General features: G+C 72.1%; 47 protein-coding genes and 1 pseudogene (1 of these 48 only partly in view). 17 read left to right on the forward strand and 31 right to left on the reverse strand.

What is annotated here, in order from left to right; translation table 11 throughout:
- Positions 1-181: 181 nt before the first annotated feature.
- The 3 genes from ABEA26_RS03970 to ABEA26_RS03980 all read right to left on the reverse strand — a co-directional run bounded on the left by ABEA26_RS03970 (position 182) and on the right by ABEA26_RS03980 (position 3,035).
- Entirely contained in the window at positions 182-1,471 is a 1,290-nt protein-coding gene (locus ABEA26_RS03970) for a sensor histidine kinase (RefSeq protein ID WP_345589237.1), read from the reverse strand.
- Positions 1,468-2,208 carry a response regulator transcription factor gene (locus ABEA26_RS03975; RefSeq protein WP_279559812.1) on the reverse strand — a complete coding sequence of 247 codons (741 nt, stop codon included), beginning with the start codon at positions 2,206-2,208 and terminating at the stop codon, positions 1,468-1,470. Before ABEA26_RS03975 ends, ABEA26_RS03970 begins: the two co-directional genes overlap by 4 nt.
- Positions 2,209-2,330: 122 nt before the next feature.
- A complete protein-coding gene (locus ABEA26_RS03980; RefSeq protein WP_345589242.1) occupies positions 2,331-3,035 on the reverse strand; it encodes a spermidine synthase family protein in 705 nt (234 codons plus the stop codon).
- A gap of 179 nt (positions 3,036-3,214) precedes the next feature.
- Here ABEA26_RS03980 and lon point away from each other — a divergent pair, with 179 nt between their 5' ends.
- Positions 3,215-5,671: an endopeptidase La gene (gene lon / locus ABEA26_RS03985; RefSeq protein ID WP_345589244.1), complete on the forward strand. Its 2,457-nt coding sequence runs from the start codon at positions 3,215-3,217 to the stop codon at positions 5,669-5,671.
- Positions 5,672-5,756: 85 nt separating this feature from the next.
- Here the strand turns inward: lon and ABEA26_RS03990 are convergent, their stop codons facing one another.
- Positions 5,757-6,584, reverse strand: coding sequence for a lysozyme (locus ABEA26_RS03990; protein WP_345589246.1), 828 nt, complete (start codon positions 6,582-6,584; stop codon positions 5,757-5,759).
- Positions 6,585-6,823: 239 nt separating this feature from the next.
- Here ABEA26_RS03990 and ABEA26_RS03995 point away from each other — a divergent pair, with 239 nt between their 5' ends.
- Positions 6,824-7,318, forward strand: a complete 495-nt coding sequence (locus tag ABEA26_RS03995) for a MarR family winged helix-turn-helix transcriptional regulator (RefSeq protein WP_345589248.1) — start codon at positions 6,824-6,826, stop codon at positions 7,316-7,318.
- Positions 7,319-7,426: 108 nt separating this feature from the next.
- Here the strand turns inward: ABEA26_RS03995 and ABEA26_RS04000 are convergent, their stop codons facing one another.
- The gene (locus tag ABEA26_RS04000) at positions 7,427-8,218 is read right to left on the reverse strand and encodes a protein phosphatase 2C domain-containing protein (RefSeq protein WP_345589250.1); all 792 of its coding nucleotides are present in this window, start codon (positions 8,216-8,218) and stop codon (positions 7,427-7,429) included.
- Between the two features lie 440 nt (positions 8,219-8,658).
- Here ABEA26_RS04000 and ABEA26_RS04005 point away from each other — a divergent pair, with 440 nt between their 5' ends.
- From ABEA26_RS04005 to ABEA26_RS04025, 5 genes are read left to right on the forward strand one after another with little or no spacing between them, the layout of a single operon-like run.
- Positions 8,659-11,793: a sensor histidine kinase gene (locus tag ABEA26_RS04005; RefSeq protein ID WP_345589252.1), complete on the forward strand. Its 3,135-nt coding sequence runs from the start codon at positions 8,659-8,661 to the stop codon at positions 11,791-11,793.
- Positions 11,790-12,299 carry a roadblock/LC7 domain-containing protein gene (locus tag ABEA26_RS04010; protein WP_345589254.1) on the forward strand — a complete coding sequence of 170 codons (510 nt, stop codon included), beginning with the start codon at positions 11,790-11,792 and terminating at the stop codon, positions 12,297-12,299. Before ABEA26_RS04005 ends, ABEA26_RS04010 begins: the two co-directional genes overlap by 4 nt.
- Entirely contained in the window at positions 12,296-12,736 is a 441-nt protein-coding gene (locus ABEA26_RS04015) for a DUF742 domain-containing protein (RefSeq protein WP_345589256.1), read from the forward strand. The genes ABEA26_RS04010 and ABEA26_RS04015 overlap by 4 nt, the downstream gene beginning before the upstream one ends.
- Entirely contained in the window at positions 12,717-13,355 is a 639-nt protein-coding gene (locus ABEA26_RS04020) for a GTP-binding protein (RefSeq protein ID WP_345589258.1), read from the forward strand. The genes ABEA26_RS04015 and ABEA26_RS04020 overlap by 20 nt, the downstream gene beginning before the upstream one ends.
- A 29-nt stretch (positions 13,356-13,384) precedes the next feature.
- A complete protein-coding gene (locus ABEA26_RS04025) occupies positions 13,385-14,647 on the forward strand; it encodes a styrene monooxygenase/indole monooxygenase family protein (protein ID WP_345589260.1) in 1,263 nt (420 codons plus the stop codon).
- On the opposite strand, the gene ABEA26_RS04030 is transcribed toward ABEA26_RS04025, so the two are convergent.
- From ABEA26_RS04030 to ABEA26_RS04045, 4 genes are all read right to left on the reverse strand, one after another.
- Entirely contained in the window at positions 14,611-15,792 is a 1,182-nt protein-coding gene (locus ABEA26_RS04030; protein WP_345589263.1) for a C40 family peptidase, read from the reverse strand. The two genes, ABEA26_RS04025 and ABEA26_RS04030, sit on opposite strands and share 37 nt — an antisense overlap.
- A 103-nt stretch (positions 15,793-15,895) precedes the next feature.
- Entirely contained in the window at positions 15,896-16,255 is a 360-nt protein-coding gene (locus tag ABEA26_RS04035) for a hypothetical protein (RefSeq protein ID WP_345589266.1), read from the reverse strand.
- Positions 16,256-16,327: 72 nt separating this feature from the next.
- On the reverse strand, positions 16,328-17,053 hold the full coding sequence (locus ABEA26_RS04040; RefSeq protein ID WP_345589268.1) for a TetR/AcrR family transcriptional regulator: 726 nt from the start codon (positions 17,051-17,053) through the stop codon (positions 16,328-16,330).
- Between the two features lie 36 nt (positions 17,054-17,089).
- A complete protein-coding gene (locus ABEA26_RS04045) occupies positions 17,090-18,028 on the reverse strand; it encodes an AurF N-oxygenase family protein (protein WP_345589270.1) in 939 nt (312 codons plus the stop codon).
- 235 nt (positions 18,029-18,263) lie between these two features.
- Between ABEA26_RS04045 and ABEA26_RS04050 the strand changes: the two genes are divergently transcribed.
- Positions 18,264-18,863 carry a Uma2 family endonuclease gene (locus ABEA26_RS04050; protein ID WP_345589272.1) on the forward strand — a complete coding sequence of 200 codons (600 nt, stop codon included), beginning with the start codon at positions 18,264-18,266 and terminating at the stop codon, positions 18,861-18,863.
- Between the two features lie 115 nt (positions 18,864-18,978).
- Here the strand turns inward: ABEA26_RS04050 and ABEA26_RS04055 are convergent, their stop codons facing one another.
- From ABEA26_RS04055 to ABEA26_RS04070, 4 genes are all read right to left on the reverse strand, one after another.
- Positions 18,979-20,436, reverse strand: a complete 1,458-nt coding sequence (locus tag ABEA26_RS04055; protein WP_345589274.1) for a penicillin-binding transpeptidase domain-containing protein — start codon at positions 20,434-20,436, stop codon at positions 18,979-18,981.
- Positions 20,437-20,452: 16 nt separating this feature from the next.
- Complete coding sequence (locus ABEA26_RS04060; protein ID WP_345589276.1) at positions 20,453-21,835, reverse strand: FtsW/RodA/SpoVE family cell cycle protein; 1,383 nt, start codon at positions 21,833-21,835, stop codon at positions 20,453-20,455.
- Between the two features lie 43 nt (positions 21,836-21,878).
- Positions 21,879-22,379 carry an SH3 domain-containing protein gene (locus ABEA26_RS04065; protein ID WP_345589278.1) on the reverse strand — a complete coding sequence of 167 codons (501 nt, stop codon included), beginning with the start codon at positions 22,377-22,379 and terminating at the stop codon, positions 21,879-21,881.
- Positions 22,380-22,813: 434 nt separating this feature from the next.
- Complete coding sequence (locus tag ABEA26_RS04070) at positions 22,814-23,320, reverse strand: protein-tyrosine phosphatase family protein (protein ID WP_345589280.1); 507 nt, start codon at positions 23,318-23,320, stop codon at positions 22,814-22,816.
- 362 nt (positions 23,321-23,682) lie between these two features.
- Between ABEA26_RS04070 and ABEA26_RS04075 the strand changes: the two are divergent.
- Positions 23,683-24,033: pseudogene (locus ABEA26_RS04075) on the forward strand (NERD domain-containing protein); the annotation flags it as partial.
- Between the two features lie 87 nt (positions 24,034-24,120).
- Here ABEA26_RS04075 and ligD read toward each other — a convergent pair.
- On the reverse strand, positions 24,121-25,002 hold the full coding sequence (gene ligD, locus ABEA26_RS04080; protein WP_345589281.1) for a non-homologous end-joining DNA ligase: 882 nt from the start codon (positions 25,000-25,002) through the stop codon (positions 24,121-24,123).
- Between the two features lie 79 nt (positions 25,003-25,081).
- Here ligD and ku point away from each other — a divergent pair, with 79 nt between their 5' ends.
- Positions 25,082-26,242: a non-homologous end joining protein Ku gene (gene ku, locus ABEA26_RS04085; RefSeq protein WP_345589283.1), complete on the forward strand. Its 1,161-nt coding sequence runs from the start codon at positions 25,082-25,084 to the stop codon at positions 26,240-26,242.
- Positions 26,243-26,338: 96 nt separating this feature from the next.
- Here the strand turns inward: ku and ABEA26_RS04090 are convergent, their stop codons facing one another.
- Positions 26,339-26,935, reverse strand: a complete 597-nt coding sequence (locus tag ABEA26_RS04090) for a hypothetical protein (RefSeq protein ID WP_345589284.1) — start codon at positions 26,933-26,935, stop codon at positions 26,339-26,341.
- A 547-nt stretch (positions 26,936-27,482) separates the two neighbouring features.
- Between ABEA26_RS04090 and ABEA26_RS04095 the strand changes: the two genes are divergently transcribed.
- Positions 27,483-28,019, forward strand: a complete 537-nt coding sequence (locus tag ABEA26_RS04095; protein ID WP_345589285.1) for a MarR family winged helix-turn-helix transcriptional regulator — start codon at positions 27,483-27,485, stop codon at positions 28,017-28,019.
- A 20-nt stretch (positions 28,020-28,039) separates the two neighbouring features.
- Here ABEA26_RS04095 and ABEA26_RS04100 read toward each other — a convergent pair whose 3' ends face one another.
- From ABEA26_RS04100 to ABEA26_RS04145, 10 genes are all read right to left on the reverse strand, one after another.
- On the reverse strand, positions 28,040-28,786 hold the full coding sequence (locus tag ABEA26_RS04100) for a DUF4142 domain-containing protein (RefSeq protein ID WP_345589287.1): 747 nt from the start codon (positions 28,784-28,786) through the stop codon (positions 28,040-28,042).
- Between the two features lie 126 nt (positions 28,787-28,912).
- Positions 28,913-29,347 (reverse strand): PPOX class F420-dependent oxidoreductase, encoded by a 435-nt coding sequence (locus ABEA26_RS04105; RefSeq protein WP_345589289.1) that lies wholly within the window; start codon positions 29,345-29,347, stop codon positions 28,913-28,915.
- 116 nt (positions 29,348-29,463) lie between these two features.
- Positions 29,464-30,294, reverse strand: coding sequence for a DUF3152 domain-containing protein (locus ABEA26_RS04110; RefSeq protein WP_345589291.1), 831 nt, complete (start codon positions 30,292-30,294; stop codon positions 29,464-29,466).
- Positions 30,295-30,623: 329 nt separating this feature from the next.
- Positions 30,624-30,959, reverse strand: coding sequence for a TcmI family type II polyketide cyclase (locus tag ABEA26_RS04115; RefSeq protein ID WP_345589292.1), 336 nt, complete (start codon positions 30,957-30,959; stop codon positions 30,624-30,626).
- A 104-nt stretch (positions 30,960-31,063) separates the two neighbouring features.
- Positions 31,064-31,543 (reverse strand): SRPBCC family protein, encoded by a 480-nt coding sequence (locus ABEA26_RS04120; RefSeq protein ID WP_345589293.1) that lies wholly within the window; start codon positions 31,541-31,543, stop codon positions 31,064-31,066.
- A gap of 1 nt (position 31,544) precedes the next feature.
- Positions 31,545-31,814 (reverse strand): acyl carrier protein, encoded by a 270-nt coding sequence (locus tag ABEA26_RS04125; protein WP_345589294.1) that lies wholly within the window; start codon positions 31,812-31,814, stop codon positions 31,545-31,547.
- 135 nt (positions 31,815-31,949) lie between these two features.
- Positions 31,950-33,269, reverse strand: coding sequence for a ketosynthase chain-length factor (locus tag ABEA26_RS04130; RefSeq protein WP_345589296.1), 1,320 nt, complete (start codon positions 33,267-33,269; stop codon positions 31,950-31,952).
- Entirely contained in the window at positions 33,266-34,537 is a 1,272-nt protein-coding gene (locus tag ABEA26_RS04135; protein WP_345589297.1) for a beta-ketoacyl-[acyl-carrier-protein] synthase family protein, read from the reverse strand. The genes ABEA26_RS04130 and ABEA26_RS04135 overlap by 4 nt, the downstream gene beginning before the upstream one ends.
- Positions 34,534-35,007, reverse strand: a complete 474-nt coding sequence (locus ABEA26_RS04140) for a cupin domain-containing protein (RefSeq protein ID WP_345589299.1) — start codon at positions 35,005-35,007, stop codon at positions 34,534-34,536. The genes ABEA26_RS04135 and ABEA26_RS04140 overlap by 4 nt, the downstream gene beginning before the upstream one ends.
- A 179-nt stretch (positions 35,008-35,186) precedes the next feature.
- Complete coding sequence (locus tag ABEA26_RS04145) at positions 35,187-36,479, reverse strand: SchA/CurD-like domain-containing protein (RefSeq protein ID WP_345589301.1); 1,293 nt, start codon at positions 36,477-36,479, stop codon at positions 35,187-35,189.
- 331 nt (positions 36,480-36,810) lie between these two features.
- On the opposite strand from ABEA26_RS04145, the gene ABEA26_RS04150 reads away from it, so the two are divergent.
- Positions 36,811-38,562, forward strand: coding sequence for an FAD-dependent oxidoreductase (locus tag ABEA26_RS04150; RefSeq protein WP_345589303.1), 1,752 nt, complete (start codon positions 36,811-36,813; stop codon positions 38,560-38,562).
- 153 nt (positions 38,563-38,715) lie between these two features.
- Here ABEA26_RS04150 and ABEA26_RS04155 read toward each other — a convergent pair whose 3' ends face one another.
- Together ABEA26_RS04155 and ABEA26_RS04160 are read right to left on the reverse strand one after the other, a co-directional pair.
- A complete protein-coding gene (locus ABEA26_RS04155) occupies positions 38,716-39,750 on the reverse strand; it encodes an ABC transporter permease (RefSeq protein WP_345589305.1) in 1,035 nt (344 codons plus the stop codon).
- Complete coding sequence (locus ABEA26_RS04160; protein ID WP_345589307.1) at positions 39,747-40,733, reverse strand: ABC transporter ATP-binding protein; 987 nt, start codon at positions 40,731-40,733, stop codon at positions 39,747-39,749. Before ABEA26_RS04160 ends, ABEA26_RS04155 begins: the two co-directional genes overlap by 4 nt.
- Positions 40,734-41,030: 297 nt before the next feature.
- Here ABEA26_RS04160 and ABEA26_RS04165 point away from each other — a divergent pair, with 297 nt between their 5' ends.
- From ABEA26_RS04165 to ABEA26_RS04175, 3 genes are all read left to right on the forward strand, one after another.
- Positions 41,031-42,248, forward strand: a complete 1,218-nt coding sequence (locus ABEA26_RS04165; RefSeq protein WP_345589308.1) for a sensor histidine kinase — start codon at positions 41,031-41,033, stop codon at positions 42,246-42,248.
- Complete coding sequence (locus tag ABEA26_RS04170) at positions 42,245-42,901, forward strand: response regulator (protein WP_345589310.1); 657 nt, start codon at positions 42,245-42,247, stop codon at positions 42,899-42,901. Before ABEA26_RS04165 ends, ABEA26_RS04170 begins: the two co-directional genes overlap by 4 nt.
- A gap of 740 nt (positions 42,902-43,641) precedes the next feature.
- On the forward strand, positions 43,642-43,917 hold the full coding sequence (locus ABEA26_RS04175; RefSeq protein ID WP_030595208.1) for a hypothetical protein: 276 nt from the start codon (positions 43,642-43,644) through the stop codon (positions 43,915-43,917).
- A gap of 290 nt (positions 43,918-44,207) precedes the next feature.
- Here the strand turns inward: ABEA26_RS04175 and ABEA26_RS04180 are convergent, their stop codons facing one another.
- The 3 genes from ABEA26_RS04180 to ABEA26_RS04190 all read right to left on the reverse strand — a co-directional run bounded on the left by ABEA26_RS04180 (position 44,208) and on the right by ABEA26_RS04190 (position 54,529).
- Complete coding sequence (locus ABEA26_RS04180; RefSeq protein ID WP_345589314.1) at positions 44,208-46,568, reverse strand: UvrD-helicase domain-containing protein; 2,361 nt, start codon at positions 46,566-46,568, stop codon at positions 44,208-44,210.
- The gene (locus ABEA26_RS04185; protein WP_345589316.1) at positions 46,565-53,845 is read right to left on the reverse strand and encodes a DEAD/DEAH box helicase; all 7,281 of its coding nucleotides are present in this window, start codon (positions 53,843-53,845) and stop codon (positions 46,565-46,567) included. The genes ABEA26_RS04180 and ABEA26_RS04185 overlap by 4 nt, the downstream gene beginning before the upstream one ends.
- A gap of 183 nt (positions 53,846-54,028) precedes the next feature.
- Entirely contained in the window at positions 54,029-54,529 is a 501-nt protein-coding gene (locus ABEA26_RS04190; protein ID WP_425587781.1) for an ATP-binding protein, read from the reverse strand.
- A 125-nt stretch (positions 54,530-54,654) separates the two neighbouring features.
- Between ABEA26_RS04190 and ABEA26_RS04195 the strand changes: the two genes are divergently transcribed.
- Positions 54,655-55,524: a helix-turn-helix domain-containing protein gene (locus tag ABEA26_RS04195; protein ID WP_345589318.1), complete on the forward strand. Its 870-nt coding sequence runs from the start codon at positions 54,655-54,657 to the stop codon at positions 55,522-55,524.
- Complete coding sequence (locus ABEA26_RS04200) at positions 55,521-55,733, forward strand: DUF397 domain-containing protein (protein WP_345589320.1); 213 nt, start codon at positions 55,521-55,523, stop codon at positions 55,731-55,733. Before ABEA26_RS04195 ends, ABEA26_RS04200 begins: the two co-directional genes overlap by 4 nt.
- A gap of 68 nt (positions 55,734-55,801) precedes the next feature.
- On the opposite strand, the gene ABEA26_RS04205 is transcribed toward ABEA26_RS04200, so the two are convergent.
- Positions 55,802-56,715: the final stretch of an Eco57I restriction-modification methylase domain-containing protein gene (locus tag ABEA26_RS04205; protein WP_345589322.1), read on the reverse strand. The gene runs 4,795 nt beyond the window's last position; only the last 914 of its 5,709 coding nucleotides appear in the window; the start codon falls outside the window, past its right edge; the stop codon is at positions 55,802-55,804.

Raw genomic sequence — 56,715 nt, forward strand, 5'->3', positions numbered from 1 at the left:
CGTAAGTCACATTGCAGACCGCGTTTCGGCGCTGGAAATGGCGGGAAACAAGCGAGGTTCCACTGCGTGCGGGAAGGGGAGACCTGGACCCGGCGTCGAGAAAACGCGGTCCTGTGCCTGATCGCACGTGTCCGCCGGCGCGGACGTCAGTGGATCTTGACGCTCCGCTTCGAACCCTACGTCAACTCGATGCCGACGGCAGGCCCGGAAGAGTGATGAGAATCCGGCAGCCCCGCTCGGATTCGGCCACCCCGATCCTGCCGCCGTGCAGATCCACCGCCCAGCGTGCGATCGCCAGGCCGAGCCCGGTGCCGCCGTCGCTGCCCGGACCATGCGGCCGGGACACCGAACCGCGGTTGAACCGCTCGAACACCCGGCGCCACTCCGAGCGCGGAATGCCGGGGCCTTCGTCGAGAACCTCCAGCTCGAGTGATTCCGGAAGGTCCCCGCACCGCGCCCTGACTGTCACCCGGCCGTGCGGTGGGCTGTGCTTGACCGCGTTGTCGATGAGGTTCGCGACGACCTGGTGGATGCGCTCGGGGTCGGCGTGCGCGGTCAGGTCCGGCGGGAAGACGTCGAGGGCCAGATGTACGTCGGTGCGGCTGTGACTGCCGGACCCGGACGCTATGCCCGCGCGCGCCGAGGCGACCATGTTGGCCTCCTTCAGCACGCCGGAGAGGTACGGCCACACCTCGAAGCGCCGCTTGCGCAGCGGTATGACGCCGTTGTCCAGGCGGGAGAGGTCCAGCAGGGTCTCCACCAGCCGGCCGAGCCGCTCCGTCTGTCCGAGCGCCGTTCGCATGGTCTCCGGATCGGCCTCGGTGACCCCGTCGACGATGTTCTCCAGCACCGCCCGCAGACCCGCGATGGGGGTACGCAGCTCGTGCGAGACGTTCGCCACCAGCTCCTTGCGCTGGAGGTCCTGGGCCTCCAGGTCGTCGGCCATGCGGTTGATGGTGACGGCCAGGTCGCCCAGCTCGTCGCGGCGGTTCTCGCGGACCCGGCGCGTGTAGTCGCCGTGCGAGATGGACCGGGTCACGGCGTTCATCTCGTCCAGTGGCGCGGTCAGCGAGTGCGCCACGAACTGGGTGATCAGCAGCGTGGCGATCATCGAGAAGACCGTGATGAAGCGAAGTTCCGTCTTGGTGTGCACCGCGATCACCGAGAGACCGGTGGTGATCAGCACCGACGTGACGACCAGCGCGCCCAGCTTGGTCTTGATCGAGAACGGGCGTACGCCGACCCACGGCTCCCCGGTGCTCTGGGAGCCGGTGCCGGGGGAACCAGCGTTCTGTGAGCCGGGCTTCCGGGAGCCGGTGTTCTGTGTGCCGCACTTCCGGGAGCCGGGGCTCGGGGAGCCGGTGTTCGGGGAGCCGGTGTTCGGGGAGCCGGGGCTCCGGGAACCAGGGATCCGGGAACCAGGGATCCGGGAGCCGGAGCCCCTCCGCGCGGCGTCCCGTCCACGGCTCATGGCGTCGGCGTCTCCAGCGCGTAGCCCACGCCGTGCACCGTACGGATGCGCTCGGCGCCGATCTTGCGGCGCAGCGCCTTGATGTGGCTGTCCACGGTCCGTGTGCCGGAGGCGTCCGCCCAGTCCCACACCTCGGCCAGCAGCTGCTCACGGGAGAGCACCGCGCGCGGGGTGTTCGCGAGGCAGACCAGCAGGTCGAACTCGGTGGGGGTGAGGTGGACGTCCTCGCTGCGCACCCGCACCCGGCGCTGCGCGTGGTCGATCTCCAGCTCGCCGAGGCGCAGGATGCCGCTGCGCGGCGTCGAGGCGGCCACGACGGCCCGCTCCACCCTGCGCAGCAGTACGTGCACGCGCGCCGCCAGCTCGCGCATCGAGAACGGCTTCGTCATGTAGTCGTCGGCGCCCACGCCGAGCCCGACCAGCATGTCCGTCTCGTCGTCGCGCGCGGTGAGCATCAGTACCGGCACCGGCCGGGCGGCCTGCACGCGGCGGCAGACCTCCAGACCGTCGAAGCCGGGCAGCATGATGTCGAGGATCAGCAGGTCGGGCTGCCATGCCTCGGCCGTGTCGACGGCGGCCGGACCGTCGCCCGCCGTTTGCACCAGGAATCCTTCGGCGCGCAGGCGGGTCGCGATGGCGTCCACGATCGTCTGATCGTCCTCGACCACCAGTACGCGTCGCTGCGCGCCCGGAGTAGCCGTCGCCGTGCCGTTGTGGGAGGTCTGTGTCTGCTCCATCGCCCGCCCCTGAGGTGTGCTTACCGGAATCAGTGGGGTGATTCCTCGTCTGCGCATGACTGCGATTGACGCTTGAATGACCGCGTCAGGGCAGCAGCGTACGGGGAGTCACCGTCCCTTTGCTATCCAGGCCCGACGGCGAGGTGGACGACGTCAGGAACGCCCCGGGCAACGGGGATCTCTTCGGTACGCACCTGCTGGAACCCGGCATTACGCAAGGTTTCTTCGAATTCCGGGGAGGGCTGGGCAGACCATACGGCAAGTATTCCGCCGGCCCTCAACACCCGGGCGCAGCCCGCCAGTCCGGTCGGTGCGTACAGCCCGTCGTTGCCCTCCGTGACGGTCCAGCCGGGGCCGTTGTCGATGTCGAGGCAGAGTGCGTCGTATGTGTCGGAAGTCTCATTGACGTACCGCACCAGATCCGCTTCCACGATCTCCGCGCGCGGATCGGCCAGCGCCTCGGCGGACAGTGCGGCCAGCGGTCCCTCCCGGTGCCAGTCGATGACGGCGCGCTCGCGCTCGACGACCGCGATCCGGCCCCAGTGGGGATCGGCGGCCGCGTGTGCGAGCGAGAAGCCGACGCCGAGCCCGCCGATGAGCAGGTGCGGCGCCCGCCGTCCCCCGTCGGCGGCGAGCGCGTCGGCCGCCGCGTCGACCAGTCGTCGCTCCGAACGCCCGTCGGAGGTGTCCATCAGGAAGCAGCCGTTCGCGATGATCTGCAGCAACGCCCCGTGCCGACGCAGGACGATCTCACCGTGCGGGCCCTCGCGACGGTCCAGCACTTCGGGGATGTCGTAGGCGTAGGGGTCATGGGAAGTGATGGGCATCGACCCATCCTGGCAGCCGGTCGAGGGGGAATGCCGGACAGTCCGGCCGCGCTTGCGCCCTGTGGGAGCGAAGCGCCCTCCACTCCTTGATCGCTCACAGCGAACACCCGTCGGGGAACAATCGGTGACTCCCTTTCATTGAGTCGATGTAACTCAAGTTGACTGCCGAAGGGGAGATCATGGCTACTGAGTCCGAAGCCGTCACACCGCTCACCCTGCCCGTGCTGCCGCTCGACGACGAGGTGGTGCTGCCCGGGATGGTCGTCCCCCTGGACCTGAGCGACGCCGAGGTACGCGCCGCGGTGGAGGCCGCCCAGGCCGCCGCGCGCTCCGAGCCCGGCAAGCCCCGGGTTCTGCTCGTCCCGCGCGTCGACGGCACCTACGCCAGGACCGGTGTCCTCGGCACGGTCGAGCAGGTCGGCAGGCTGGCCGACGGCGACCCGGGCGCCCTGATCCGAGGTCTCCACCGCGTGCGGATCGGTGCCGGCACCACCGGCCCCGGCGCCGCGCTGTGGGTCGAGGGCACGCGCGTCGACGAGACCGTGCCCGAGCCCCTGCCCGGCCAGGTCGCCGAGCTGGTGAAGGAGTACAAGGCACTGGCCACCGCCTGGCTGCGCAAGCGCGGCGCCTGGCAGGTCGTGGACCGCGTCCAGGCCATCGACGACGTCTCCGCGCTCGCCGACAACTCGGGCTACTCGCCCTTCCTCACCACCGAGCAGAAGCTCGGGCTCCTGGAGACCGCCGACCCGGTCGCCCGCCTCAAGCTCGCCACCCAGCAGCTCCGCGACCACCTCGCCGAACAGGACGTCGCCGAGACCATCGCCAAGGACGTCCAGGAGGGTGTCGACAAGCAGCAGCGGGAGTTCCTGCTGCGCCGCCAGCTCGAGGCCGTGCGCAAGGAGCTGCGCGAGATCAACGGTGAGCGGGAGGGCGAGGAGTCCGACGACTACCGCGCCCGCGTCGAGGCCGCCGACCTGCCCGAGAAGGTCCGCGAGGCCGCGCTCAAGGAGGTCGACAAGCTGGAGCGGTCCTCCGACCAGTCGCCCGAGGGCTCCTGGATCCGCACCTGGCTCGACACCGTCCTCGAACTGCCGTGGACCGTCCGCACCGAGGACGCCTACGACATCCAGGGCGCCCGGGCCGTCCTCGACGCCGAGCACGCGGGCCTGGACGACGTCAAGGAGCGGATCACCGAGTACCTGGCGGTGCGCAAGCGGCGCGGCGACCGGGGCCTCGGCGTCGTCGGAGGCCGGCGCGGCGGTGCCGTCCTGGCGCTGGTCGGTCCGCCCGGCGTGGGCAAGACCAGCCTCGGCGAGTCCGTCGCCCACGCGATGGGCCGCGAGTTCGTCCGGGTCGCCCTCGGCGGCGTCCGCGACGAGGCCGAGATCCGCGGCCACCGGCGTACGTACGTCGGCGCGCTGCCGGGGCGAATCGTGCGCGCCGTCAAGGAGGCCGGGTCGATGAACCCGGTCGTGCTCCTCGACGAGATCGACAAGGTCGGCTCGGACTTCCGGGGCGACCCGGCCGCCGCCCTGCTCGAAGTCCTCGACCCGGCGCAGAACCACACCTTCCGGGACCACTACCTGGAGGTCGAGCTCGACCTGTCCGACGTCGTGTTCCTCGCGACCGCCAACGTTCTGGAAGCCATCCCGGAGGCCCTGCTCGACCGTATGGAGCTGGTCCGCCTCGACGGCTACACCGAGGACGAGAAGGTCGTCATCGCCCGTGACCACCTGCTCCCGCGCCAGCTGGAGCGGGCCGGCCTGGACCCGGAGGAAGTCACGGTCGACGAGGGCGCGCTGCGCAAGCTGGCCGGCGAGTACACCCGTGAGGCGGGCGTACGCACCCTGGAGCGGTCGATCGCCCGGCTGCTGCGCAAGGTGGCCGCCCAGCACGAGCTGGGCGAACGGGAGCTGCCGTTCACCGTCACCGACGGCGCCCTGCGCGCCCTGATCGGCCGGCCGCACCATGTGCCCGAGTCCGCCCAGGACCCGGCGGAGCGGCGCACCTCGGTGCCGGGCGTGGCGACGGGCCTCGCGGTCACCGGCGCGGGCGGCGACGTCCTGTACGTGGAGGCGTCGCTGGCCGACCCGGAGACGGGCGCGGCGGGCCTGACCCTGACCGGTCAGCTGGGCGACGTGATGAAGGAGTCGGCGCAGATCGCGCTGAGCTTCCTGCGCAGCCGCGGTGCCGAGCTGGAGCTGCCGGTGGCCGACCTCAAGGACCGGGGCGTGCACATCCACTTCCCGGCGGGCGCGGTCCCCAAGGACGGCCCGAGCGCCGGCGTCACGATGACCACGGCGCTGGCCTCGCTGCTCTCCGGCCGGCTGGTCCGCACCGACGTGGCGATGACCGGCGAGGTCTCGCTGACCGGCCGGGTGCTGCCGATCGGCGGGGTCAAGCAGAAGTTGCTCGCGGCGCACCGGGCGGGCGTCACCACGGTGATCATCCCCAAGCGCAACGAGCCCGACCTGGACGACGTCCCGGCCGAGGTGCTGGACAAGCTCGACGTCCACGCCGTCTCCGACGTCCGCCAGGCCCTGGAACTGGCGCTCGCCCCGGCGACGAACGGTATGACGAACGGTATGGGGTCCCAGGTTCCGGTCGCGGCGACGGGGGTGGCTACCACGCCTTAGGCACTGGTGCGAGGACGCGGCCGGAAGGAGGCAGGGCCCGGGGCTCCCAGGAAGGAGGCCGGGGCCCTGCCCTCTGTGATCCGGTTCAGCCGTTGGCGAGCGCCCGGACGCGGTCCAGCGCCCCGTTGAACTTGTTGTGGTCCCCGACCGTCGGTCCGGACGAGGTGTACTGCCACATCGTGTAGTAAGGCCAGCCCGCCGGCAGCGTCCCCACCGAGGAGGCGTACCGGGCGACCCACAGCGGGTTGTTGGCCGCGAAGCCGCTGTAGTTGCCGGTGCACTGGGTCCACCAGCTGGTGGCCGTGTAGATCACGGCGTCGCGGCCGGTGCGCGCCTTGTAGGTGTTCAGGAAGTCGCGGATCCAGGAGACCATCTGGCTCTGCGACTTGCCGTAGCAAGTGGCCCCGTAGGGGTTCCACTCGATGTCCAGCGCGCCCGGCAGCGTCTTGCCGTCGCGGGACCAGCCGCCGCCGTGGTCGACGAAGTAGTTGGCCTGGGCGGCGCCGCTCGTCGTGTCCGGGGTGGCGAAGTGGTAGGCGCCGCGGATCATGCCGACGTTGTACGAGCCGTTGTACTGCTGGGCGAAGTAGGGGTTGGTGTAGTACGTCCCCTCGGAGGCCTTGACGTAGGCCCACTTGACCCCGCTGTTCCACAGGGTCGACCAGGCGACGTTGCCCTGGTGGCTGGAGACGTCGACGCCCTCCGTCTGGGTGGCACGGCCGGGGACCGGTGTGCCGTGCCGTCCGTCGTGCTCCAGGACGCCCATACCCATGTGGGCGGAGCCGCGGGGCGGGGTGTCGGCGGCCGACGAGGAGTGCGCGGGGAGGGTGAATACCAGGGACAACGCGGCGAGCAGGGTCCCCGTGACGGCGAAGCGCCGTCCGCGGGCCGATCCGGATCTGTGCACGGGCATGACGTGCCTCCGATGGCTCGGTGGTGCTCGGTGGGGGATGCGCGGGTGGGGAGAACCCGGGGGTGGCGTGAGCATGCCACCCGTGGGTCCGGTGACGACGCTACGCACGTAGAACGGAGGTGGGAAGAGGGGCCAGGAGCTTCCGTTGGTCTAAGCCTGCGAAATACTTGCCGAGCTGCGGTGATGACGGGCCGGTGGCGGAAACTTTCAGGACCGGGAAAAACGAGGCAGGGGCTGACGTGCACGAAGGCGGGAACGGCGGCGGTCGGGGAGTCGAACGCGAAGCGTCCGGCAGTGGTGTGAACCAACCGGAGTTCCTGGCGCTGGAACGGGAGCTGACGGTCCTGCTCCGGCGGGCCCGGGCCAGCCAGGGCGAGATGGCGCGAGAGGTCCACCCCGACCTGGAGCCGTCCGCGTACGGCCTGCTCGTGCGGCTCGGCCAGTGCGGAGGGCAGCGGGCCACGGAGCTCGCGGCCTACATCGGCGTCGGCAAGGCAACGATGTCCCGTCAACTGCGTGCCCTGGAGGAACTCGGCCTCGTGGCCCGGGAACCCGACCCCGCCGACGGCCGTGCCTGGCTGATCACCCTGACCCCGGAGGGCCAGGCGCGCGTCAGCCGGGTACGGGAGGCCCGCCGCGCGCGGTACGCCGGCCGGCTCGCCGACTGGGACCCGCGTGAGGTGACGGAGCTGGCCCGGCTGCTCCAGCAGCTGAACCGGGGGATGGAGAAGTAGGGCCGCCTCCCGCGGCGTTCCCTCCCGACGCTGTCTCCCGGCGTCCTCTATCAGCGCTCTGGGTCCGGGAGCGTTCCTCCGGGCTCTCCCCGGCATCCTCTCCGGCGCTCAGAGCTCCGCGTACGCCACGGTCGCGTCGTCGTGCGTCTTGCCGCGCCCCAGACACTCCCGGGCCCCGGCGGCGTCGGCGCGCTCCAGCTCCCGTACGCGGTCCACCAGCGCCTGCGCGCCCTGCTTGCGCACCAGCGCGAGGCAGTCCGTCCAGTCACCCTCCCGGAACGTCTCCACCCACCGCGCGGCACCGTCCGTCAGTGCCGCCAGTGTTCGTACCTCGCCGCGCGGCAGCACCCCCGTCACGGCCCGCGCCGCCACCGCCGGGTCGGCCGCGGCCGTGAAGAAGCCGCCCTCCTTGTTGCGGTAGCCCGCGTCCACCAGCGCGTCCGTGGCGAGAGCCGAGCGAGGCAGCCGGGCCAGCCGGTCGTCCAGAACCGCCGTGACCGTGCCGTCGGGGGCCTCCACGAGCAGGGCCGAGTCGGACAGGACCAGGTACTCGACCCCCGCGGGGGACCAGCGGGCGGCGACCACGGTTGCCTGCGGAGTCCGCGAGTGAGAAAGGTCACAGGTTTCCGAGTGTGCTGCCGAGGTACGAGCGATGGCGCGGGACAGGGCTTCGGCGAGGGGGACATCCGGGAGTGAAACGGTCAGTTCGGTCAGGGCGCCGCCGAGGCGCGCGGTGAACCAGGGCACGGAATGCAGACAACCCGTCCCGCTCCGCGGCGGTGTCACACCGTCCAGCACGACGAGTGAACCACCCTGCCCCGAGGCCGGTAGCCCGACGCTCGCGAAGTCCTCGTTGGGACGGTCCGCGAGGCCGGGTTCCGAGACGAGTTCCGTACGCATCCGGCCAGTCTGCACGACCCCTTCACAGGGTCCGCAAGAGGCCGGCAACTTCTCCGGGAGCGACGCGGCGGCGCAGGTCAGGCGCCGGATTTGAGGTGGAATTCCGTACTCCGGCAACGCGCGGCGGCACATAGTGCCACCGCCCGTCGCAGACGTCCAACCGGCGCGCCGCACAGGCTCGTCGCACGAGCCGGAGGAACTTGCCCACCAACTCCCGTCCGGGGTTCACTCCTTCGGGTGGCGGGTCGGACGATGCATGCCCACCGCCCACCGGCACTGGAAGGGTCGGGAACCGGTGGAGGGCCTGCCCTGCACACGCGGTCGCCCCGTCCGAAGCGCAGCCGGCGGCCGGGAGGCAGCCCAGGGCGTGGCGGAAAGTGCACACGCCGGCCGGTCAGTTGACGGAGCGCCACCCGGGCCCACGGGTACACGAGTCAGGAATGCGAGCACCGGTGCACAAGACGCGGCCTCGTCGCACAGCCAAGCAGACGGCCCCCGCGGGAAGCGCGGAGCGCACCCCCGGCACCTCGACCCCGCCGCCGGTGTCCCCCGTCGGCAAGGGCCGTCCGACCCACGTACGCAACCGCCTCATCGTCGCGGTGACGGTCGTGGCCGCCGCCATCGCCGGAGCCGGAGCCCCCTCGGTCGTGGCTGCCTCCGGGCAACTGCACGACGCCCAGGAACTGGTGACGCTCGCCGAGCAGACCCAGGGCGCGCTGACCCTTGCCCACTCCCTCGCCGACGAGCGCGACGAGGTCACCCCGTACATCGCCGCCGGCCGTCCCAGGTCCAAGGCGCCTTCCGAGCAGCGCAGCGCACGGGTCGACCGGCAGGTGGAGGAGCTGCGCGCCGACACCGACACGCCCGCCTCCCTGCGCGAGGACCTCGACGCCGTCGCGGCACTGCGCCGGGCGGCGCTCACCGGCAAGAGCACCGCTCTCCAGGCGCACGAGGCGTACTCGGAGGCGATCACCGAGCTCCACGCGCTGGCCGAGGAGCTGGCCGAGCTGATGCCGCCCCGCGCGGGCGCCGGCGCGTACGCCCTCGCCGAGCTGGACACCGCCGTCCAGCAGGCCGCCGCCACCCGCGGCCTGCTGCTCGCGGCCCTGAACGTGCCGAGCACCACCGAGACCGTCATCGACCCGATCACCGGCCTGCCGACCGAGACGACCACGTCCTCGGACGCCGACGCCGAGCAGCGCGACGCGCTCGCCGCCGCCGCCCAGCAGGCCCGGGTGCGCTCCGACGCCGCCCTCGCCGACTTCCGCGAGGGCGCGCCCAAGGAGGCGCGGGACAGTTTCGACTCCACCGTCGCCGGCCCGGACGTCAACTCCGCCGAGAAGTACCTCGCCGGCCTCACGGACGAGCCGACGCTCTCCGACGACGACCTCGGCACCGGCGTCAAGAAGCTGGACGCCACGCTCTCGGCCCGCGTCGACGCCATGCGCGGTGCCGAGTCCGCCCTCTACGAGAAGCGCACCACGGCCCTGGAGCAGCTGCGCGACGACGACGTCACCGCGCTGGAGGTCCGGATCGCCGCCCTCGGCGCCCTGATGCTGCTCGCCGTCGGCGTCGCCACCGCCATGGCCCGCACCCTCACCCGCCCGCTCTCCGTGCTGCGCCGCGGTTCGGCCCGGCTGGCCGACGCGGAGGCCCCCACGGCCCAGGAGCCGGTCGCCTTCACCGGCCGCAACGACGAGTTCGCCCAGGTCGTCCGCTCCGTCAACGCCCTGCACGCGCACGCCGGCACGCTCGCCGAGCGCGTCAACACGCTGGAGTCCGATCGCAAGCACCTCGTCGGCCAGCGGCAGAGGATGGCCGACGCCCGCGAGGAACTGCGGGCCGAACTCGCCGAGTCCGCCGCCCAGCTGGACGTCGTACGCAAGAGCATCGGCTCCACCTTCGTCAACCTCGCGCTGCGCACCCTCGGCCTGGTCGAGCGGCAGCTCGCGGTCATCGAGAGCCTGGAGGAGCGCGAGCAGGACCCGGACCGCCTGGCCACCCTGTTCAAGCTCGACCACTTCGCCACGGTCATGCGCCGGCACAGCGAGAACCTCCTCGTGCTCGCCGGCACCGAGCACGTCCAGCACAGTGCCGGGCCGGTGCCGCTGGTCGACGTCGTCCGGGCCGCGGTCAGCGAGATCGAGCGGTACGAGCGCGTCCGTATCGCCGCGCTGCCGCCGCACGCCCACGTGGCCGGGTTCGCGGCCGACGACCTCTCCCACCTGCTGGCCGAGCTGATGGAGAACGCCACCTCCTTCTCGCCGCCGGACCTGCCCGTCGAGGTCTCCGGCTGGCTCCTGGAGAACGGCGAGGTGATGCTCTCCGTCCAGGACGAGGGCATCGGCATGGCCACCGAGCGACTCGAGGGCCTCAACGCCCGCCTCACCGACTTCGACCCGGACGCCTCCTACGACCAGGAGAGCGAGGACGGTCTCGGGCTGGGCCTGTACGTGGTGGCCCGGCTCGCCCACCGGCACGGGGTGCGGGTGCGGCTGCGGGAGCAGAAGCAGGGCGGTGTCGCGGCCGTCGTGGTCCTGCCCGACACGCTGCTCGCCGCGGCACCGCCGGCCGCGCTCGTCCCGGCGGTGCCGGTGTCCGAGGGCACGGGGTCCTTCTCCCTGCCGGGTGCCGACGCGGAGGCCAACTCCAACGTCCTGCAGGGCCGCGCGGAGAAGGGCACGCGGGAGGGCACGGAGAAGGACGCGGAGAAGGACGCGGAGAAGGACGCGGACCCGCTGGTCGCCTCGGCGGAACAGGCGGTACGACGCGCGCAGAGCGACCAGGCCGTCGACCCGGACGCCACGGCCACGGCCCAAGCCCAGCAGGCGCAGGCGCATCGGGGCGAGGAGCCCGGTGCCCCGGTCGAGCCGGCCGCCCCGGAGCCCGCCCAGGAAACGACGCGGGCCCCCGAGGCGCAGGCCTCCGAGGGGATCGCCCCGAAGGCGCAGGCGGCCGAGCCCGAAGCCGCCCCCGGCCGCGACCTCCCCGACGACACCACGATGGCCCTCCTGCTCCCGGCCCGGGCCGAGCCAGAGGCCCGGACCTCGGAGCCGGAATCGGGACCGGGGCCGGGGCCGGAATCGGGACCGGAGCCGGAATCGGGACAGGAACCGGAACCGGAGTCCGCACCCGGTCCCCACGCCATCGGCCCCGACGCCCACGACCGCACCCCTGACGAGGGCACCGTGCGGGCCGAGGAGCCCGAGCCGACCGGGGGCACTGAGCCGACCGGGGCCACCGCGACCGCCGGGGCCACCGGGGCCGGGGCCGCCGGGGCCGGGGACGCCGGGACCACCCGGACCGCCGGGCACGCCGAGACCAGCAGGCCCACCGAACCGGCCGAACCCGTCACCGACAAGGGCCTGCCCAAGCGGACCCCGAAGGTCGGCACACCCGCGGCGGTCCCACGGCCGCGCACGACGGGTTCCGTCGACGCCGACGCACTCCGCCGCCGCCTGGGCGGATTCCGCCAGGGGGCGGAGGCCGGCCGCCGCGACGTCGAGGCGGAGATCGCCGCAGCGGACACGACCGAAGAAGCAACGGGGGGCACTGTCGAGGAGGCAAGCAGTTGACCGCTCCCAGTACCTTCGGACTCAGCAGTGAAGCCCGCAACCTGCACTGGCTGCTGACCAACCTGGTCGAGGAGGTGCCCGGCATCCTCTCGGTGGCGGTGGTCTCCTCCGACGGCCTGCTCCTGCTCTCCTCCGACCAGGAGAGCAACGACGCGGCCCGCGAGTTCCAGGCCGTGCGCCGCACAGGCCCGCGCGGCTCCGCCGCCGATCTCGCCACCGTCGTCTCCGGTGTCGGCAGCCTGACCATCGGCGCGGCCCGGCTGATGGACTTCGGCACCGTGAAGCACACGATGGTCGCCATGGACGAGGGCAGCCTCTTCGTGATGTCGATCAGCGACGGCTCGCTGCTCGGCGTGCACGGCTCCGCGGACTGCGACATGAGCGTCATCGCGTACCACATGGCACTCTTCGTCGGCCGCGCCGGTCACGTCCTGACCCCCGAACTCCGCGGTGAGCTGCGGAAATCCCTGGAGTCCGTGTCGACCTCGACGGGGAGTACCCGATGAGCAGCAGTCCCAGGAAAACCCCGAAAAACCTTCCGGTACGCGGCGCCGACCGCAAGCCCGCCCGCGTACGCCCCTACTCGCTCACCGGTGGCCGGACCCGCTTCGGCCACGTCCTGCTCGTCGAGACGTTCGTCGGTGCCACCGCCGGCACCGCCGCACTCGAAGCCGCCGAGGAGCGTAAGGAGCTGACGGCCGGCAGCCTCACCTCCCGCGTGATGCCGGAGATGCGGGCCATCGTCGAACTGTGCCGCCGTATGCGAACGGTGGCCGAGATCGCCGCGCTGCTGAAGATGCCGCTCGGCGTGGTCCGCGTGCTCATCAGCGACCTCGCGGACCAGGGAAAGATCCGTGTGTACGGCACCGGAACCGGCCACGGCGCCGGCCGCCCGGACCGCGCTCTGCTCGAAAGGGTGCTCAGTGGACTCCGTCGTCTCTGACGCCGCCTACGGCGTCTCCCCCCTCGTCGACCCCGACGAGCCCGTGCGGCCCTGGCAGACGGACCGCACCCGCGCTCCCGTGGCCACGAAGATCGTGGTGGCGGGCGGTTTCGGCGTCGGCAAGACCACACTGGTCACCGCCGTCTCGGAGATCACGCCCCTGCAGACCGAGGCGCTGATGACCGAGGCGAGCGAGGAGACCGACGACCTCACCGCCACCCCGGGCAAGCTCACCACCACCGTGGCCATGGACTTCGGCCGCATCACGCTCGACGACGACCTGGTGCTCTACCTGTTCGGCACGCCGGGCCAGCAGCGGTTCTGGTTCATGTGGGACGACCTGGTGCGCGGCGCGATCGGCGCCGTCGTCATGGCCGACACCCGCCGCCTGAAGGACTGCTTCCCGGCGCTGGACTACTTCGAGAGCTGCGGACTGCCGTACGTCGTCGCGGTGAACCACTTCGACGGCAGCGAGCTGTTCGAGGCGGAGGACGTGCGGGAGGCGTTGACGGTCCCCGCGCACATACCTGTAATGATCATGGACGCGCGCCGCCGGATCTCGGCCATCGAGACCCTGTTGTCCCTCGTGGGTCACGCGCTCGACGAAACTCCCGAGTAGACGAACCCCGAGTAGGAGACGGAAACCGCATGCGGAAGATACTCGTCGTCGGAGCCGGCCAGTCCGGTCTCCAGCTCGCCCTCGGCCTCCAGTCGCACGGCTACGAGGTCACCCTGATGTCCAACCGGACGGCGGACGAGATCCGCACCGGCCGGGTCATGTCGACGCAGTGCATGTTCCACACGGCACTCCAGCACGAGCGCGATCTCCAGCTGAACTTCTGGGAGTCCCAGGCCCCGAAGATCGAAGGACTCGGCGTCTCGGTGGCGGCCCCCGGCTCCTTCGACCCGGGCCCCTCGCAGCGCGCGATCGACTGGGTGGGACACCTGGACGGCTTCGCGCAGTCGGTCGACCAGCGCGTCAAGATGGCCGGCTGGATGGAGACCTTCGCACAGCGCGGCGGCCAGTTGGTCATCCACGGCGTGGCCGTCGGGGACCTCGACTACTTCTCCCGCGCCTACGACCTCGTCCTCGTCTCGGCGGGCAAGGGCGAGCTGGTGCGGATGTTCGGCCGCGACGCGTCCCGCTCCCCGTACGGCGAGCCGCAGCGCGCGCTGGCGGTGGCCTACGTCCACGGGATGGGCCCGCGCCCGGAGCACCCGGACATGGCGGCGGTGCGCTGCAACCTGGTCCCCGGCGTCGGCGAGATGTTCATCATGCCGACGGTCACGCTCTCGGGCCGCGCCGACATCCTGTTCTGGGAGGGCGTACCCGGCGGCCCGCTGGACGCCTTCAAGGACGTCAAGGACCCGGCGGAGCACCTCTCCCTGACCCTGGAACTCATGGAGAGGTTCCTCCCCTGGGAGTACGCGCGGGCCACCAAGGTCGAACTGACCGACGCCGGCGGCACGCTCGCCGGCCGCTACGCCCCCACCGTCCGCAACCCGGTCGGCCGGCTGCCCGGTGGCGGCCTGGTCCTCGGCGTGGCCGACGTGGTCGTCGCCAACGACCCGATCACCGGCCAGGGCTCCAACTCCGCCTCCAAGTGCGCCGCCTCCTACCTCGCCTCCATCCTGGAACAGGGGGAGAAGGAGTTCGACGAGGCCTGGATGCGGCAGACCTTCGACCGCTACTGGGAGACGGCCCAGCACGTCACCAAGTGGACGAACACCATGCTCGCCCCGCCGCCGGAGCACGTCCTCGACCTGTTCGGCGCCGCCGGCGAACTCCAGCCCATCGCCGACCGCTTCGCCAACGGCTTCGACGACCCGGCCGACTTCGAGAACTTCTTCTACGACCCGGCGAAGGCCGAGGGCTACCTGATGGAGGTCTCGGGCGCGACCGGCGCGTAGTCCGCCGCCGCGTACCCCTCGTCGGATCCGTCCGTCGCCCCCTCGGGGATCCTCGGTGGCGTGTACCGCCGCAGTGGTTCCCCGCCGGGGTCGGGTCGTACGGCGCCCAGCACCGGGTTGGCCGCGATCGGCGACGCCTTGACCTCGGCGCCGGGGCGCGGCGCCTGGACGACCATGCCGTCGCCGAGGTACAGCGCCACATGGGTGGCCTCGGGAAAGTACACGACCAGGTCACCGGGCCGGAGCTCGCCGAGCGGCACCCGCTTCAGCCGTGCCCACTGCTCCTGGCTGGTCCGGGGGATCGGCGTCCCGGCCCGCTCCCACGCCACGGAGGTCAGCCCCGAACAGTCGTACGACGCCGGCCCTTCCGTGCCCCACTCGTACGGCTTGCCGAGCTGCTCCACCGCGAAACGCACCGCCCGGTCGCCCTCCGCGGACGGCATGCCGTCGTCACCGAGCGCGCCGGACGCCATGAACCGCTCCTGGTCCTCGGCGATCCCGTCCCTCTCGAACTCGGCCAGCGCGGCCAGCTCCTCGGGGGTGAGCGAGACGAGCAGCTCCTCGACCGCGCGCAGCCTCTCGTCCACGTCGTCCCGCTCCACCTCCTGCCGCTCGGCGAGGGCGAGTTGCTCGTCCAGGGCCTCACGCGCCCGCCGGGCCAGTTCGCCCGCCCTCTTCTCGTCGCCGGTCAGGCGTCCCACCGTCTCGGCCCGCTCCCGGGCCAGCTGTCCGATCACATGCCCCTGGTCGAGCGCGTGCTGCGGATCGCGGGCCAGCAGCAGCCGAAGATAGGGGGAGAGGTTGCTGCTGTTCTGGTACTGCTGCCGGGCCAGCCGTCCGGCCGCTCCGCGGCTGTCGTGCAGGGACAGCCGGGTGCGGGCCAGCGCGGCGTTCAGGCGCTTCACCTCGGCGCGCTGTTTCCTCAGGCGCTCCTCGGTGGCGTTGTAGGTCTCGGTGGCCTTCTCGGCCTCTTGGTAGAGCCGCTGAAGGTCCGTCAGTAGCTTGGCCACGGACCGGTCGGCGCCGGCCCCACTGGCCCTGCCGACTCCGCCGGGCTCGGGTTCGGCCGTGGCGGGCACGGGCGCGAGGACGATCCCGGCCGCAACCGCCGCCGTACACACCAGACGCACAAACCTTCCTGACACGCCATCACCTCCGGTGCGAGGCGGCTCGTCCGCTCCGCACGGCGAGCATGTGACGTGTTCCCGGGCTCCGCGCGCCGAGTGTGCGCGGTTCGGCGCAACGGGGTCACCCGTGGGCGTCGTCCGGCTTGCCGTCCGGCGTGGCGTCTGGATCGGCGGCGGGCTTCGCGTCCGGTGCGGTGTCCGGTCCGGTGCCCGGGGTGGCGTCCGGCCTGGACCAGGGCCACTTCCGGCCGGAGCCCTTCCCACCCTCCGGGTCGTACGCGTACTTCCAGCGGGCGAGCCCGAGCCCGCCCCTGGCGTTCCGGGGCACCCGCCGGTACACGAGCACGGCGGGCGGGCCACCGTCCGGGTCCGGTACGGGGATGCGGTAGGTCTTCGGCGGGTGCCCGGTCATCCCGACCAGCACGGGCAGTGTCCGCCCGTCCATGGGACCGCCCTCGAAGGGTGTGTCTGCGCTCTTCACGGCACCAGTGTCAGCGATCCGGGCGCCGGTGTCAGACGCCGGTGCGCCGGTGCCGGATGGCCCGCGTCGGTGTCAGACGTCCCCTGCCGGCGCCTCGACCGGCGCCTCGACCGGCGCCTCGACCGACGCCTCGACCGGCGCCTCGACCGACGCCTCGATCAGCGCCTCGACCAGAGCCTGCGTCTGCGGGTCGCGGCGGGCGGTGACCGTCAGCACGGCGACGAACTGCTCGACGAGCCAGTCCCGCAGTTCGTCGAAGGGCGGTTCCTTGCCCTCGTCCAGCCAGATCAGCGAGGCCGCCTCCACCGCCGTGATCCACATCCTGACGGTCATCCGCAGCCGCGGGCCGGGCTCGGCGACGTCCAGGTGGCTCATGATGTGGTCGGCGGCGGCCCGGCGTACGCCGTCCACGATGGAGGAGGTCCGGGAGGTCTCGGCCACACTGCCGCCGCGCAGCAGGGCGCTGAAGCCGGTGTCGTGCTGGTCGACGAAGGTGAGGTAGCGGTCCAGGGCCCGGGAGAGCCGGGCGAGCAGCGGGCCCTCGCGCGGCTCGTCGAAGCACAGCCGCAGCTCGTCGGCGGCGGACCTGAGCGCGGCCTCGTACAGCTGCTGTTTGCCGCCCGGGAAGTACCGGTAGACCAGCGGCCGCGAGACCCCGGCCTGCTCGGCCACGTCGTCCAGGGAGACCTCCTCCGGTGGCCGGTGCGCGAAGAGGGCGAGTGCCGCGCCGAGCAACTGGACGCGGCGCTCCTCGACACTGAGCCGGCGGTAGGCGGGAGTGGAGGCCTGCGGGGTCATGCACCGCAGCCTAATCGGCGCGGCCCCGCCCGGTGCCTACGCCAGCAGCCCCGAAGACCTCCACAGCCGTCGTCCGACGCCCCGCAGCACGCCGATGTCGTCCAGGAAGTCGGTCAGCCGCTTCGCGCCGGTCTGCATGATCTCGCGGCGGTGGCCGCTGGCCTTGACCTGGGCCATGGCCTCGCGCCCGTCCAGGCCGACGTTCGTGTAGACCTCGGGGTTGACGAAGGCCACGGAGAAGACGCGGGCGAACTCGCCGGAGGTGACCCGGGTGAACTCCCGCGACCACTTCGGGGCCGTCACCATCTGTCGGCGCAGCTCCTCACGGGCGTAGCGCACGTGACGGGCCTCCTCCACGACGTGGATGCGTGTGACGCCCCGGATCAGCGGCTGGATCCTCTCGTCGGGGAAGGTCAGCCGCTGCATCCAGTCCAGGATCTCCTCGCCGAGCAGCGTGGCGGTGAAGGAGCCGGGCGTGGTGGAGATCGTCTTGAACAGGCGGCCCAGGTGCTGGTGCAGGGGGCTCACCGGGTACCACGGCGTCTCGCCGCGCGATATGAGCCGGGCGAACATCTTCGAGTGCCGGCACTCGTCCTCGATCTCGGTCAGCGCGTAGCGCACGTGCGCGCTCGTCGCCGACTTGTCGTAGATGTGCCGCACCAGCAGCTGCATGAGGATCAGCTCGAACCAGATGCCGAGCGAGGCGAGCGCCGCGGCCTCGTGCTGGGAGAGCGCGATGCGCTGCTCCTCGCTCATCCGCTTCCAGAGCGGGGTGTCGTACAGCGACACCAGCTCCGGCGGCCAGAACCACTTCCCCTCCTCGAAGGGCGCCTCCCAGTCCAGCTCCCTGTCCGGGTCGAAGGAGTGCTTGGCGGAAGAGGCGAGCAGCCGTTCGGCCACCTGCTCCCGGTCCTTGAGCAGGCCGAGAGCGTCGCGCAGACCGTCGAGCGCGTCGGCTTCCGTCAGGGTCGTCATGGCTGTCCCACCTCGTCGTACGGTCCGTGTTACCGGCGGTCACTCCACTCGCTCCGTCTTATGAGACTGCGCGTCAGTAAGCCCGTCAATCCCTTGGGCGGGACTTGTCGACCGTGGGTAAAGGTGAGGCCGGGCGTCAACGGCGCGGTGTCGGATCAGCTGATGGATCGAAGAGTCGACGTTCTCCCTGGGTACGCTGGCAGAGCCAGGCAGACTCCAGCGCACGGGAGCGATCATGAGCGCCGGACGTGACTACGGGCTGGACGACGACTACGAGTGGCCGCGCCCGCCGGAGGGCGGCTGGACGGCGGACGACCTCGACGAGCTTCCCAACCTGCCTCCGCATACGGAGCTGATCGACGGGAGTCTTGTCTTCGTGGGTCCGCAGACGAATTCCCACTCACGCGCCATCCGCCTGCTGGACAACGCCCTGCTGGCCCAGGCGCCGGAGGAGCTCGATGTCATCCGGGAGATGACGATCAAACTCAACAAGCGCAATCGGCCGGAGCCCGATGTTCTGGTGTTCCGTGCCGACGCGGACGCGGGTCCGAAGCAGACCTGGTACCGGCCGGAGGACGTCGTGATCGCGGTCGAGGTCGTCTCCGAGGAGTCGGAGGACCGGGACCGTGAGGTAAAACCCCAGAAGTACGCGCGTGCGGGTATCCCTCACTACTGGCGGGTCGAGGAGAACGACGGACTTCCGGTCGTATACGTCTACGAGATCGACCCCGCCACCGCGGCCTACGGCCTGACCGGCATCTTCCACAACCGCCTCAAGCTCACCGTTCCGTTCACCATCGACATCGACCTCACCGCCGTCAACCGCCGTCGCTAGACCGGGCAGCCCAGTCCCTCCGGCACCGCACCCGCCTCCAGTACCGACGACCCTGCCCGCAACGACGTCCGCAGTGTGAAGGCGTACGGCCCGTTCGCGCCGTGGTACCCCCGTCTCACGACGTGAGTACCGCCTCCATCACCGCCCGCGCGATCGGTGCCGCCAGCCCGCTGCCGCTGATGTCCTCGCGGTCCGCAGCCGAGCCCTCGACCACCACCGCGACCGCCACCCTCGGCTCCAGGTCGTCGTCGCCCTGCGCCCAGGAGACGAACCACGCGTACGGGGCGCCCGAGTTGCCCACCCCGTGCTGCGCGGTGCCGGTCTTGCCGCCGACGGTGGCGCCGGGGATGGCGGCGATCGCGCCGGTGCCGTTCTCCACCACGCCGGTCATCAGCTCCTTCAGCCGCGCGGCCGTCGACGGTCGCATCGCCTCCCGCGAGGGCCCGGGCCCCGCCGTCGCCAGGATGCTGCCGCCCGCCCGCAGGGTCCGTTCCACCAGGTACGGCGAGCGCACCTGGCCGCCGTCGGCCACCGCGGCCGCCACCATCGCCATCTGCAGCGGAGTCGCCCGCGTGTTGTACTGCCCGATCGACGACAGCCCGAGCTGTGCCCGGTCCACCGAGGTGTCGAAGGTGCTCCGCGAGACGGCGAAGGGGATGCGCAGCCGGGAGTCGTTGAAGCCGAAGGCCTCCGCCGTCGCCGCCATGGCACGCACGCCCACGTCCACGCCGAGCTTGGCGAACACCGTGTTGCAGGACCACTCGAAGGCCTCCCGCAGCGACGCGTCCCGGCATCCGTCGGCCTCGTTCGTGAGCCTGGTCCGAGTCCCGGGCAGGGTGTACGGGGCGGGGGAGCGGGTCGGCGCGTCGAGGTCCCGGACGACGCCCGAGTCCAGCGCCGCCGCCGCGGTGACCACCTTGAAGGTCGAACCGGGCGGGTAGGTACGGCGCACGGCCCGGTTGAGCATCGGCCGGTCCGGGTCGCTGTTCAGCCGGTCCCAGGTCCGGGTGGCGGCCGCGCTGTTCCCCGACAGCAGCTGGGGGTCGTACGACGGCGTGGACACCAGTGCCAGGATGCGGCCGGTCGTCGGCTCGATCGCGGCCACCGCCCCCTTGCGCCGGCCGAGCCCCTCGAACGCGGCCCGCTGCGCGGCCGCGTCGATCGTCGTCACGACGTCGCCGCCCGGGTTGGGGGCGCCCGTGACGTCGTTCCAGAGGGGGAGCGGGGCGAGCAGCGGGTCGGCGCCGGACAGGAGGCCGTCCTCGGCGCCCTCCAGCAGGGTCGTCCCGTACGCCTGCGAGGCGAAGCCGGTGATCGGCGCGTACATCGGCCCGTCCTGGTACGTCCGTTCGAAGCGCAGGTGCTCGCCGGTGTCCCGGGAGCCGGTGACCGGCTCGCCACCGACCAGGATGTCGCCGCGCGGCTGCTGGTAGCGGGCGATGTCCGGGCGGCGGTTGGCCGGGTTGTCGTCGTACTCCGGGGCCTGGACGATCTGCACCCGGGCCGCGTTCACCAGCAGGGCGACCAACAGCAGGGCGCAGAAGGCGGCGGCGTGCCGGATGTTCCGGGTCACCGGAGCTTCCCGGCTCTCACGGCGCCACCTGCCCGTCGGCCTGGCCGGCCTGGCTGCGGGCCGCGTGGCTGACCCGGATCAGCAGCGCCACGATCGCCCAGTTGGTGACGACCGAGGAGCCGCCCTGGGCCAGGAACGGCATCGCCATGCCGGTCAGCGGGATCAGCCCGGTCACCCCGCCCGCGATGACGAACACCTGGAGCGCCACGATCGAGGAGAGGCCGACCGCGAGCAGCCGGCCGAAGGGGTCGCGGGCCCTGAGCCCCGCCCGGTAGCCGCGCTCCACCAGCAGCGCGTACAGGAGGAAGATCGCGGTCAGGCCCAGGAAGCCCAGCTCCTCCCCGGCGGTCGCCAGGATGAAGTCCGACTTGACGGCGAAGCCGATCAGGACGGAGTGGCCGAGGCCCAGGCCCGTGCCGGTCACCCCGCCCGCCGCGAAGGCGAACAGCGACTGGGCCAGCTGGTTGGGTCCCCGGCCCGCCTCGATCGACGCGAAGGGGTGCAGCCAGTCCTCCACTCTGCTGTGCACGTGCGGCTCCAGCCAGCCCACCGCGACCGCGCCCAGCGAGGCCAGCACCAGGCCGACGGCGATCCAGCCGGTGCGGCCGGTGGCGACGTAGAGAAGGACGACGAACAGGCCGAAGAAGAGCAGCGAGGTGCCGAGGTCGCGCTCCAGGACCAGGACGCCGACGCTGACCAGCCAGACCGCGACGATCGGACCGAGGACGCGGCCGGTGGGCAGCTGGAGCCGCCACACCCGGCGCCCCGCGTACGCCAGCGCGCTGCGGTTCGCTGCCAGGTAGGCGGCGAAGAACACCGCGAGCAGCACCTTCGCGAACTCGCCGGGCTGGATGGAGAAACCCTCGACCCGGATCCAGATGCGGGCGCCGTTCACGGCCGGGAAGAAGATCGGCACGGTGAGCAGGACGAGCGCGGCGGCGACGCTGACGTAGGCGTAGCGCTGGAGCACGCGGTGGTCGCGCAGGAGCAGCACGACCACGATGAACAGCCCGACGCCCAGCGTCGACCACACCAGCTGGGCGGGGGCCGCCCGGTCGCCGGGCGTCTCCAGGTCGAGCCGGTAGATCAGCACCAGACCGAGGCCGTTGAGCAGTACCCCGATGGGCAGCAGGAGCGGGTCGGCCCAGGGGGCGCGCAGCCGTACCGCCAGATGGGCGAGGAGCGCGAGCACACCGAGCCCGGCGCCGTAACCGGCGGCGCCGGGCGGGAGGGTGCCGTGCTGGGCGAGACCGACGTTGCAGTAGCCGAACACCGACAGCAGGACGGCCGTGAGAATGAGTGAGAGTTCGATGCCACGGCGCCGGGGGAGGCGGGCGACGGGAGCGGGCGTGTCCGCCTGTGCCACGGTGATTCCGGTTCCGGTTCCGGCCTTGGTCATGTCCGGAACTTACCCAAATGGTGCGGTGTGTGAGTCGTTCGCATCAGCACCAGCGCGGCGCGGGCCCGACGTTGTCGATGTAGCGGGCCGCGCCCCAGGCCCAGGTGCCGTCCGTCAGGAGGTACCAGAGCGGGTTGCCCTTCACCTTGTCGCCGGGGGTCTTGCAGTAGATGTGCACGGTCTCGCCGCGGTGGGCGTACCGGATGACGTCCGAGCCGCGGGCCGGCGAGGTGCGCAGGGCGAGCCGGTCGGCCGTGACGACGCCGCGGTAGCTGCCCTGCTCCTGGCGGCCGTCGTTCCCGGCCCCGTGGCCACCGCCGTTCCCGCCGCTGCCCCCTCCTCCGTCACCTCCTCCGTTTCCACCGCCGTTCCCGCCGGAGGGGCTGGTGGTGGCGCTGTCGGAGCCGGAGTCCCCGCCACCCCACTCGTCGTTCGCGACGGCGGGCGTGACGGCGACGGCGGTGGCGAGCGCGCCGGCGGCGACGGCGGTGGCGAGGCCGCGCAGGAGCGGTGAACGCGGGGACAGTGCGGACAGCAGGGACATGGGAGTACCTCCCGGGGAGTGGGGAGCCAACGGGTCTTCAGGTGACTAACCGCCACCTTAGGAGCGCCCACCACGGACCGCCCGCCGCACTGCGCCATCGGGGCAGCGGCCGGCCCGCCGGGCCTGTGTATCCGACGGCTGTGCAGGCTGAGCAGATGCTCACGCACTGCGCGCACGCCGGGCTCTGCGCGGCCGGTGTCGCGCCCGCGCTCCGCAGCCCGTCCCGAGTCACCGCAGGCGGCCAGCGCTCCGGCCGCCACGGTCACCAGGAGCGGCGCGAGGGCGGCGGGGACGCGGGCGCAGCGGCCACGGCGGCTCGGGAGCACTGCACTCCAGGGGTTCGGTCGTCCAGTGACATCAGGTGACCGGAATCGGTGATCCGCTACACCCTTTTCGGACGGAAGTCCATTTTGCCTGCGTGGCGGAGGGCCGGGCTACTCGGCCAGCTCCTCCAGCAGCCGCGCGGTGTCCAGACCGGTCCGCAGGTACTCCACGAAGAGGTCGTTGTGCAGCGCCCACCGCGAGCGCCGGGCACGGATCAGCCGCACCGCCTCCTCGGCCGTACCGCCCCGGCGCACGAGCGTGTGCGCGACGACGAGGCCGGAGCGGTTGTACCCGTGGTAACAGCGGACGAGGACCTTGCGGCCCCTGTCCAGTGCCTCGCCCGCGGCCTCCGCCAGCCGGATGACACCCGCGAGCTGGGTGCCGTCGAGGGGCCCGTCGGGGATCGGCCACACATGGTGCTCGACACCTTGGTCCGGCCCGTGTCCGGGCAGTCGGAGCAGGGTCTGCACGAGATCGAACTCGTCCCGTACCACGGCGAACTCCAGCTCCCCGGCCTGCCGCTGGAACTCGTGCCCGCCCATCCACAGCCCCGGCACGATCTCGTCCCACGGCCGGCCCGGAGCCGGCGCGTCCGCTCCCTTCCCACGGGTACGCACCAGCGCCTCCCCAGCCCGCCCGAAGGTCCGTCCGACCACCTCAAAGGTAACCGGGTTCTTGCCCCCGCAGCACCCCTCCTGTTCCCGTGGTCCGTGGGGCGAGTGCCCAACGGGCACGCCCATAGGTCGCACTAACTCGATCGTGTGATGGTCTACTCGAAGGCTTGCTTTGTGCTGGAGCGATTGGCGTAGCGTGGTCAGCGCGATCTGGGACACGGGTGCGGTGTCGGCGTGCGGAACCCCTGCTCCACCGGAGTGATGGTTCAGGGGAATTGCTCCCGCTCAGTCCAGAGGACCGGTGATGGGCATGAGCGGTCTGTGGCATGCCTACTTGGTGGCACGGCGGGCCGGGCCCATCACCTCACCTGGTGATCGGCCCCGGCGGCCTCTACGCCGTCCACGCGTTGTCCGCCCGCAGGCAGCGTGTGCGCATCGCCGACCCCCTGGTCGCGCTGGGTCGCCGCGAACCGCTTCCGCTGCTGCGCCGGGTCCGCGCAGACGCCGACCGGGCCTCCTACGCCCTGACGGCCGAGGTCCGTCCCGTCCTCGTCGGCGCGGCGCACGTGGTCGTCGCGGGCCCGCCCCGTTCGGTCCGCGTCCTCACGGGCGAGGAGCTGCCCGGCCTGGCCCGCCCGGGCGGGGTGCTCAAACCGGTGGACGTGGAGGCCCTGCACGCCATGGCCCGTGACCGCACCACCTGGACGCGCGTCTGAGAGCGGTCGCGGGTGGGGCCAGGGCCGTGGCGGGGGAGCCGTTCGCGGGGCAGGGTGCGAGGGGCAGGGCAGGGTGCCGCACGCCGGTCAGGGCAGGGGTGCCGCTCGCCGCCGCTCGAACAGCGGTGCCAGCAGATCGCCGTAGTCCCGCACCCGCGGCCCGACGTCGTCCGCCCGGAAGACGAACTGCTCCGCGCTCCGGCACCCGGCCACCTCGTCCCACGTCACCGGCGTCGAGACCGCCGGCTGGGAACGCGCCCGCATCGTGTACGGAGTGGCCGTGGTCTTGCGTGCCGCGTTCTGGCTCCAGTCGACGAACACCTTCCCCGGCCGCAGGCTGCGCGTCATCCGGTGCACCACCTGCCGCGGCAGCGCCCGCTCCGCCTCCACCGCCAGCGCCTTCGCGTACTCCGACACCCGCTCCGACGACGACCCCCGCACCCCGGCCAGCAGATGCAGCCCCTTCGCCCCGGACGTCTTGGCGTACGCCTCGATCCCGTCGGCCGCCAGCCGCTCCCGCAGCCACAGGGCGACCTCGCAGCACTGCACGACGGTCGCGGGCGGCCCGGGGTCGAGGTCGAAGACCAACCGGTCGGCCTCGTCGGGATCGTCCGCGGTCCACTGGTGTGTGTGGAACTCGGTCACCAGGTTCGCCGCCCACATCAGGCTCGCCAGGTCCTGCACCAGCACCATCCGCGCCGGCCCCTCCGACCGGGGCACCTCGGCCGTGGTGACCCAGTCGGGCGTACCCGGCGGCACGTTCTTGGTGAAGAACACCTGGCCGTCCGGTCCGTCCGGATACCTCAGGAAGGAGACCGGACGGTCCCGTAGATGCGGCAGCAGCACTTGCGCGGTCGTCGCGTAGTAGTGCAGCAGCTCACCCTTGGTGAGGCCGGTCGCCGGATACAGCACCTTGTCCAGGTTGCTGAGGGCGATCCGTCGCCCCTCCACCTCTGTGATAGGCGCCATACCATGAGAATCTCACGAATCGCGGACAAACCGCCCGATGGTCGTCCAGCGGTCGACCGACCGGAAAGGGGTGCTGCACGTGCGATCCATCTGGAACGGCGCGATCTCCTTCGGTCTGGTCGGTATCCCGGTCAAGCTGATCAACGCGACGGAGAGCCACTCGGTCTCCTTCCGCCAGATCCACACGGAGGACGGCGGACGCATCCGCTACCGCAAGGTCTGTGAGCTGGAGGACCGCGAGGTCGGCCAGGACGAGATCGGCAGGGCATACGAGGACGCCGACGGTTCCATGATCCCGATCACCGACGAGGACCTGGCCCAGCTGCCGGTCCCGACCGCGCGGACGATCGAGATCGTGGCCTTCGTGCCGAGGGAGCGCGTCGACCCGCTCCAGATGGGCTCCGCGTACTACCTCGCGGCGAGCGGCGCCCCCGCCGCCAAGCCGTACACGCTGCTGCGCGAGGCGCTGGGGCGCAGCAACCGGGTCGCCGTCGCCAAGTTCGCGCTGCGGGGCCGTGAGCGCCTCGGCATGCTCCGGGTCGTCGGCGACGCCATCGTGATGCACGGCCTGCTCTGGCCGGACGAGGTGCGCGCCCCCGAGGTCGTCGCCCCGGACGCCGGTGTCACCGTCCGCGACCAGGAACTGGACCTCGCGGACGCCCTGATGGCCACGCTCGGCGAGATCGACCTGGACGACCTGCACGACGAGTACCGCGAGGCCCTGGAAGAGGTCATCGCCGCGAAAGCCGCCGGGGAGGCGCCCCCTCAGACCCACGAGGCGGCACCGTCCGGCAAGGTGCTCGACCTGATGGCCGCGCTGGAGAACAGCGTGCGGGCGGCCCGCGGGTCCCGGGGCGGGGAGGCGTCCGGCCCCGCCGAGGAGGCCGAGGTCAGGACGCTGCCGCAGCGCGGGGCGGCATCCCGGTGGACGCCCAAGGAGACCGGCGGCAAGAAGTCGACGTCGGCGGCGGAGCAGAAGCCGGCGGCGGAGCAGAAGACGGCGGCGGGGCAGAAGCCGGCGGCGCGGAAGACGACAGGCAAGACGACGACCGCGAAGAAGACGGCAGGGAAGAGCACGGCGGCGAAGAACACCGACAGGAAGAAGACCGACGCGAAGAAGTCGACGGGGAGGTCCGCCCAGCCTGCGAAGAGGAGTGCGGCGAAGACCGCCGCCCCGAAGGCGACGGGCGCCGGCAGGAGCACCGCCAAGAAGACGGCGTCCCGCAAGCACAGCGCCTGACGCCCACCGGCACAAGCCAACCGGAGCGGGCTGCCGATCAGTAGATGCGGATGGGGATGCGGATGCGGGTGTCGTCGCACCCGCGTCGAGCCCGGTTCAGTCGAGAGTCCAGGCGGAGTAGGACGCCCGGGGGACCACGGACGGGGTGGATTCGAAGACCGCGGGGGTCGCGTCGCCGGAGGCCGTCGGCGCGAGGGAGGCGGCGGTGGGCAGGACGGGACCCTCCTCCAGGTGTTGCCCGATCGTGTCGGCCGGCCCGCCGCCCGGGGTGCCGGTCCCGGTGGACAGCTGCGACCACGCGGTCAGGGCGAGGGCGACCGCCGCGGCCGTGCCGATCACCCGGCCGACCCGCCGGACCCGGGCGCGGCCGTCCAGTTCACGCCAGGCCGTGCCGGCACCCGGATCCTCCGGGTGCCACGGCTCGCCGATCACGTCGGACGGACGGCCGATGGACGTCTTCATGGTCGTGTCCGTGCTGTCCGTGCTGTCCGTGCTGTCCGTGCTGTCCGTGCCGTCCGGAGGCAGGGGGCGCCAACCGGGTGTCCGGTCCCGTGCGGCGGGTTCCCTCGGGGCGGAGGCGCGGATGGCGCGCTCGTCGTCGTCCAGGAACTGCCGCCAGACGTACTCCGGTACGGACGGCGTACCGTCCGGCTCGTCCGGCGTGGCGCCGCTGTCCGGCCCCGAAGCGGTCATGGTCCCGCTCTTCCTCTCTTCTTCGGCCCGTACGGCGGCCGGGCGTGAGTGTGAGCGGGACGGCGGGGCCCGCCCACGCCCCCGGTGCGTCGTCCCGCGCCGTCGGGTGCCGGGGCACAGGTGCCGGTGTCACTCCTGGGCGCCGTACAGCACGCGGTCGCGGGCCGGTCGCCCGTCGGATCATTGCACAGTGCAAAAAGTGATCGCCAGGGCCCCCGGACGCTCTCTCTCCCACCCACTGCGCGCGCCGTACATGGGGACGGCCCGCCCGGCTGCGCGGAACGACGCCTTGTCGCCGTCCACCGCCAATCCCGTGAACGTGCGAAGACGCCGGGCTGTTCCCGGGTGGCGGCTGCCGAACCCGGTGACCGTCCTGGCTGCTGACGCTCGTTCCGGGACGAGAACCACCTTCCGCGTCCCTCTTTGTACAGGGAGAGGCGGATCGACGGTCTCCGCCGCTCCCTTTGCGTGGATCCGGTCACCGGAGCGGCACCCTGACGCGCGATCAGGTGGATGGGCGGGAACGCCGGCACGGTAGAAAGGACCCATGCCGGAGCGTGAGATGCCCATCGGGGGCCTGGACGACGTCGACGCGGTCACCGGGGCCGTACTGGCCGCGTCGCGACTGCTGGTGGCCGTCTCCGCGAGGTCGCTCGCCGAGGTGGAGGAGCGGGTGACGCTGCCCCAGTTCCGGATGCTGATGGTGCTCGCCACCAGGGGCGCCACCAAGTTGGTCGCGCTCGCCGACCATCTCCAGGTCGCCCCGTCCACGGCGATGCGCATGGTCGACCGGCTGATCGCGGCCGGGCTCGCCGACCGGCAGACAAACCCCGACAACCGGCGCGAGACCCTCCTCCGACTCACCGACGAGGGCCGACGCACCGTCGAGAACGTCAGTGCCCGGCGCCGCACCGAGGTCGCCGCGATCGTCGAACGGCTCGAGCCCCGTCAGCGGGCGGCGCTCGTCGAGGCGCTCACCGCCTTCAGCGAGGCGGGCGGCGAGCCCCTCGCCCCGGCACCGGACGACCCCCAGCCGCATCCGCTCGGCTGGGCGGCGGACGTCACAGCGGCCCGCGACGCCTGACGCTGCAGGGGCACGGCACGTCACGGGGCCGCTGGCGAGGGGGTGGGCGACGGGGAGGCCGTGTTCACGTTCAGGTCGGGCCGCGGCTTGAGCACGAGCACCCGCTCTCCCGGCTGCGGCGGGGGCGGGGTGACCTTCTCCCTCGGTAGTTTCGCCGGACCGGTCTGCTGGAAGGTGACCCGGTCGTACTCGACCAGCCCGGTCTTCTCCAGCACCGTGATGTGGTCCAGGACGGTGTCGTTGGCCAGGTCGGCCAGTTGCCGCACGAGCGTGTTCTTGGTGGTGGCCCGGATCTCGGCGATCGCCGGGAAGATCCGGCCGTGGGTCACCCGCATGATGTTGACCGCCGACGAGTCGAACTCCTCGCCGCTCTTGGCGTCCACCGTCGCCACGAAGCCCTCCTGCTGGGGAGAGGCCCTGTTGGGCAGCGTGATGCCCAGTTCGGGAGAGATCTCCCGGCACATCGCGTCCAGCCCGGCGTGGCCGACGACCAGATGCTCGCCGGCGGTCTTCATCGCCTTCGACGTACCGCGCTCCATCACCATCTCGCCCAGCGGATACTCCCACAGCCCGGCGGCCCGGACCTTGACCACGAAGTCGCGGTCGGCCTCCGTGAGCGGCCCGAACTCCGTGCTCGCGACGACACGGTTCTGGTCACCGTCGGCCCCGTCCAGACCGAGCACGGCTGGGAAGGCCAGAGCGGTGAGGGTCAGGGTCATCGCACCGAACAGGACGACGACTCCGATCCTGTCGCGGGACAGGCGCATGGTTCCTCCAGGGGCGACGCGAGAGACTCGCCGACGAGTCGTACTCGTGACCGGTACTCGTGCTTGTCGCCAGGAGGTACGCAAACGGCGGACGGATCCATCACCGCTCGGGCACAGAACATCACTTCAGCCGAGGTCGGCCCCGTACACGCGCTCGACCGACATCGTGAGCAGCACGCGGCGCTCGGACACCATCGTCATCCGGTACTCGTCCCAGTCCGGGTGTTCGCCGGCGGCGGCGCGGTAGTACTCCACCAGTGCCCCGACCTCCGGCCCGTGCGGGTCGATGCCGGGACCGGTGAGGGTCACGACGCCTTCGGCGGTGGCCCAGGACCTGCCGTCCGGGGCGGTCACCTCCAGGGCGGCCCGCGGGTCCCGGCGCAGGTTCGCCGTCTTGGCCAGCCCTTCGCGGGTGGAGACGCGGACGACGCCGGCCTCCGGGTCGTAGGCGGGCATGACGGGGGAGAGCTGCGGGCGGCCGTCCGACTTGATCGTCGCCAGCACGCCGAGCCGGCTCTCCGCCAGGAGGGTGCGAGGGTCGAAGCGCGGTGTGGTGGTCATGAGCCGATCATCACCCCGCGCCCCGCCCGCTGTCCCGCGAACCCTCCGCCGAACGCCCCGCCAGGTCGTCCTCGGGTGGTCCGCGGACGGTGGTCGCGGTGGGGTCCGCGGGTGGTTCAGGGGACCGAGGGTCCGCTCAGGTAGTCGCCGTCGTCGTCGTAGGGCCAGGCGTTGGCGACACACCCCTTGAGGCCCTTGATCTGCTGCATCATCGCCGGAGCCGGCAGACCGGGACCGGGACAGGTCTCGTGGTTGTGGCCGATGCGGTGACCGACCTCGTGGTTGATGATCAGGGCCCGGTACTCGCCGATCGGGCCCTTGAACTGCGGGGAGCCCAGCACCCAGCGCTTGAGGTTCACCACGACGTCCTTTTCGCCCGCGCAGTTCACCTCGCCCCCGGTGTCGAGGCCCCACTGGCCGCAGATCGCGTCGACGGTGCCCGGCGTGGCGATCTTCACAACGAAGTCGAACGAGCCGGAGCTCACCAGCCGGAAGGAGTTCGTCCCGTCCCGGGTCCAGCCCCGGCGGTGGGCGAGCACGTCCGATATCTCGGCCGCGGCCTCGCTCGCCCGGACGTCGATGCCCTCCTCGACCAGGACCTTGTAACGGCGTACGCGGCTGCCCGTGCCCACGGTCGAACCGTCGGCGTCGGCGGTGACGAAGGTGCCCGGGCCGGTCGGGGGAATGGCGATGGTGCTGGGGGAGGGAGAGGGCGACGGGGAGGCCTTCACCGACGGCGACGAGGAAGGACTCGACGACCCGGACGGCGCCCCGGCGGCGTCCAGCGCGTCGGCGACGTCGGCCACCTGGTCGTCCGTGGCCTGGGGCCCGGTGTCCCGCCAGTACGCGAAGGCCGCGCCCCCCGCGAGCAGTACGGCACCGAAGGTCAGGCCGGCCAGGACCGTCCGGCCGGTTCTGCGGCGCCGCCGCCTGCGGGCGCGGGACACGCGCCCATCACTCTCCGAGGTGTTTCTTCGGCGTGACCGGCGGGCTGTGGATCGGCCCACGTCGTGCGTCCTCTCTACTGGTCGGCGGGGCGCACAGTGGTCTCCTGTGTGCTTTTGTACCCCCCAAGATCAAAGCGGAAGGATGTGCGAAACCGTCGGAGGACATGAAGTGCGGCTTCTCACACGCGGGTTCGGTTCGAGCCGTACAACCTTTCGATATTCCGAGGAGTCCGCGAGGCGTCCGGGTCCCGTCGTACGCGCACACGTGCGTCGGGGCTGCGCGGGAAGAACCCGGGCAGCCCCGACGCGGTGGGGGAGGCGGCGGTCCGTCAGCCGGCGGTGGTCCGCTCCCAGCGGTAGAAGCAACGCGCCATCGCGTCCTTCGGACCGCGCCAGGTCGCCGGGTCGTACGCCGACACGTACGGTTCGAGCCGCTCGCTGACCTGGCGGAACTCCGGATGTCCGGTCAGTCTGCCGATGGCGGGGGCCGGGTCGGCCTCGCTCTCGATGAGGTGCAGGTACACGCCGTCACCGAACTCGAAGAGACTGCGCCGGTCGACCCCCACCAGGTGGGGCAGCTCGCCGCTGTCGGACTCGGCGAACACCTTCGCGATGTCCGGCGCCGCGCCCGGTGCCATCCGGGCGACGATCAGGGTGTGGTGCATGGGGAGATGCCCTCCGTCGGTGTCGGTCGACTCGTGTCGGTCGGCGTCGGCTCGGTGCCGGGGTCGGCTCGATGCCGGCCGGCCGGGTGTCGGTCGGCCGGGTATCAGTCGGCGAGTACCGAGGCGGTCCGTCGCTCGCCCGCGGCCTGCTCGATCCGGTCCCGGATCAGCGCCATCTGCGTACGCGAGTTGCGGTTGATGTTGTCGGTCATCCCGGCGTCGTCGACGGGCGCCTCCGGCTTCATCGCGAAGTCCTGGATCCAGCGCATCCGGGTGCCGTCCGCCGTCTCGGTGTACTCCCAGACGATGTTCATGTACTGGAAGGGGCCGGTCTCGACCCGGTGGGCGCGGACGGTGCGGGTCGTCGGGTCGGCGACGCGCTCGGACACCCAGCTCCACACCCGGTCCTGCTCGTCCGGGTGCATGGTGAGCCGGAACGTGACACGGTCGCCGTCGCGGTCGAGCACGTCCACGGAGGCGTACTCGCTGAACAGCCGGGGCCAGTTGTCGATGTCGTTGGTCATGTCCCAGACCAGCTCCATCGGCGCGGCGATGGTGATCTCGTTGTCGGTGTGGCCTGCCACGTCACACTCCCGTCTTCAGGGCGCCGTTGATCAGCAAGAGGAAATCCGCGGGCGTCTTGCAGCGCTCGGCCTGCTCCGGCAGACCCAGCCCGTACCGCTTCTCCAGCTCGGCCACGATGCCCAGCAGGCCGAGGGAGTCCAGACCGAAGGTGTCGAAACCGTCGTCGGCCTGCTGCTGGAGGGTGACGGGGTCGACGTGCACGCCGGCGGTGCGCTTCATCAGCGTCGCCAGTTCCTCGACGGTCACCTGGTAGTCGACTTGGTCGGTCATGCGGGTTGCTCCTTCACTCGGTCGGTGCTCGCCGGGAGGCGGCGCTCACTCGGGATTGGCGTTGGTCGGGTTGGACGCCGGACGCCGGACGCCGGACGCCGGACGCCGGACGTCAGGTTCGTCATCGGTCGGCCCTCATCCGCTCGCGGACGGCGCGGTGCCGCCCCGTCGTACGACGAGTGCCGAGTTGGAACCCATGAGCCCGCGGCCGAGGACCAGGGCCGTGCGGATCTCGGCGGGCCGGGCGCGGCCGGACACCACGTCCAGGTCGTGGCACACGTCGAACACGTGCGGGGTGGGCGGGACCAGCCCGTGCTCCATGGCGAGCACCGCGGTCGCCACGTCCAGCACCGGTGCCGCGCAGTACGCCCGCCCGGTCCCGGTCTTGGGCGCGGTGACCGGCACGTGCCGCGCGTGCGCGCCGAGCGCGTCCGCGAGCGCCAGGGCCTCGGCCCGGTCGGCCTCCGGGACGCCGAGGGCGTCCGCGAACACCACGTCCACCTCCTCGGGCCGGCACCCGGCCTCGGCCAGCGCGCCCTCGATCGCGCGGGCCAGCCCGGCCCGGGACTCCGCCCAGCGGGACGGCCCGGTGAAGGTCGCCGCGTGTCCGGCCACCGTCGCCCGCACGTCCGCCCCGCGGTCCAGGGCCGCCGCCTCCTCCTCGACCACGAGCACGGCACCGCCCTCGGCCGGCGCGAACCCGCAGGCGGCACCGGTGAACGGACGGTAGGCACGGTCGGGTTCGCCGGCACGGCTCAGCTCGGGATAGCCCAGCTGGCAGACGATCGAGTACGGAGCCAACGGCGCCTCCGTCGCGCCGCAGACCACCGTGTCGGTGCCGTTCCGTACGGCGAGCGCCGCGTGTGCCAGGGCGTCCAGGCCGCCCGCCTCGTCGGCGGCCACGACCCCGCAGGGGCCCTTGAAGTCGTTGCGGATGGAGACCTGGCCGGTGCTGGCGGCGTAGAACCAGGCGATCGACTGGTAGGGGCCGACATACCGCGAGCCCTGGCCCCACAGGTTCTGCAGCTCCCGCTGGCCGAACTCGCCGCCGCCCGACCCGGCGGCGGTGACCACGCCCACCGAGTACGGCGACTCGACGTCGGCGCGCCCGAACCGGGCGTCGGTCAGGGCGAGATGGGTGGCGGTCAGTGCGAAGTGCGTGAAGCGGTCGGTCTGGACGAGGTAGCGCTCCTCGACCGTCTCGGCCGCGTCGAAGCCGCGTACCTCGCCCGCGACCCGTAGCGGCAGATGGTCGCAGCCCTCGCGGGTGACGGGCCCGAGGCTGCTGGTGCCGTCCTCGGCCGCCTTCCAGAACGCCTCCGCCCCGATGCCGTGCGGGGACACCACGCCGAGTCCGGTGACGACGGCACGCCTGCCGCCGTACTCGCGCCCGCCGGCGCCCTCGTGGCCGCCGCCGTCCCGCTGACGGCGCGTGTTCCGTTGTGGTCCGCTCATCGCAGCCCTCCTTCACAACCGCTCAGTACGACGGCGGACTGGAAGCCGCCGAAGCCGCTGCCCACCGACAGCACGTGCCGCAGCGTCCGCTCCCGTGCCTCGCGCGGCACGTAGTCCAGGTCGCACTCGGGGTCGGGAGTCGTGTAGTTGGCCGTGGGCGGCACCACCTGGTGGGCCATCGCCAGTACGCACGCGGCCAGCTCTATCGAGCCGATCGCGCCCAGCGAGTGGCCCACCATGGACTTGATCGAGCTCATCGGCGTCGCGTAGGCGTGCTCGCCCAGCGAGCGTTTGACGGCCGCGGTCTCGTGGCGGTCGTTCTGCTGGGTGCCGGAGCCGTGCGCGTTGACGTAGTCGATGGCGGAGCCGTCGAGTTCGGCCATGTCGAGTGCCGTGTCGATGGCCCGTGCCATCTCCAGGCCCTCCTTGGTGAGCCCGGTCATGTGGTAGGCGTTGCCGAAGGTGGCGTAGCCCGAGATCTCGCAGTACACGTCCGCACCACGGGCCCGGGCGTGCTCCAGGTCCTCCAGGACGAGCACGGCGGCGCCCTCTCCCATGACGAAGCCGTTGCGGTCGGCGTCGAAGGGCCGGGAGGCGTGCGCGGGGTCGTCGTTGTTGGGCGAGGTCGCCTTGATGGCGTCGAAGCAGGCCATGGTGATCGGTGAGATCGGCGAGTCCGCCGCGCCCGCCAGGCACACGTCGACGCGTCCCTCGGCGACCGCGTGGTAGGCGTATCCCACCGCGTCCAGGCCCGACGTGCACCCGGTGGACACGGTCTGCACCGGGCCGTGCACGCCGAACTCCTCGGCCACGGCCGACGACAGCGTCGCCGGGGTGAAGGCCCGCTCCAGGTGCGGCTCGGCCCGCCGGCCGTCAACGTCCCACCGCGAGCCGCGCTCGCTGACCAGGACGTAGTCGTGCTCCAGCCGGGTCGTGCCGCCGACCGCCGTGCCCAGGGTGGCGCCGGCCCGCCAGGGATCCTCCCGCTCCATGTCGAGGTTCGCGTCCCGCACAGCCTCGGCGGCGGCGACGAGCGCGAACTGCACGTACCGGTCGCACCGCTGGACCGTGGCGAGGCCGAGCCCGTGCTCGGACGGTTCGAAGTCGCACTCGGCGGCGATCCGCGAACGCAGCCCGGCCGGGTCGAACAGGGAGATGCCGCGCGTCGCCGTACGGCCGTCGGACAGCAGGCCCCAGAACTGGGGCACGCCGATCCCGCCCGGGGCGACGACGCCTATGCCCGTGACGGCGACCCGACGCCGGGTCATGACACAGCCTCGGCCGCGGCGGCGGGGCGCTCGTGCTGCCCGGCGCACCCCGCGTGGTCCCCGTCGTGCGGGAGGGCGTTGCCCGCGGCGTCCTCCGTGTCGACGTGGCCGAGCTCCGGACGCGGGGCCAGCGGCCCCAGGTGGAAGACGATGCGTGCCTCGACGTCACCGACGTTGCGGAAGCGGTGGCGCATGTCCTGGGGGATCAGCAGCCCCTGCCCGGTGGACAGGGAGTGCGGCACCCCGTCCAGGTCCACCTCCAGCCCACCGTCGGTGACGTACACGAACTCCTCGGAGTACGGGTGGTAGTGCTCGGCGATCCGGTCACCGGGCTGCACGATCGCCACGCCCATGAAGCCGCTGGTCGACCCGGCGGTGGTGGGCGTGAGAAGAGCGCGGAGGTCTCCGCCGCGGCGGCGGTTCGGCGCGATGTCGCCGAGGGAGACGATGCGTACCTGCTGGTCTGTCATGTCGTTCACTCCGGGGTGACAGGAGGCGGTGGGGGAGGGGAGTGTCCACACAGACCGGCGGGCGCGCCGTTGGGCCTGGCCGGCCGCGTGGTGGGGCCGCGTGGTTCGGGGTGTGTGGGCGGTGGGTGTGTGTGGGGCCTGACCGCGTGTTCCTGGGGTGCGTGCTTCGGCCGTCCGGCTCAGGAGTCGGACGAGCGCCGGTCGGTCAGGGGCCTCATACGGACCCGGGCGAGCAGCAGCGACAGCGTGCGGGCCTCCGTCAGGGGCCCGTCGACACCGACGGCGGAGGTGTCCAGCAGCCGCTCGGCCACGGCGATCCCGGCGGTACCGGCGGTCTCAGCCGCCCTGCTGGCCCCGCCGGCTCCGCTGGCCCTTCCGCTGGCCCTGGTGGTCCCGGAGGCCACGTCGGCCCGGGCGGCCCCGTGCAGGCCCAGGACGTATCCGGGCGCGTCCTCCGGGTCGCCGTCCACGTCGACGAGCCGTACGACGAGGTCGTCGCGGTGGAAGACGGTGGCGGAGAGGACCGGGTTGTCCGGGGCGTGCACGGCGGCCGCGTCCTGGCCGGCCAGCAGCCGGGCCAGTTCCAGTCCGGCACCGGCCCGGGCCGGGTAGAGCAGTGCCAGCCGCGCGCCGCGCGCGCCGGCCCTGCCGCGGGACGTCATGTGGTGTACGGCCGGCATCGCGGCCCGGGTGAAGAACCGCCGGGCGGACCGAGGATCGCGGAGGTCCCGTTCCTGCTCCATATACGGGTTGAGGGCCTCCTCGACGGCCTGCACCCCGGGCTGCCGGGCGACATGGCGCAGCGCGGACTGCAGGTCGCCCCGCACCTCCACGGCCCTCACGACCCGGTTGCCGTGCAGGAAGACCGAGGTGCGCAGCAGCCGGCCGGAGCCGTCGACCCGGGCGTCGGGCGGCGAGTAGTCGGCCAGCAGCCGGGCGACCTCGCCCTCGCTGCCCGGCCGTACGGTGAAGGTCAGAGCGTGCCGTACGACATCGTTCCCGATCCGGGGAGCGAGCCGCGGTGACTCGTCCGCCGCGGCGGACGGGGGCTGCTCGCCGGTGGTCTCCCGCAGGACGCTGTAACGCAGGGAGTGGGTGTCGCGGACGTAGTCCTGAAGGGGCTCGACGGTGTCGATGTGCTCTTCGCTGCTGACCCAGGCCAGGAAGGGGGCCGCGCTCTCCCACTCGCTGGTGAGGAGCCACTGGGTGGGGTTGTCCAGAGACTGGCACAGCTGGTCGCTGACGTGTCCCGGAACGGCGGCGACCCGGTCGCGGATGCCGTCGTAGGCGTCCAGGAACTCCTGCTGCGTTCCGTCGTGGATGTCCAGCATCAGGACGACCCGCACGCGGGATCCGTCGAACGCGGATATCGACACGCCACCCGCTTCCTCGGGGGCCGGTGCCGCCGCGGTGGCTGTGATCAGGGCATCCGCCGACACGGTATCCGTCGCTACGACGGGAGAGACCGTCATCCGGCCCACCTCTTCTCCGGGAACTTCCTCGTGGACGGGGGCGATCGTCGCGGCGCGCGCCATGGCTCCGGCGAGGTGCGGCGGTCGCAGTAAGCACGATCGTGAGCCGTGCCCGTCAGGACCGCGAACCAGACGGGTTAAGCGGGTGAAGCCTGAGCCGCCGCGGGCCTCGGCGGGCCGTACGGGGCATGCATGAAGACCCCCGCACACATCTGCCGCGGGGCGAGTCACGCGACGACGGTCCGACACACGGAGGACGAACGTCCGCCACGACGCAGGACGAGGTCCGCCACGACGAAGGACGACGTCTGCCACAACAGAGGACGAACTAATGAACGAAAGAGCCGACCGGTCCGGCGGAGCCGCCCCCGGGGTCCACCGAGTCCCGGTCCTCATCGTCGGCGGATCCCTGGTGGGCCTGTCGACCTCGGTCTTCCTGGGGCGGCTGGGCATCCGGCACACCCTGGTGGAGCGCCACTCCGGCACCTCCATCCACCCCCGCGGACGCGGCAACAACGTCCGCACGATGGAGCTCTTCCGCGTGGCCGGCACAGAGCCGGACATCAGGAAGGCCGCCGCCACCCTGTCCGAGAACCACGGCATCTACCAGACGCCCACCCTGGTCTCGGACGAGGGGGAGTGGCTGCTCAAGGAGATCGACGCAGGAGGCGGACTGGCCCGCTTCAGCCCCAGCGGATGGTGCCTGTGCAGCCAGAACGACCTGGAGCCCGAACTCCTCACCCACGCCACCAACCTCGGCGGCGACCTGCGCTTCGGCACGGAACTGCTGTCGTTCGACGCCGACGGCGACGGCGTCACGGCCGTCGTGAAGAGCCGGGAGACCGGCGAGCACACCACCATCCGCGCGGACTACCTGGTCGCCGCCGACGGCCCCCGCAGCCCCGTCCGCGAACAGCTCGGCATCGGCCAGAGCGGCCCCGGCGACCTGTTCCACAACGTCAGCGTCACCTTCCGCTCCCGCCGCCTGGCCGACGTGGTCGGCGACCGCCGCTTCATCGTCTGCTACCTGACCAACGAGGACGCCGACGGAGCCCTCCTCCCCGTCGACAACCGCGAGAACTGGGTCTTCCACGCCCCCTGGCACCCCGAACAGGGGGAAACCCTCGAGGACTTCACCGACCAGCGCTGCGCCGACCACATCCGCCGCGCGATCGGCGACCCCGACCTCGACGTCGAGATCACCGGCAAGGCCCCCTGGCACGCCGCCCAGCGCGTAGCCCGCAGCTACCGCTCCGGCCGCGTCCTCCTCGCCGGCGACTCGGCCCACGAGATGTCCCCCACCGGCGCCTTCGGCTCCAACACCGGCATCCAGGACGCCCACAACCTCGCCTGGAAACTGGCCGCGGTCCTGGAGGGCTGGGCGGGAGAGGGCCTCCTGGACACCTACGACGCCGAACGCCGCCCGGTCGCGGAGGCCACCAGCGCCCGAGCGGCGGGCCGCTCGGTGGAACACAGCCACCCGGGCTTCGCACCTCCGCCGGGGATGGGAGCCGGAGGGCCGGGAGCACCTGCCGGCGGCCCCGGTGGCCCCGGTGGCGGGGCAGCCGGAGGCCCCGGCGGCGGCCCCGGTGGAGGCCCGGGCGGCATCCTCAACGTCGCCCTCGGCTACCGCTACACCCAGGGCGCGGTGGTCGGCGCCGACCCCGGAGCACCGGTGGTCCCGGAGGGCCTGGACCTCACCGGCGCCCCCGGCAGCAGGGCCCCCCACCTCTGGCTCCACCAGCCCGGCACCACCACCCGCGTCTCCACCCTGGACCTCTACGAGGACTCCCTGGTCCTGCTCAGCGACGCCGCACAGCCCACCGGCTGGCACGAGGCGGCGACACACCTGGCGGCCGACATGCGGGTCCCGCTGAAGTCGTACCGCGTGGGCGGGACGTCGGAGGCCGAGCTGTCCCCGGACGACGAGGACACCGACTGGGCGAAGACCCACGGAGTCACCCGCGGCGGCGCGGTCCTCGTCCGCCCCGACGGCTTCGTGGCCTGGCGCTCCCCGGGCCCGGCCCCCGACCCGGAGGCGATGCTGCGCCAGGTCGTGAACACGGTCCTGTCCCGCGCCTGACACAGACCGGGCACTGAGCACCCGCCACTGAGCACCGCGCACCGCGCACCGGTCCCCGGGCGTCCGGCCGGCCCGGACGCCCGGGACGGTGTCGCCGCAGCAGACGGGGCCCGACTCCTCGGAGTCGGGCCCCTGACCTGTGCCCTGCGGGGGTCACAGCAGGCGCTTGCGGCCCCAGAAGACGACGAAGGCGACGATGGCGGCGGTGACGGCCAGCATGATGCCCGCTCCGAGCCACTGCATCGTGTGCATCTGGGAGATGGGGAGGTAGTCGATGGACCAGCCGATGACACGCTTGGACTCCAGGCAGGCGGTGTGTGCCCGGTCGTCGTCGACCTTGTCGAGGCAGGCGGTCCAGTCCAGCCGGGCTCCGGAGCTGGTGAGGAAGTAGGTGCCCTCTCCCTGCTGCACCGCCCCGGCGGGCAGCTCCGGCCGCGCGGCGCCGGGTCCGACCCCCTTGTCGGTGCTCACCGACAGGATGTGCCCCAGGTCCAGCCGGAACCGGCTCCAGACGACCCCGATCGCCACGACGACGCCGAGCGTGACCACCATCGACACCAGCGTGCGGCGCAGGAGCATGCCGACCGCCGCGCCCACGGCGAACGTCAGCAGCGCGTAGGCCACCGGCATCACCCAGGTGACGTCGAAGATCGCGCTGCTGGTCCACTCAGGAGTGTCGGCCCGCTCCTTGACCGGGCTCCACCACCAGTCGAAGACGGCGGCGAGCACCGCGGTGGACAGGGCGATCAGTGCTCCGGGCATGGCGAGCTTCGTGGTGAGCCAGCGCAGCCGGCTGACGGACTGCGAGGTCACCAGCTTGGCGGTGCCGGATTCCAGGTCGCCCGCGATGAGCGGGGCACCGAGCAGGACGCCCGTGAGGAGAGGGACGTAGCCGAGGTATCCGCCGAAGCTGAAGAGGCGGGACGTGTACTCGTCGAAATCGGGCGGCAGGCCGCCGGACTCCCGCGGGTGCGCGTCCAGGTAGTCCACCACCTGCCCGCGCAGGAAGACCATCGCGACCACGCCCAGGAGAGTGAGGGCGATGAGGGTCCAGAACGCGGCCCGGTGCTGGCGCCAGACGAGCCAGGCGGTACCGCGGAGCCGCGGGCCGGCCTGTCCGGAGCCCGGTGCGTTCTGCGGGCGCCCGGCAGGCGTCGTGCGGGCCGGGTCGTGAGCGAGCGTGGTCATACGGTCACAGCCTTCTGCCGGTCGCGGGCGATGATGTCGCGGACGGCGCCGACACGGGCGCTGGGGGTGATCAGCGAGGGCGCGTCGGGCGACCGCAGATAGGCGAGCAACAGCTCTTCCAGGGTGGGAGGCTCGGCCGGCCCGCCGTAGGCGATCGGACCACCCAGCCGCACCAGGACCCCCGGCCGGCCCTCGCCGCGGTGCGGCTCGATGACCGTGTGCGGTGCGACGGCGGGGAACGAGCCGTCGCCGGGGATGTCGAGCAGGGCGTGCGCGGCGCGCAGTTCGTTCACCTCGCCCGCGAGACGCAGACGTCCGTTCGCGATGACGAGGAGGTAGTCGCAGATGTACTCCAGCTCGGCGAGCATGTGTGAGGACACCAGAACCGTCGTGCCGTGCTCGGCGGCCTCCGCCGTCAGCGTGGCCATGAGTTCACGGCGCACCAGCGGGTCCAGATCGGACATCGGCTCGTCGAGGATGAGCAGGTCGGGGCGCTTCCCGAAGGCCAGGGCGAAGGCGACGCGGGTGCGCTGCCCGCCGGACAGGGTGCCGATCTTCGCTGTCAGCGGCACCTGGCCCGCGTGGACGATGCCCTCGGCGACATCCTGCTCCCACTGGGGATTGAGCTCACGGCCCAGGCGCAGGGTCTCGGCCACGGTGAAGCGCCGGAACAGTGGCTTGTCCTGGGTGAGGAACGCGGTCCGCAGGACCGACTCCGTCGCCCCCGGGGCCGCGCCGAACACCCGCAGGTCGCCGGTCGTCGGCCGGATCATGTGGGTGGTCAGTCCCATGAGGGTGCTCTTGCCGGCGCCGTTGGGGCCGACGAGTCCGCAGATCCGCCCGGCCGGCAGCCGGAAGGAAACGTCCCGCAGAGCCCAGCCGCGCCGGTACTGCTTGCCGAGCCCGTGGGCCTCGATCGCCGATTCGCCGACGGGGGGCGCGAAGCCCGTTCCGTTCCCGCGATGCGCCGCTGCGTGGTCCATGTGTGGCTCCTGTGCGTGTGGGAGGGAGGGTCGGCCCTGGGCGTGTGGGGGAGAGGGCCGGCTGTGTACGGTCGACCAATGCCGGGAGTCCCCGACGCGGGCTCCAGCGCCTCCGGTGGTCCCCACCGAGGTGAGGCCGGCGGCCGTGGTCATGAGGTGTTCCTTGCTTGATGAAGGGCGAACGCCGCCCGGTGACCACGACTCTCCCCCACGGCCTCTCGCGGCGGATCGGGCGAAAGACAGATCATGCGAGGCCGGCTCCTACTTTCGGCCGGTCCGCCGGAAGGACGGTGAGAGATGGTGCAGGCGGCGAACGACGCGCCCACACCCACGGCCACGAGGGAGACAGGACGTTCGGGAGCACTGCCCGTCACGGCGTGGACGCTGCTCGTCGGGGGCCTGATGGGCCTCGTCGTACTGGACTGGGCGGCCGGCTTCTACTGGATCCAGAACCACGGCCCCGCCAAGCTGATCGGCGCCCTGCTGACCGTCGCTCTCGCCGTCGCCTCGTCCAGGCTCGACAGCCGGACGCTGCCGAGGGCCGCCGGCGTGTTCGCGGTCGGGTCGCTGTGCCTCTCGTTCTGGCTGCACCTGGAAATGGTGGCCAGCGAGCAGGCGCTGGGATTCGCCGAGCCGGCCGCGCTCGGGTGGCTCCTGCTGCTTGTCGCCCGACGGGGGAAGCCGTCGTGGGCGGCGCTCGCCGTCCCTCTGCTGGGCATGGCGATCGTGCTGCGGCCGATGGCGGTCTCGGTGCGGCAGTCCACCATCATCATGGCGCTGCTCTTCGCCCTGGCAGCGGTCACGGCGCTGGGCATCGGCCTCGGCATGCGGCTGCTCCTGATGGACCGACGGCGGCAGGCGGCGGCCCTCCGCCTGGAGCAGCGGACCGTGTTCGCCAGGGACCTGCACGACTTCGTCGCCCACCACGTGACCGGCATCGTCGTGCAGGCGCAGGGAGCCCAGGCGATGGCCGCCCGGCGGCCCGAACTCGTACCGCCCGCGCTGCGGCGGATCGAACAGGCGGGCTCGGAGGCACTGACCTCGATGCGGCACATGGTGGGGATGCTGCGTGACGCCGACGACGAAGTGACACTGACGCCGCTGGCGGGCATCGGTGAGGTGCGTACGCTCGTGGAGGAGTTCTCGGCCGTCGGCGGCGCCCGGGCCCGGCTCGAACTCGAAGGGACCTTCGACGACCTGCCGGTCGAGGTGTCCACCACCGCGCACCGGGTGGTGATGGAGGCCCTCACCAACGTACGCAAACACGCCCACGGGTGCACCGAGGTGCGGGTGCGGGTGGACCGCTCGGGAGACCTGCTCACCGTGCGGGTCGGCGACGACGGACGGCCGCGCCACGTTTCCCAGAGCGGCTTCGGGCTGAAGGGCCTGGCCGAGCGGGTGGGCCTGATCGGCGGAGACGTCCGGGCGGGCCCGGTGACGGCCGGCGGCTGGGCCGTCGAGGCGGCGCTCCCCGTGTCCCCGGCAGCCTCCGCGGCGAAGGAGACGGTGTCATGACGATCCGGGTGCTGATCGCCGACGACCAGGCGATGGTCCGTGCCGGGTTCACGATGATCCTCGCCGCGGAGGACGACATCGAGGTCGTCGGGGAGGCCACGGACGGGTTGCACGCGGTGGAACTCGCCGAGTGCCACCGACCCGACGTCGTGCTGATGGACATCCGCATGCCCCGCATGGACGGGTTGGAGGCACTGCGCAGACTGACCCGCCCCGGCACCGTGAATCCGCCGAAGGTCGTCGTGGTGACGACGTTCGACGACGACGAGTACGTCCAGCGTGCTCTGGGCGAAGGCGCCTCCGGGTTCCTGATCAAGGACTCCGGCCCCGCCCTCCTCGTCGAGGCCATCAGGGCGGCCGCCTCCGGCGAGGCACTGGTGAGCCCGGCCGTCACCGTCCGGCTGCTGCGGCGCCTCACCAGTGCCGTGCCCACCTCCCGGGAACCGCGCACCGCGCTCAGCGCACGGGAGAGCGACCTGGTGCGCCTGGTGGCCAGAGGGCTGACCAACGCGGAGATCGCCACCGAACTGACCATTTCGGTCGGCACGGTGAAGACCCACCTCGGCAACGTGCAGGCCAAGATCTCCGCCCGCAACCGTGTGGAGATCGCCGCCTGGGCCTGGGAAACGGGGCTCGTCGACGGGCGGGGGTGAGAGGGGGCCCGTGGCTCAACCGGGCTCTGCGGCCTGCGCGTCGATTGCGGGTGATGCAGTGGCCTCACCGGCGATCCGGATCCGGATCGCCGGTCCAGGATCCCGCCCACCCTCCTGGTCGGTCCTCTGCTTAGGAGTACACGTCTTAGGAGTGCGATCCTAAGAAGTTTCTGCCGTGTCTGGTTACGCGCTCGGCCAAGCCGACCCATGTCTTCGACCGGAGCGCGGAGTGGGACGGCTTCGCGGCCTTCGCCAGCCATTCGCTACGCCAATTCGCCGCGGCCCTCTCGCCGATCACGTGGGATCGCCGGTTCCGTTCGCCCTTGCCACCTGGGACGACGCGATCACCTACCTGTTCGGGCTGGCCTCGCCTCGAGAGTCGAACTCGCGCTCCGAGCTTGGGAAGCAACGGTTCTTGAACGGCCGTATTAGCTCTGACCTGCATGTTTGGCTGGGGTGGGCGAGGGCGGAGGGTCTCTGGATGCCGTGCTTGACCGCTGTTGTCTGCTCCGAAGGGCACGGATGGGGCACGGGGGTGATCGATGCCGCCGAGGGGGATAATTTCCGCGCTGGATCCGGCGCTCGCCGTCGTGCGATTTCATCCCTGGCAGGGCAGTCCGGTGGACCGTCTCGATTCGGAGCCGTAGTGCCGGCGGTCGGCGGACTGCGTCTCATCGCAGGCACCAACGAGAACCTTCAACATGAGGTACTGAGGTACTTAGGATGTGGAGGTAGGGCTCATGACCACGGCTTCGAAGCCGCCCCGGCAGTCGCCGCTCAAGGTGGACCCGGCAACGGACAAGTTGATCAGCCAGGGCGCGCATTTCCTGGGCCTGACGAAGAAGGACCTGGTCGCGGAGGCGGTACGGGTTTACCTGGACCAGCGGCGTGAGGATCTGCGTGAGGGCATGGTGGAGGCGCTCAGCGTCCTGGACGGCTCCCTGAAGTCGGACGTCATGCTCCTGACCGGTCTGACATCGGAGGAGATCGACGCGGTCGGCGGGATCGACGAATGACCGGTCCCGCTGCGATGCGGCCTGCCAGGCCCACCTTGCGATGCCTACGCGATGACCTCGGACTCCCCCTGCCGGCGGTGACCGGCCCCCCGCTGCTCAGGGGGCTGGCTGATGCGGTGTCAGGCGTGCCGTCCCGTGTATGTCCCGGGATGTGAAAATGGACTGAGAGGTCCTTCTGGGTGACTTTTGTCTGGAGTCGGGCATCCCAGTCGGTTCAGAACGCAGCCAAGCAGTCAAGAGGTTTCCGAAGAGCACTCGGCCAGGCCGTGCCAGCTGCTTGTCCTGGCCGGCTATGCCGCTGCCGATCCGGATGGCGGGCCGTCGTCCACCAGAAGTTCCGTGGCGTGCCCGGCGCTCCTTGTGGCGTGCTCCGGTAGGAAACGGCTGGCCTTCCCGTTCCACGTGATCACCAGTTCGTCGCGGGCCCGCGTGGCCGCCACGAAGAGCAGCGAACGGGACCGCTGCTCCTCCTGCCGGTAGCGTTCCACCTGCTCGTGCCGGTAGGTTTCGAGCCGCTGATGCGGAATCAGGCCCTCGCTCACCCCGGCGAGGAGAACCCGTTGGAACTCCAGGCCCTTGAAGCCGTGCAGCGTGCCGATGCGCACGGCGTCAACCCCTGCCGGGATGTCCCTGCCGATCTCGCAGGCGTGGATGCCGTACCGCTCATTCGCCAGGGTGACGGCCAACTGCCTGGCCGCGTCCCGCGACGGGACACCGACCGCCATCGCTGCGTAGGGCGTTCCGTAACGGTCATGGCGTTCCCTGAGAAGCACGGCGATCGCCCGCATCTCGGTCTGCCAGTCGGGGGCGCGCCAGTACTGCGGTGCCAGTCCGGTGAGCACGGACCGGTAACCGTCGAGGGTGTCTGGGCTGTCGTCGAGGTCGTCGAACCGCTCGCCGGTCATCAGCCCCTGCGCGCTGCCCAGGATCTCGCGCGTGGTCCGGTAGTTGAGGGTCAGCCGGCGTGAGGCCCGGCCGGGCGTGCTGATGCCCAGCCGTCCCAGCACCACCTGATGGGCGTAGATGCGCTGGTGGGCGTCACCGACCAGGAAGATGTCGTCAGGGCCGGGAGTCACCATCGCGCGCAGCATGCGCCAGTGGGAGGCAGACAGGTCCTGCGCCTCGTCCACGACCACGTGCCGGTAACGGGGCTTGAGCCACATACCGCTCCCGGCCTCGCGGTGGATCAGGTCGAGGCCACCGTGTTCGGCCTTGTACCGGGCCTGCGCCGTCACCTTGGCCATCCGCCGGCCCTCCGCACGGGCGGCCTCGTCGGCGATGAGCGCGTGCGTGGTGCGGTGTTGCTGGTCCAGTTGCCCCCGGTAGCGCTGGACCAGCTCCCACACCCGGCGGCGCGGGAGACGCTGCAGAACGCCCCTGCCCTTGCGTTCGGCCCGGAGGTACATCTGTTCGGTGCCGCACCCCAGGGCGAGGATCACGTGCCTGAACTCCCAGTCCAGGAACTCGGCGTCGAACGCGTACTCCTCGGCCTCGGCGCACACGGTGTGCCAGAGGCTCAGCGCCTGCTCGTCGCTCAGCGGAGGGGGGAGCGGGGACCCGGGGTGCGTCTCCTGGACGACTTCGCGGGCGAGCCGGTCGATCGACTTCACGTCGACCCGGCGCACCAGCTCGTCACCGCCGAGCCGGTACAGCCTGTCCCGCAGGTCCTTGGCGAGGTTGGTGTTGTACGTGGTGAGCAGCACCGGCTTGGTGTGCCCCGAAGGAAGCCGCTCCACCAGGTGACGCACCCGGTGCAGCGCCACCACCGTCTTGCCGGTCCCGGGGCCGCCGGTCACCTTGGCCGACCCCTTGAACGAGGTAGTGGCCAGGCGGTGCTGCTCGGGGTGGAGGAACAGCCGCCAGGCTTCGAATCCGTCGCCGAGCGCGTCGAGCACGGCGGCGTCCTCGGTGCTGACTCGGGACACCGGACGGCGTGCCGCCTTCGCCCAGTCGTGTGGATCCACCTTGTCGTCGGCGCGCCAGGCGTCGGTGATGTGGAGCCGGACGTCGGCGGGCTCCATTCCGTCGCTCAGGGCGAGCAGGACGTCGCGGGTGAGAGCGGGGAGGTTATGGCCCAGCAGCGCGTCCAACTGTGCCCGGTCCGTGATCCGCCGAAGCGCCGGAAGCAGCGAGGCGGACACGCCGAGGCGGAGCAGGCCCGTGTCGTCGTGCCTGGCGAACAGGGGCACAGGCAGCGACCGGGGGGCCGGATGAGCGGTGCCGTCGGCCGGCGACGGCGACCCGTCCCCGGTGTCGCCCGCGTCCTCTCGGGGCGGGAGCGCGACGACCTCACGGCTGACCACGCTCTGGTCCACGAGTTCGACGCCCCCGGAGATCTCGTTGATCTCCACGGTGATCCGGGCGAGTTCGTCGCGGGCCGTGTCGCCGACCCGCACGGCGAGGAGGCTGAAGCGGTTCTCGTCGGTCTCCAGCAGCAGAGCCGTCCCGCGGCTGTCGACCCTCGCGAGGAAGAGCCGGCCGTTGCGGCCCGTGTCCCGCAGCGGGGTGAGCCGCAGGGCGCGGTTGGAGCGGTCGTCGCGCAACCTGCGGACGAAATCGCCGACGGCGTTCTTGTCGCCGGGAGCCAGGCCTTTGATGTCCTCGTTGGCCTGCGGGGTCGGGATGACCTGTGTCCTGACCGGGGTGTTCACGCTCCGTCGCCTCCCTCGTCCGTCGCGCCGGACCGTGCCTGGCGGACCAGGGCGGCCAGCTCGGTCTCGTCCCAGGCACCCGCGTCCCCGACCCGCCAGCCCGCGGCGTGGCACTCGGACAGATAGCCGGTGTCCTGCGCGTCCTCGGCCAGGACGACGGCGATCCTCGCCGCGGGCCAGGCCAGTTCCAGCGGGCGGGAGACGCCATTCGTGTCCCACCCGGCCTCGGGCGGCGGTACGTCACCCCGCTCCGCGAGCGCGAGCGCCAGCTTCTCGACGGCCGGGTCGCCCATGTACGACAGCTCCCGCAGCACGAGTTGCCAGGCGGTCGTCCGCTCCAGAGCCGTGGGTGTGGTGGCGTCGGCGTGCGCGACCGCAGCACCGGTGCCGGAGCCCGTGAGGCGGACGCCGGCGCCCGGCCCGGCACCCCACCCGGGCTCCGCGTCGCCCCCGGCCGGGACCGCGCCGGTATCGGTCAGCCCGGTACCCTGCCGGTCCTCGCGCAGGGCGGCCAGGAGCCCGCCGGCCTGTCCGGCGGTCGCGGCCAGCAGACCGGCGTCGAATGCGTCCAGCGCGGTGCGGGCCAGCTGCAGTCCGTCCGCCCGGCCTTCGCCCGACGGGTCCAGGAACTGCAGGACGTTGCCCCAGCACAGCCACGCCTTCCAGCGCCGCCGGTGCTCGGCACCGTCACCGGCGACGGCCTCCGGACGGTCGTCCAGGACCGCCAGCGCGCTCAGCCCCTGCGGTCTGACCCGGGAGTCCCCGATCAGCAGCAGGGGCAGCCCCGAACCGTCGCGTACCGGATACAGCCGCAGCCCGCCCGAGGCCCCGCCGACCGCCGGGCGTTCCTCGCCGCGCAGCGCGGCCTCCACCCACGGCACCGCCGCCTCGGGCCCGGCGTCGACGACGTCCTCGCGCCGCGCCATGCTCATCAGGCCCGCCACGGCGAGCCGTGCCAGCACCTGCCACCGGCGCGGGTCCGGATCGGCCAGGAACCCCAGCAGCGCGGGGATCGCACCGGCGAACAGCCGGTCCATGTACGCCGGGTCCTGCTGCTGCTGGACCCACCGGGCACGCGCCTTGCCGCCCGGCGTGTTGTCGCCGTTCACGGGGTACGGAGGCCAGGCGTCCCGTGCCTGCGGCCCGGCCAGCGCGGGGGCGAGCGCTCCCGCCGCCTCGTCCGCGTCGGCGCCGCCGGCGCGCCCGGACCGCTCGCGCAGTTCCTTCTCCCAGGCGATGACGTCGTCCCAGGTGATCTGCCACACCAGCGTGCCGTCGACCCGCAGGCGGGCGCGTTTCGCAGCGTCCCCGGCAATCCGGTTGACGGCTTCGGAGGCGTGCCAGCGGTAGCCGTCGAGATACACGGCCACGGGTACCGGGCGTGGCCCGTCACCGGTGGCCGTGTCGCCGGCGGGGCGCAGCAGCAGGTCCGGGACCGTGCCGTGGGCGTCGAGCGGCTTCTGCGCGACGACCTCCCAGTGGACGGGTGAACCGTCCCGTCCGCGCAGGGTGAACTGCTTGCCCTGGCGGCCGGTCGGCGTCTCCTCGTGCTCGACCCCGGCGCCGTCGGCGGCGCTCTCCAGCCACCGGTCCAGGCAGTCGATGAACCGCCGCTCCAGGTCGCTCTGCGCCTGCTTCGCGAAACGTCGGCGGTCCACGTCCCCGCCGCCCTCACCGCTTCCGGCCCGTCCGTCCGAGTCCCTGCGGGCGCGGCGGACGTCCCAGCGACTGTGCCCGTCCACGCCGAGGACGTCGTCCAGCATCCACAGGGCCTCGCGCCGGTCGAGCAGGGGGTAGTCCCGGTCGGGCGCGTAGCCGAGCAGACACAGGTGGCAGGCGCGGCGTCGCGGTTCCTTCCCGCAGGGGCAGTCCCGCAGATACGCCTGGGCGCGGGCCAGTACGGCCCGGAACTCCTCGCCGTCGTGTTCGACGAGACGCTGGAGGTAGCCGGTGCCCCCGGGCAGGGAGTCGTACAGCACCAGGTGGTTGCGGGTCAGGCCGGTCGCCCGGTCCGGTTCGCTGGTCGGGGCGGAGCGGATGTGCGCCGGGTCGCCGCCGTAGCGCAGGGCGAGGCCGAGGTGGAGCGCGGCGGAGAACGACGCGAGCCGCTCGGGGACCTGCAGGGTCGCGGCCGGCAGCAGGACGCGCAGGGCCTCGGTGCGGTGTTCGGCGCACGTGATCACCCGCGCGTCCGCCGCCTGCACGGGCCGGGCCCGGCGCCGGGTGGGACACCAGGGCCGGTGGTGCGCCAGCTCGGGCCGGGCCGCGATCGACTCGCTCACCTGCTCCTGCACGGGTGGATGCCCCGCGTCCCGGTCGGTGGCCCCGCCGCACTGCGGGCACACGGTGAACGGGCTGACGCTCACCTCACGCCCGGCGAAGAACGTGTCCGGACGCCGCCCCGGCCTGGCCGGGCCCAGGTTGAAACGGCGTACGACCGCCTCCCGCACGTGGTCGAACCCGAAGACGGCGCTCTCGTGTCGCCAGCTCTCCTTGACCGCCGCCGGGTCGACGTCGACCGCAGTCACCGTCGAGTGGTAGCGGCGGCTGCGGGACTCCTGGTCGTCGATGATCCGGGCGTCGTCCCGCCGGTCGCGGGAGGTGACCTTGCGCGGCACGATCACCGAGAACCGCGCCGTCCGGCCGCCGATGCCGGGCCCGGCACAGCGCGGGCACGGCGAGGTGTCCGCCTCGGCGTCGCGTCCGGTGCGGACGTGACCGCACTCCGGGCACACCCGCCACACCGCGATCGCCGGCCGGCTCTCCTCCCCGGTGCCGTCCTTGGTCTGCTCGCCGCCGCGGGGCCGGGCGCCGAGGTCGAACCCGTCAACCTCGTGCCGGTAGCCGAGCACGTAGTACGAGTTGCCCGGCGCCAGTTCGGTCAGCGCGGCCTCGGCGGGCCGCTGGTACAGGCGTGTCTCGGTGCGCCACTGGCTCTTCGGCGCGTGTTCCGCGTCCGCTCCCCGGGCCCGCCGGGCCGGTTCCTTGCGGGTGAGGACCGCCTCCAGCCGGACGCCGTTCTCCACCAGGGTGTAGTTGGGCAGCAGTCCCCGCTCGACGAGGAACGCCTGCGCGCCGGACTGGGCGAGGGTCTGCAACTGCCCGCGCACGGCCCCGGCCTCCCGGCCCAGAGTCCGCTTCTCGCGGGCCTCGTCCTCGACGGTGTCGTGCAACGCCTCGGCGGCCTCAGCGATCGCGGCGAGCCGGTCCACCAGCTCCGCCCGCTCCGCCTCCCAGACCCTCTCGGCGTCCCGCAGCCGCCAGGCCAGCCACCGCTCGGGCGACCGCGCCGCCGCCGCGTCACCGGCTTCGGGCAGCGGTTCCACGTACCGGCGCAGCTCCTTGTGGGCGTCACGGGAGGCTCCCGAGTCGGGGACCCCCTCGACCTCGGGGAACAGCCGCAGGAAGTCGTCCACCAGGTCGGTCCGGCCGACGACGGCCCGTCCGAAGTGGCGCAGCCAGCCCGCCGGACCGAACAGCGCCGTCGCCCGGTCGGGCAGCGGCAGCACGCCCTCCAGTCTGCCCCGCCCCGCGAGGTCGAGCAGATGGGCGGTGAACTGGCGGCGCAGCAGCTCGGTGGCGGACAGGAAGCAGCCCGGCGGAAGGATGCGCCCGGCGATCAGGTGCCGGGGTTCTGCCAGGTGGTAGAGGGAGCGCGGGCTGGTGTCGGCGAGGGACACCAGCAGCGCGTTGCCGGTGGAGCGCCCCGCCCGGCCGGACCGCTGTACGTACGCCGCGGTCGTCGGCGGCAGCGAGGCCAGCAGCACCGCCTCCAACTGGCCGATGTCGATACCGAGCTCCAGGGTGGGCGTGCAGGACAGCACGTTGGGGTCGGTGTGCCGCACCCCTTCGCGGAAGCCCTTCTCGACCTGTTCGCGTTCCCTGCGGGTCAGTACGCCGGTGTGCTCGGCCGCGACCACGCTGTAGGGGTCGGCCTCCCGGTACAGACGGCGGTAGTAGTCGCCGCGGAAGTCACGTCCGGCCCGCCCGGCTTCCGCCGCCGGGGGCTTTCGCAGGGCGCCGGCGCAGCCCTTCAGCGGACAGGGCAGCCCCGCCCACACCCCGACCCGCTCCGGCGGCACGGTCTGCGTCCAGCCGCATTCGCGGCACACCAGCGCGGCGTCGGCCGTCTCGTCGTCGGCGAGCGGACGCACCCGGACGTGCCCGGGGGTCAGCCCGTACACCCCGGCCCGGTCCTGGCCGCGTCCGGCCCGCTGCTCGCCGGTGCGCCGGTACGCCAGCGCGCCGATGCCCGGTTCGGCGAGCCGGGGGAGCAGCCTGGCCAGGTAGTCACCGGCCAGGGAGCGGTCCATGTCCAGGCAGCGGGCCGTGAAGTCGGTGTACCAGCTCTCCCGGGTGCCGACCCGTTCGAAGTCGGTCCGGCCGGGCCGTGCGCCGACGAGGACGAACGCCGGGGCCTCGGAGCCGCGCCCGAACGCCTGCATCCCCTCCGGGCGACCACCCCACACGCTGTAGCGGTTGCGGCCCTCCTCGCCGATGAAGGTGTCCAGCCAGGCGTGCCGTATCCCGCCGCTGACCCTGACGTGTTCCAGCAGCCCGCGCACGAACCCCTCGAAGCGGCGCAGCCGTTCGGGCCCCGCCGCGGGCACTCCGACCGGGACGCCCGCGTCCGGGCCGGCGTCCCGGGCGTCACCCGGGCCGCCGTCCGGGGCGTTGTCGAAGTCGCCGTCAAAGCCGACGTCTCCGCCTTCCGGGCGGGCAGCAGCTCCCTCGGCCGGTGCCGCCTCGTCGAACGGCAGCTGCTGCCGCAGGACGTCCTCGTAGAGGGCCTCGGCAGTCTTGGCCGCCGTCCCCGGGTCGGGCAGGTGGACCTCGGCGGCAACGGTCCGGGTCAGTTCCAGGGTGCGGCCGAGCCGGGCGTGCAGCCCGAACTCCAGCAACGTGTTGAACGCCAGACGCTCCCCGACCAGATTCCACGTGCCCCTCGGCAGCCGCTTCCGCCCGGCCAGCAGCCGACGCACCCCGTCCACGTCGTGCAGGTCCGGCGGGACGACGGAGGCCAGCAGCTTCTCCTTGTCGACCGACGCCCGCCGCACCAGCGCCGCGATCAGCTCGTTCAGCGGCACGCCGTCCTTCGCGAACTCCGCGTTCCCCGCCGCCTGTTCGGTCAGCTGCTCGTGCACCAGAGAACGCAGGGAGAACTTCCACGCCCGGCTGGCCACGAACCCGGCCAGGTGCGCGGCGTCCTGCACCGAGTCGTTGAAGACCAGGGTGCGGCGCCGGTCGTTGCCGTCGGCGTCCTTCGCGGGCAGCTCGCCACCGGTGAACAGCTGGGTGACCGCCACCGACGCGAGCGGCGCGACGCCCGCGCCGAGGAAGCGGATGCCCTGCGCCTGACCGCAGGCCGGGCAGCGGTCCTGCCGGGCGAACTCGTCGGCGTCCGACTGGAGGTACCACATCTTGACGAACACCCCGTTGTCCGGGGCGTCGGCGATCCGGTCGCCGGGCAGCAGCACCTCGTCCGGGTCGACGGGCCGCAGCCGCTCCCCATTGTCCTCCAGGACGAGCACGCTCGCGTCCCGCGAGGCCGCACCGCGCCGCCGCCGGGCCCGCGCGAGGGCCCGGCGAGCCTCCTCGGCCGCCTCGGCGGGCGTCGCCGCGATCATCGCCCGCACCCGGGCCTTCCCGGCGCCGCCGCCCGCGCTCAGCCGGTAGACGTCGTCGGGGTCGGTCACCAGCTCGGACGGGTTGCGCTCGGGGCACACGGCGCTCCACCCGGACCGCCCGCAGTGCCGGCAGTACGCCGACGGCAGCCGTCCCGACCGCCGCACCGAACGCCGCCGCTCCTCCTGCGCGGCCGACGCCACGGCCAAGGCGGCGGCCTGGTCGGCGTCCGACCAGGAGAACACCGGCCGGGGCGCCACGAACCGCAGCACCCGCGACAGCGACCGCACCCACAGGTGGCTCTCGACCAGCAGCAGGGGCCGCCGCTCCCCGTCCGGGGCGTCCGGGGCGCGGGCCTCGGAGACCAGCGCCACGAACCGGGCCAGCGCCTCCACGGCGGTCACCGGGTCCTGCTCCACCGCAAGACGCCAGGGCGAACTCGCCGGGAAGCCCCGCAGCACCTCTTCGAGGGTGAGGGGCTGGTCCACCCCCGTGGCCAGCAGGTCGTGGGTCACCGGGTGCGAGAGCAGCCGGCGCCCCAGCTCCCGGGCGTCGGACGCGTCGCAGCCCAGCACGGCCCGGGCCAGCCGGTCCATCCCGCCGGCCGTGGCCGCCGGGTCGGGCAGCGCGGCCACCTCGCCGGGCGACGGCACGGGTGGCAGCGAGGCGTCCAGTGGCTTCAGGAAGGCACCCGGCTCCCGCCGGTCCTCCCCGATCACCGCGTCGTCGGGGAAGTACGTGCCGAACACCCGCGAGGCCACGTCCAGCATGGCCCGCGCCCCGCCGGCCCCCGCGGTCTGCGGATTGGCCTGGGGCCCGGACTCGCCGAGGGTGGCCGACGTCGCCACCGGGCATACCGACCCGAGCGGCCGCCCCTCCTCGGCCGCCCCCGCGACCGCGCCGAGGCGCCGCAGCAGCATCGCCACGTCCGTGCCCTGCGCGCCGTCGTAGGTGTGGAACTCGTCGATCACCACGTACGCGAGGTCCGCGTCCGCCCACAGCGGGGCGTCGAGCTGCCGCTGCAGCAGCAGGTCCAGCATCTTGTAGTTGGTGATCAGGATGTCCGGCGGATTACGGCGTATCTCCGACCGGTCCACCATCACCCGCCCGTACGGGGAGGCCGTCCCTCGAGCGCTCGCCTCGCCGATGTACAGCCCGGCGGTCACCTCGGCGAGCTGCGGGTCCTCGTCCAGCAGCTTGCCGAGCCGCCCCGCCTGGTCCCCGGCGAGCGCGTTCATCGGATACAGCAGCACCGCCTTGACGCCGGCCCGTCCCGCCGCCCGCTCCCGGCGGCAGTGGTCGATCACGGGCACCAGGAACGACTCGGTCTTCCCGGACCCCGTACCGGTCGTCACGAGGGTGGGCCGGGGAGCATGCCCGTCCTTGGTGGTGAGCCGAGCGAAGGCTTCCGCCTGATGCGCGTACGGCCGGAAACCGTCCTGCCACCAGTCCAGGTGCCGCTCCCAGCCGCCGGGCGCGGACCGGAACGGCCTCCGGATGCGCAGGTACGGCCCCCGGAAGAGCCCGTCGGCCGGATCGGTGAGGAAGTCGGTGAGCGCCTCCTGCGTGGCCGGTTCGGCCAGCGCGAACGTGGTGGTCAGGTACTCGACCGCCGTGTCGCGCAGCGCCTGCGCGGCGAGTGTGGGTCTCATGGCGGTCGCGCCCCTCCCGTACGGCCAGACACGGGACGCCCGCCGACGGTACCCCCGGCCCCGCCGCCCCGCACACGATCTCCACCACCTTACGTGCGAGCACTGACAGTGAGGAACGAATCAGCCGGAACGGACTGGTGAGGGGCCTGCCGGACCCGCCGGACCCGACCGGCGTCCAGCCCGTCAGGAGGGGACCGGTGCCGCGTACTCCGCCCACACGGTCTTCCCCGGCGCCCCGCTCTCCCGGGGCCGCCATCCCGAGCGGGCGGCGAGCGCCGCCACGATCGCGAGTCCGCGCCCGGTGTCGTCCAGCGGCCGGACCGGACGGGTGACGGGCAGCCGCTCGCCGACGGTGTCGGTGACGGCGACGCGGAGGACGACGGGCCTCCCGGCGGGGGCGGGGTCAGGGGCGGGATGCGCGCCGAGGTCCAGCCGGAAGTCCCGGCCGGATACCCGCGCGTGCCGCACGGCGTTGGCGCACAGCTCGGCGACGATCAGCGTCACGTCGTCGTGCGCGGCCGTGCCGTACGCCCACCCCCACGCGTCCAGTCGCACCCCGGCCAGCCGCCGGGCGAGCCGGGCGCCGCGCGGGGTGCAGCTGAACCGCATCCCGAAGTGCCGGACGAGGGGGAGGGGTTCGGGGTCACCAGTGAGAGTGGTGCCAGGGGCGGTTTCCTTCGTCATGCGGACAGCATTCGACCGGTCGCGTAGCGTGACTAGTGGTGACGCGCTGACGCGGGCCGGTTGTACGCGGCCGTCGGCGACGTTGTCGGCGGGGCTGGGCGTACGGGACGGGCGGGTGAGGGCCGATGGAGCCGACGGAACTGGGCACGGACGTGGAGGGCACGGCGGAGGAGGCGGGCTCCCGGCCGGAGGACGATCCGGGTACGGGGGTGGTGGCCGCGTTCGGCCGCCAGCTGAAGCTGCTGAGAACGGCGGCGAGCATGGAGCGTACGGAACTGGGCGGCCGGCTGGGCTACTCCGCCTCCAGCATCGCCTCCTACGAACAGGGGCGCCGCATTCCGCCGCCCCGGTTCATCGAGCGGGCGGACGAGGCGCTGGGGGCCGGTGGGGTACTGAGGGCGCTGAAGGAGGAGGTGGCTCGGGCGCAGTATCCGGCGTTCTTCCGGGATGCGGCGAAGTTGGAGGCCGAGGCTGTCGAACTCCACATCTACGACACTCACGTGATCAACGGCCTTCTACAGACTGAGGATTACGCGCGAGCGGTGTTCCAGATGAGGCGTCCGCCCCTGGACGAGGACACGATCGAGCAACGGGTCGCAGCGCGCATGCTCCGCCAGGAGATCTTTGCGCGCAAGCCCCTGCCGACGCTCAGCTTCGTGATCGAGGCGTCTGTGGTCACGCGACCGATCGGCGGACGAGAGGTCACGCGCGGCCAGCTGGAGCAGCTTCTGTTGTACGCGCAGCATCGCAACGTCGAAATCCAGGTCATGCCTCACGACAGAGAGGAACATGGCGGTCTGGCGGGACCGTTCACCTTGATCGAGACGCGCGAGAGCCGCAGGATGGCCTACGTGGAGGTGCAGCGTCACAGCCGTCTTTACACCGATCGTGAGACGGTGAGGGAGATGGAAGTGCAGTACGGCATCCTGCGTGCGCAGGCACTACCGCCCCGTGAATCTCTGACGTTCATCGAGAAGCTGCTGGGAGAGACATGACCTACAGGATGGGCGAGCAGTCGCTGGGCCTTGCCTGGTTCAAGAGCAGTTACAGCAGCGGTGAGGGGGGCCAGTGCGTGGAAGTCGCGACCGCCCCCGGCACCGTCCACGTACGGGACTCCAAGCGACCGGCGGACGCGATCGTGACCGTCTCCCCGCAGGCGTGGGCCGGGCTGGTCACCCTGGCCGTCACGGACCTGAACGTGTGACTCACCGCACGACGTGAGCCCTGCCACCCGTCTCGGTGGCAGGGCTCCCGTCATGCGATGCCGGAGTTCTACTCCCCACTGCCTCCGGGCGGTTCGGTGTCGCCGGGCTCCCACCCGGCGGCCCGCATCCGGCGCGTGAACTCCGCGTGCGCGGCCTGCATTTCCTCCACTCGATTCGCCGGGTAAAGCGGCCCCTCGTACCCTTCGGGCACCTTGCCCTCGAACGGGAAGTCCTCATGCGAACTGAGCTGCTTCCACGCGTCCTTGGGCTGGCCGTAGCCGTGCTGCTGATGCGCCTTGGCGATCTTCCGCCCCGTGGCGTCGAACCACATGTTCTCCTCGTACTGCTGAAGCACGGGGAACCGGGCCCGGTACATCGCGACCAACTCCTCCGCACTGATGCCCAGCCACACGGCCACGAGCGCGTCGATCTCGACCAGGGCGGCACGCCGGTCGAACTCCGACCGGAGGGGCGTGTCACGCGTCCAGTCGGGACCAACGGCCACCGAGAGACCCGGTCGATCAGACGGCCACTCGTCCTTTGCCGCCCAGTCGTCGTTGGCCCAGGACGCCTCGTACAGCTTGGACCAGAGCCGTGCATAGGCGCTCGTCAGGGCGTTGAGGCGCAGGGTGCGGAGGAGGAGGGCATTGGTAAGGGGATGGCCGAGTGTGGGTGCGGGAAGTGTCTTCGCTTCTCCGATACGCAGGTCGTTACGGCCTGTAGCTCGTAGGTAGTAGTCGAGGGGAAGACTGGCCAGGAATCCGCTCAACAACACTGTCTTGAAGTCATCGTGCAGTGAGGCGCTATTCGCCAGATCGACGTGCACTGGACCGCTCGGAATGAGTGAGGCGAAGAGACTGCGCTCAGTGTTGGAGGGAATCTGCCGCCGCCACGCCACTCGGTAGAACTCCGAGTACGGCCGCTCCGCCACCGATTCCAGAAGTGACCTGACAGCCTGAGCGCATGCTGCCTCGTCCTCCG

The organism is Streptomyces marokkonensis, assembly GCF_039539045.1.
GTDB lineage: Bacteria > Actinomycetota > Actinomycetes > Streptomycetales > Streptomycetaceae > Streptomyces > Streptomyces marokkonensis.

Bases quoted from the DNA above. Each gene is read 5' to 3' on its own strand.
- ABEA26_RS04000 (WP_345589250.1), bottom strand. From the start codon at position 8,218: ATGCGTACGGAACTCGTCTCGGAACCCGGCCTCGCGGACCGTCCCAAC.
- ABEA26_RS03975 (WP_279559812.1), bottom strand. From the start codon at position 2,208: ATGGAGCAGACACAGACCTCCCACAACGGCACGGCGACGGCTACTCCG.
- ABEA26_RS03970 (WP_345589237.1), bottom strand. From the start codon at position 1,471: ATGAGCCGTGGACGGGACGCCGCGCGGAGGGGCTCCGGCTCCCGGATC.
- ABEA26_RS04175 (WP_030595208.1), top strand. From the start codon at position 43,642: ATGACCACGGCTTCGAAGCCGCCCCGGCAGTCGCCGCTCAAGGTGGAC.
- ABEA26_RS04095 (WP_345589285.1), top strand. From the start codon at position 27,483: ATGCCGGAGCGTGAGATGCCCATCGGGGGCCTGGACGACGTCGACGCG.
- ABEA26_RS04040 (WP_345589268.1), bottom strand. From the start codon at position 17,053: ATGACCCCGCAGGCCTCCACTCCCGCCTACCGCCGGCTCAGTGTCGAG.
- ABEA26_RS04165 (WP_345589308.1), top strand. From the start codon at position 41,031: ATGGTGCAGGCGGCGAACGACGCGCCCACACCCACGGCCACGAGGGAG.
- ABEA26_RS04125 (WP_345589294.1), bottom strand. From the start codon at position 31,814: ATGACCGACCAAGTCGACTACCAGGTGACCGTCGAGGAACTGGCGACG.
- lon (WP_345589244.1), top strand. From the start codon at position 3,215: ATGGCTACTGAGTCCGAAGCCGTCACACCGCTCACCCTGCCCGTGCTG.
- ABEA26_RS04045 (WP_345589270.1), bottom strand. From the start codon at position 18,028: ATGACGACCCTGACGGAAGCCGACGCGCTCGACGGTCTGCGCGACGCT.
- ABEA26_RS04060 (WP_345589276.1), bottom strand. From the start codon at position 21,835: ATGACCAAGGCCGGAACCGGAACCGGAATCACCGTGGCACAGGCGGAC.
- ABEA26_RS04130 (WP_345589296.1), bottom strand. From the start codon at position 33,269: ATGAGCGGACCACAACGGAACACGCGCCGTCAGCGGGACGGCGGCGGC.
- ABEA26_RS04155 (WP_345589305.1), bottom strand. From the start codon at position 39,750: ATGACCACGCTCGCTCACGACCCGGCCCGCACGACGCCTGCCGGGCGC.
- ABEA26_RS04050 (WP_345589272.1), top strand. From the start codon at position 18,264: ATGAGCGCCGGACGTGACTACGGGCTGGACGACGACTACGAGTGGCCG.
- ABEA26_RS04065 (WP_345589278.1), bottom strand. From the start codon at position 22,379: ATGTCCCTGCTGTCCGCACTGTCCCCGCGTTCACCGCTCCTGCGCGGC.
- ABEA26_RS04145 (WP_345589301.1), bottom strand. From the start codon at position 36,479: ATGACGGTCTCTCCCGTCGTAGCGACGGATACCGTGTCGGCGGATGCC.
- ABEA26_RS04025 (WP_345589260.1), top strand. From the start codon at position 13,385: ATGCGGAAGATACTCGTCGTCGGAGCCGGCCAGTCCGGTCTCCAGCTC.
- ABEA26_RS04150 (WP_345589303.1), top strand. From the start codon at position 36,811: ATGAACGAAAGAGCCGACCGGTCCGGCGGAGCCGCCCCCGGGGTCCAC.
- ABEA26_RS04170 (WP_345589310.1), top strand. From the start codon at position 42,245: ATGACGATCCGGGTGCTGATCGCCGACGACCAGGCGATGGTCCGTGCC.
- ABEA26_RS04200 (WP_345589320.1), top strand. From the start codon at position 55,521: ATGACCTACAGGATGGGCGAGCAGTCGCTGGGCCTTGCCTGGTTCAAG.
- ABEA26_RS04115 (WP_345589292.1), bottom strand. From the start codon at position 30,959: ATGCACCACACCCTGATCGTCGCCCGGATGGCACCGGGCGCGGCGCCG.
- ABEA26_RS04140 (WP_345589299.1), bottom strand. From the start codon at position 35,007: ATGACAGACCAGCAGGTACGCATCGTCTCCCTCGGCGACATCGCGCCG.
- ABEA26_RS04195 (WP_345589318.1), top strand. From the start codon at position 54,655: ATGGAGCCGACGGAACTGGGCACGGACGTGGAGGGCACGGCGGAGGAG.
- ABEA26_RS03990 (WP_345589246.1), bottom strand. From the start codon at position 6,584: ATGCCCGTGCACAGATCCGGATCGGCCCGCGGACGGCGCTTCGCCGTC.
- ABEA26_RS03980 (WP_345589242.1), bottom strand. From the start codon at position 3,035: ATGCCCATCACTTCCCATGACCCCTACGCCTACGACATCCCCGAAGTG.
- ABEA26_RS04135 (WP_345589297.1), bottom strand. From the start codon at position 34,537: ATGACCCGGCGTCGGGTCGCCGTCACGGGCATAGGCGTCGTCGCCCCG.
- ABEA26_RS04090 (WP_345589284.1), bottom strand. From the start codon at position 26,935: ATGACCGCTTCGGGGCCGGACAGCGGCGCCACGCCGGACGAGCCGGAC.
- ABEA26_RS04100 (WP_345589287.1), bottom strand. From the start codon at position 28,786: ATGCGCCTGTCCCGCGACAGGATCGGAGTCGTCGTCCTGTTCGGTGCG.
- ABEA26_RS04105 (WP_345589289.1), bottom strand. From the start codon at position 29,347: ATGACCACCACACCGCGCTTCGACCCTCGCACCCTCCTGGCGGAGAGC.
- ABEA26_RS04005 (WP_345589252.1), top strand. From the start codon at position 8,659: ATGCGAGCACCGGTGCACAAGACGCGGCCTCGTCGCACAGCCAAGCAG.
- ligD (WP_345589281.1), bottom strand. From the start codon at position 25,002: ATGGCGCCTATCACAGAGGTGGAGGGGCGACGGATCGCCCTCAGCAAC.
- ABEA26_RS04185 (WP_345589316.1), bottom strand. From the start codon at position 53,845: ATGAGACCCACACTCGCCGCGCAGGCGCTGCGCGACACGGCGGTCGAG.
- ABEA26_RS04015 (WP_345589256.1), top strand. From the start codon at position 12,296: ATGAGCAGCAGTCCCAGGAAAACCCCGAAAAACCTTCCGGTACGCGGC.
- ABEA26_RS04190 (WP_425587781.1), bottom strand. From the start codon at position 54,529: ATGACGAAGGAAACCGCCCCTGGCACCACTCTCACTGGTGACCCCGAA.
- ABEA26_RS04160 (WP_345589307.1), bottom strand. From the start codon at position 40,733: ATGGACCACGCAGCGGCGCATCGCGGGAACGGAACGGGCTTCGCGCCC.